Origin of the sequence: Cohnella sp., assembly GCF_041641335.1 — a bacterium.
Classification (GTDB): Bacteria; Bacillota; Bacilli; order Paenibacillales; family Paenibacillaceae; genus Cohnella.
Window position 1 is genome coordinate 1 of record NZ_JBEPYQ010000023.1, and the last position, 56281, is coordinate 56281.

The following is a 56281-nucleotide window of genomic DNA, read 5'->3' on the forward strand; positions in this document are numbered from 1 at the left end:
GGTCGGAAACCGCCCAGGCGCCCTGACTAACGGTCTGGCAGACCGTTAAAGGGTCGGAAACCGCCCAGGCGCCCTGACTAACGGTCTGGCAGACCGTTAAAGGGTCGGAAACCGCCCAGGCGCCCTGACTAACGGTCTGGCAGACCGTTAAAGGGTCGGAAACCGCCCAGGCGACCTGACTAACGGTCTGGCAGACCGTTAGGTAGGAGGGGTTGTGGAGTCGTACTGGATAACGTTGTAGGTGGCGGGCCAATTCGAGAATTTGTTCGATGAAATTATTACATTTTTGAACATCCATGGTATATTAATCACAAAAGCGTGTGAAGCACACCGCTCTAGTTCCCAATCTGGGACTAGGGCGGTTATTTTTTTAATGAGGAGAGTGTGAGGCATGGAGAATCAATTTGAAACGGAGTATCGTGCGTGGTTGGACCGGCATATTAGCGAAAGTCGCGGGGAACGCCTTCGTAGAATTAAGGAGCGTCATGGGTTCGGGGAAAGGGTTTTTCTGGAACATACTTGGTGGCCGGTTGTAGGGAATTTCGATCATCTATATCCCGAGTATGAATTTATCGATGCCGAAGGTAAGTACTGCTATATGGACTACGGTTATATCCGGTTTCCGGAACCGACTTGCATTGAGTGTGACGGTTTCGGTTCTCATGTTCGCGATATTGATCGCTACACATTCACGCGCGGTTTGGACAGGCAGAATGAAATTGTCCTTGCAAATTGGAACATTCTAAGGTTCTCTGTTGACAAGTTAAAAGAGGATCCAATCGATTGTCAAAAGTATATCCGAAGAATGATGGAAGAGTGGTACGGAAAGACGCGGCATGAGCTGCTTGAGCTTCCTATATATCAGAGGGAGATCGTTCGTCTCGCGATTCGTTCGCTGGGCACGTTCACTATCGAAATGGCGTGTGCCTGCCTGGGGAGAAAAGAAAAGTTCGTAAGAAATGAACTACGACAACTTATTGAAAAACAGATTTTGGAGAAAGCGTCCGGAACGATGCGAATTCATTCTTATCGTTTGGCTATTCGGTATTTCATGCAGTAATTTTGGATGGCGCGGCTAAGTTCCGGCAGACGGTTAATTGCGGAGGACCCGCCCAGATGGTTCGGATAACGGTCTGCCAGACCGTTAAAGGGCCGGGACCCGCCCAGATGGTTCGGATAACGGTCTGCCAGAACGTTAAAGGGTCGGAATCCGCCCCGGGACCCTGGCTAACGGTCTGGACCGTTAATGAGCAGAGTACACCCTGAAGAGGTTATAGTCTGGTCTGTCCGACCGTTAATCCGGTGTCTATCCTACTGAGAGGGAGGGGCGGCGGGGACGTCCTGAACGGCCGCATAGCCGGCAAGCTCGACGAAGCCGGTGCCGCAGACGGCGCGTCCGCTATTCAGGTCGGTGCCCGATACGCGGCACGCGCCTTCCCAGATTGCCCGCAGCGGGCCGATGATCGGCATTTCCTGCTGCGGGAACGCGGCGGAGACGCGCAAGTCGAGGCGCAGATCGGGCGCTCGAATCCGCCATTCAACCGGGTAAATCAGCCCGGTTCGCAAGCTTCTCCAGGAACGCAGCGGCTTGATGTCCACGTTCTTCGTCGTATAGGCGCGGTCGTTCAGGATGAGGATCGCTTGCGCGTCGCGGGCATTGCCCGACCCGTGCGTCGAATGCGGCGAGCCCGGGCGTTGCGGTGCGTCTGGCTTGTGCAGCTCGCTCGCAAGCAATTCGCGGCCGTCGTCCAACTGCAAGCCGAACCAATTCCACCCCTCTCCCTTGAGCAGATCGTAATTGCGCCCCCACTGATGGTCGAACCACCCCGAGCCGGTCAGCGTCTCGTCTCCTTCGGCATGACGAACGCGCCCGCTTACGCGGTAGCGCGTGCACGAATAGTAATACAGACCGTTCAGGCTGCCTTCCCCGTCGATCAAAGAATGAGGCTTAACCGGTGCAAATTCGAGCTCGATTGTCCCTTCGGGATCGTCGATGCGAAGGGAGAAGTCCGCCTTCGCATCATCTTCGAAAGCGAGCCTGGCCTGCCCGTAACGCACTACAGTAGGTCGGGAAGAGACGGAGACGTTCTTCATCCACCGGTGGGGAGAGGGGAGCTTGCCCTGAAGCAGCTGCCCGTACTGATTCAGCGTGTACCGGTCCCCCGGCCTAAACAGGAAGTACATCGGGAGATACATTCCGGTCATCTGGTAGAACAGAGGACGGTCCAAGTACGACCTGGCGATAAACTGAGGTTTGTCCAACCGGATTAGCGAGTAGATCAAATAATGACCTTTGCCGACCGGGAGCTCTCCGACTCGGAAGAAGGCGGTCATCAAGGCATAACGACTGCCGCCTTTTCCCGACAAGATCGCATAACAGTACCACCACTCCAGATTCGATTCCGGATGCGGGGCCGCGTCCCGGGGGATCGCCAACTCTTTTCTCCATTCGCTCATGAGGAGCCCATCCACCTGCCTTGACCTTTGCCTATAGGCTATTGCTACAGCGTATGCGCGAAGGCGTAATCGGTTCGTCCCTGGACGAAGACGAATGTGCTAGGCAAGCCAAAGAGTGGTACACTAGAGGAGGAGTACCATTTTGGCCCGAGAGCCTAGGAGGGAATACGAAGCATGAACGCATTTGAATGGTATAATCCGACCAAGCTGGTCTTCGGAGCGGACAAGGTTGGACAGTTGGGGGAATTGATCGAACCCTACGGAAAGCGGATCTTGCTCGTATACGGCGGAGGAAGCATCAAGAAAACCGGACTGTACGACGATGTGATGTTCCAGCTCCGAGAAATCGGGGCGACGGTCCACGAGCTTTCCGGAGTCGAGCCGAACCCGCGTCTCTCCACGGTCAACCGGGGCATAGATATTTGCCGGACGGAGCACATCGAGTTCATCCTCGCGGTCGGAGGCGGAAGCGTGCTGGACGCATCGAAGGCGATCGCGGCGGGCGCCGTGTACAACGGCGACGTATGGGATTTCACGATCCGCAAGGCGGTCATTCAAGACGCGCTGCCGCTCGGGACCGTGCTGACGCTCGCGGCTACGGGCTCCGAAATGAACGGCAACGCCGTCATCACGAACTGGGAGAAGAAGCAGAAAAGGGGACTCGGCAGCAAGCTGGTCTACCCTCGCTTTTCCATATTGGATCCGAAGCTGACCTATACGGTACCCCGCGATCAGACGGTGAACGGGATCGTCGATATCATGTCGCACGTATTCGAGCAGTATTTTACGCTGACGACCGACATTCCGCTTCAGGAGCGGCTTGCCGAATCCGTTCTGCTGACCGTCATCGAGAACGGGGAGAAAGCGCTGGACGACGGGACGGACTACGACGCCCGGGCGAACCTGCTGCTGTCGGGCACATACGCGCTGAACGGCACGCTGCCGAACGGAGTGACGACGGATTGGGCGACGCACGGTATCGAGCATGAGGTAAGCGCCGTCTACGACATTGCGCACGGGGCCGGGCTGGCGATTCTGTTCCCGAACTGGATGAGATACGTGTACAAGGAGCGGATAAGCAAATTCGTACAGTACGCAGTGCGGGTATGGCAAGTCGATCCGGCGGGCAAGAGCGACGACGAGATCGCGCTGGCAGGCATCGAGGCGACGAGAGCGTATTTCACGCGGATCGGCGCTCCGGCGACGCTCGGAGAGGTCGGCATCGACGACAAGCATCTGGAGCGGATGGCGGAAGAAGCGACGCGGTTCGGGCCGATCGGCTCGTTTAAGCTGCTGTCGCGGGACGACGTTCTGAGCATACTGAAAGCAAGCTTGTAATCTCTATAAGACGGAGGCGTTCCGCGGGTCGGCCGGGGGACGTCTCTTCGATATGCGGAGGAAGCGTAGATGGCGCTGACATTGGATGAAGCGATGGGCAAGTTGGAGGAAATGGGAACGGAGCAGACGAAGAAAACGTTCCTGAGGCACGGGGCGAGCGAGCCTCTGTTCGGCGTGAAAGTGGGAGATCTGAAGAAGCTGGTCAAGGACGTGAAGAAGGATCAGCAGCTGGCCCGCGACCTCTACGAGACGGGCAACTACGACGCGATGTATTTGGCGGGACTGACCGTCGATCCGCGGACGGCGACCCGAGAGATGCTGCAGCAGTGGGTACGGAAGGCTTATTGGCATGCTGTTGCCGAATATACCGTTGCCGGAGTGGCCGCCGAGAGTCCGTTCGCGCTGGAACTGGCCAGAGAGTGGATCGATTCGCCGGAGGAGCTGATCGCGACCTGCGGGTGGAGCACGTACGCCAACTATGTCTCCATCACGCCCGACGAGCGTTTGGATCTGGAGGAGATAAAGGCTTATTTGCATCGCATTGAGAACGCGATTCACGAAGAGCGCAACTGGGTTCGGTATACGATGAACGGCTTCGTCATTGCGGCAGGCTGCTACGTGGCGCCGCTGAGCGAGGAAGCGGAACGCGTCGCCGGGAAGATCGGGCAAGTGCAGGTGAACGTCGGACAGACGGCTTGCAAGGTCCCGCTCGCCACCGATTATATCGTCAAAGTGCTGGAAGCGGGCAGAACCGGAAGAAAAAGAAAAACCTGCATTTGTTAACGTCCGAGCCGAAAAAACAACGGATAATCCGTCAATTGTCGAATATATAGAAGGAAAAGGCAGAACGTTTGTTGAATGCGTTTACATTCGAAGTTGGCGGAGGGTGTTGTGTCGATGCGGCAAAGATTTGTGAATACCCCGATGATGTACGCATTCGGGATGCTGGCCATGATGATTCCGAGCCAGGCGTTTAGCACGTTCTACAGCTATTATTATGTGGATAAGCTTGGCCTTGGCCTTGGGCTGGCGACGCTGGCCCGCACGATTTTTATGATCTGGGATGCGGTTAACCAGCCGCTGTTCGGCTACTGGTCCGATCGGACCAAATCCAAATATGGACGCCGGAGACCGTGGATTTTCATAGCGATTCCGTTTTTTGCGCTGGCGTTCATTATGGTGTTTTCTCCTCCGGAGAGCCTGTCCGAGATGGGGCTGTTTACGTGGTTCCTGATCGCGCTCATCTTCTACGAGGCGGTGGCGACCGTCATTTGGGTCAACTACGGCGCGTTGTTCGCCGAGCTGTTCCGGGGCAATCGAGTTCGCGCCAAGGCATCCGCCGTTCAGCAAGGGTTTCAGATCGTGGCGCTGCTGATCGGAACGGCGGCGACGCCTTTTCTGTACAATGCGATGGGCTTCAGCAATATGGCGATTGTGTATGCGGTAACGTTTGCCGTGCTTATGCTCATCTGTTTGCGGTTTGTGAGAGAGGACCCCGAAGCGAGCGCCGCGCCGCAGCCCAAGCTGAAAGAGGCGTTCAAAGAAACGCTCAGCAACAAGCCGTTCTGGCTGGTCAACCTGGCGAATTCGTTCGCGCAGACGGTTAACGGCTTGCTTAGCGCTACGATCCCTTTTTACGCCAAGTATGTACTGAAAATTCCCGAGGCCCAAAATACGATACTGCTGGCTTCCGTCTTCGTGTCCGTCATTCCGCTCGTCGGCGTCTGGTACTGGCTGCTGCGCCGGATGGACCCGGTGAAAGGCTGGAGGCTGTCGTTCGTCGCATACGCGCTGTCCGTTATTCCGCTCTGGTTCGGCACGGGCTTGATCAGCGGCGTGATCGCGGGAGTGATCGTCGGCTTCGGGCTGGCCGGCTTCCTGGTCTCGCCTCCGATGGTCAACAGCAACATTATAGACATGGACGCGGAAAAAACGGGCAGCAGGCGGGAAGGCATCTATACGGCGGTCAGCGGCTTTATTATTCGTTCAAGCGGCTTGATTTCGGTGGTGGCTTTCTGGATCGTCGGCATGATTTTCGGCTACGAGAGCGGGGACAATCCCGGACCCGATCCGGAGAAAACCTTCCGCTATTTGATTAGCGTCGTTCCGCTGATATTGCTGACGTTCTCGATCGTGATTTCTTACTTCGTGAAAATAGAGAGGAAGCCTGCAAATGAGTCCTAAGTATCTCGTCATCAACTGCGACGATTTCGGCCAGAGCAGGCCGATGACCGAAGCGATCATGCATCTGCTCGAAGAGCGGCGGGTGTCCTCGGCGACGATCATGGCGCCGGCTCCCGGCTTCGAGGAGGCGGCGGAGTGGTGCAGACGCAGAGGACAGACGAACGTCGGACTGCATTTGACGCTGACGAGCGAGTTCGACGCCGTTCGCTGGTCCAGTCTGACCGGGCACCCTTCGCTCCACGACGAGAGCGGCCATATGCATAAGACGGTCGAAGACTTCGAACGCCACGCCGATACGGAGGCCGTGCTAAAGGAACTGCACGCCCAATACGAGAAAGCTGCCCGGTCCGGCCTGCGGCTGAGCCACGCGGACAATCATATGGGCAGCCTGTACGGCACCGCGACGGGCCGAAGCCACATCCCGCACGCGCTTAAGCTGTGCGCCAAGTGGAAGCTGCCCTTCCGCCTCTTCCGCAAAGTCCATCCGGGCGATCCGCTGCTCTCCGGCATTCCGGGAGTCGAGCGCGCGGCGGCCAAAGCTTCGGCTCTGGCCGGTCTGCTGGGCGTGGCGATTCCCGACTATTTGCTGTCGCATGCGTTTCACGTCCAAGAAGGGGAGACCTACGAGCGGTTCAAAGAGGAGCTGATCGGCAAGCTCTACGACCTGCCCGAGGGGATCAGCGAGACGTACATTCATCCTGCCGCGGAAGACGCCTATATGCAAGAGAACGTGCCGCATTGGGAGAAAAGGGTGTGGGAGTACCGTCTGATGCTGGACGATGACTTCTCTTATGCGATTAGGGACGCGGGAGTTACGCTCACCGATTATACGCACATTCGCAAACACGGCAGAGCTTCGAGGCTGGGTTCGGCGTTGGCGCTGACGAGGGAACTGCTGAGAAAATAAAGAAGAGGCCGTCCATAAGTGAGGAAGTACAAGATTATCGATGAAAAAGAAGGGCATCTATCTCCTGGAGACTGCCTCATACGGTCCTGAAATCACCTCTTAACGGGTTTACCGTTCCCATTTCAGGATCGTATAGCATCGGAAGGAGATAGATGCCTATTACCATACATCCATCGATAATCGTTAGGTACAACTCTGTTTACTTATGCGACAGCCTCTTCATTCAAGGATCGAGAGACAGGTCGCGGAGCAGCTTTTCGCTGCTTCGTTCCAACACGAGCGGGTAGAGCGCGGCTTTGTCCGGGGCCAGCGATCGCAGCTCGTCATATGCGGCGGACGAAGCGTAGACGCGGTCGGCCTGCTCGACGATCTTCCGCAGAGCTTCGCGGTTGTCGGTGCCCGCAACGTCGCTGGCGATATGGGTCAATCCGGCTTCGGCTACCCGGTCGGCCATCCACTGCCCGCCTTGCCGCCCGAGACAGACGAAAGCAATCCGGCTTCCGGCTTCTATCCGGGCAATCTCCAGCAGCACCGGCGGAGAGGCCGCCGCCCCGATCGTCAGCAAAGGAATGTTAACCCCTTCCAACAGTCCGCGTACCTCATCCGCATGATTCAACGTCGTGACCACCGCGTCCGCCCGCCCAGCCGCTTCGGCAAGAACGTCCGCCCGTCCGGCGATTTCCTCCAGAAACAGCACGCTGACCTCCGCTTGAGTCTCCTTCTCGACCTGCTCCCGATAGAAGGGATGGTCGTGCCCGCGGCATTCGACGAACAGCAGCTTCCGCTTGCCGTCCGAAGCCGCCGACTTTCCGAACAGCCGCGCGAACGCCAGTCCGGCGAGCGCGAGCTCGTCCGGGGAGATTCCGTTCTCTTCGGCTTCCCGCATCGTTCTCGAGAGCAGCTCGTGCATCGCTTGCCGTTTGCGGATCAGCGTCTCCGAAGCGGGGCCGGCCAATACTTGCGTGCCGCGTCCCTTTTTGCCCGAGACGAGACCTTCCTCGCGAAGCTGCGCATAGACAAGGTTCACCGTGTTGCGATTAACCTGCAGCGCGTCCGCCAATTGGCCCGCCGGAGGAAGCAGCTCTCCCGGGCGAATGGCGCCGATGCCGATCAGCCACTTCAACTGCTCCTTGATCTGGACGTTGATGGAGTAGGAAAATTCGGGATCCGCTTGCAGGCGGATGTCATTGTTCATCGCGGACGCCCCCGTTCGATGGTAGTCGAGTTAGTCTTATTATACACGCGCGGAACGGAATAGGGATAATTAAATGTCTATTTGACTAGTCATTTGGGATAAATCCATTGACAAAAGACTATTTAAATAGTTATATATGATTATCTTAATAGTTATTTGGGGTGGCGACGGTGATAAAGAGCTTGCAGAATTACTTGGGAAAAATGTCGGGCTCGGGACGCAGTCCGCTCAAAGTCGTTCCTCGAACAGCGGCGGTCGGTTTGCTGGGAGGATTTATCGCAATCGGATTGCTGGCGCTGTTGGGCGATTCCACCTCCTCGATCTGGCTGATGGCTCCGTTCGGGGCAAGCTGCGTGCTGGCTTTCGGCCTGTGGGACGCAGCGCTCTCGCAGCCTCGCAACATCGTCGGAGGTCATCTAGTGTCCAGTGCGGTCGGCTTGGCGCTGCTGCACGCTTTCGGCCAAGACGGATGGGTCGTCGCCCTGGGAGTGGCGCTGTCCATAGCGCTCATGCACTTGACCCGTACGACGCATCCTCCTGCCGGAGCCGATCCGATCGTCGTCATCCTGGCCGGGGAGTCCTGGACCTTCCTGCTCGATCCCGTGCTGGCGGGCTCCGCGGCGATCGTGCTGACGGCGCTGATCGTGAACAATTTGGACTCCCGACGCAAGTATCCGACCTTTTGGCTGTGAACCGTATAAATTTTCCAAGGAGAGGACAACGTAGGACGGTTAAGCGAATTCGGCCGTTAGCGCGGAAATTTCTAAGGGGGATGAAACGGAATGCTCGTACGTTTTCGGAAACTGCAAGGGATAGCGGTCCTGGTCGCGACGTTGTTCCTCTTGTTTGGATTGTCGGATATTGCGGGGGCCGAGCCCAGGGAGACTCTGAAAGCGGCGTTCGTGCGAGACGGGGATTTGTGGATCAGGAGCGGCGGCACAGAACGGCGCTTGACCGAAGGGAAACAGGTTTCTCGGCCGCAATGGTCGTTCGACGGAGAGTGGATCGCTTACCAGGAGGGCGAGGAAACGCCGAATCTCAAACTGTGGCACGTGACTTCGGGGAACAGCCTGGCCGTACTGGCCGAGGGGATTGCGGATTTCCAATGGTCTCCGGATCGCAATGAGTTGGCCTACACGGCCGATCGCAAGCTCTCCACGGTCCGACCGGATCGACAAGGCGGCCCCAGGACGGTAGCGGAAGGCATCGGCAGCTTCTCTTGGCTGCCCGAAGGAAACGGATTTATCGCTTCTTCAGCCGTGAGCCTGCTGCCGGATGGCTGGGAGCGTGTGCGGATTTTGAAGATCCCGCTTGCGGGGGAGGCGGAGACGCTGTATACGCTGCCGCAGGCTTCCGACGACTTCTTCGCCGTCGGCACGAGCGGCTTCAAATACTCTCCTTCCGGCAAGTGGATCGCGTTCCTGGCGACGCCGACCGCTTCTCTGTCCGCGGACGGCAACAACTACTTATGCTTGTTGTCCTCGGACGGAACGAGCTTTCACGCGGTCGATCAGATGCTGAACCGCAGCGAGTGGTTCCAGTGGGCGAACCGGGAAGATACGTTGGCTTATATCGCCGGCGTCGGACGGGAAGTGTCCCGCAATAAGGTTCTTAAGACGGTGAGAATACCGGCATCCGGCAAACCGGCGTCGTATACGCCTAAGGGCTTCGTGGATCAAGGGTTCGCATGGGCGGGAGCGGACCGCATTATCGCTTCCAGGGCGAAGGAGTACGAAGGCGAGGGCGGGATCGAAAGCTGGCCGCTGCCCAAGCTGGTCGAGATCCGCTTGCAGGGCAATCGCGCCAGCTCGGTAACGGAGCCTCCGCAAGGCTACGGGGACTTTGCTCCGCAGTTTTTTCCCCGGGAGCAGCGGCTGGTCTGGGTAAGGTCTAACCGTAATCAAGCCGACGCGCTGATCTCGGGACGCGGCGGAAAGCATCCTTCCGTCTGGATCAAAAACATCGGCTCGGGAAGACAGTATTACGGTTACGGGAATTGGGGAGAGGTTCTGGCCGTGTACGGCTGATCGGGAGCGAAGGTCACTTGCGCTCCAGAGTTTCCGACGATTCGTCCCAGCGCCATACTCCCTTCGAACCGTACAGATGGACGCCTCCGAGCCACAGATCGATTCCGTTCAGCGTTATCCGGTCCTCTTCGCCCTTCAGCACCTTGGCGCCTGTACCCATCAGACTGATGCGTGCATGCTGAAATTCCGGAGACATGGCCGCGAACGTCGGGAAGCGAACGGTAGGCTGCGCGGCAAGGAGCGGATGTGGACCTTGCATCATTCCGGCAAGATATAGCCAGTATTGCAAATCTCCCATGCCCAGGAGGCTAAGCCGGTCGGAAACGAGCCGGAACAGCTCGAGCGGAGCGTCCGCCCCGTCGCGAAGGGCTTCCAAAGTCGCTTGCTCCACAATGCCGAGACCGTTGCGAACGGAAGGATAGCGGGCCAGATGCATGCGGAAGGCGGAGCGAAGGTAAGGCAGCGCACGGGTATCTTGCCGCAGGAAGTCGGTCAGCGAGCGAGGATCGGCCGAAGCATACGCTTCCCAGGCTTCCCGGCCAAGGCGGAGTTCCTCCGGTTGAATCTCATGACGTTCATCCGCGAGCGGAATGAGCTGCTCCGGCGAGAGCTGGCCCAGGCCATGAAACGGTTCGAATCCCGGGTATTCCCCGATGCAGACGAGGCTCAGCCGGGTTCGCCCGAGCGGCCGCCGTTCAAATTCGTGAAGCAAGCGGATAAGCATCGTTTGATCGAAGAGATCGTGCTCGAACCAGAGTACGATCTCTTCGTGTTCGGCCGTTTGTTCGAAAGCGAGCGTCTGCTCCGCAAGGCCGGCATTCCACAGGTCCGGCGGAATGCCCAACGCCGCGACCATATGCGTAGTCCGGGCTTCATGGCGGGGGTCGGCGAAAATAGGCCCTTCCGTATACAGCTCTCTCCAGACGAGAACGTCCCCCTGGATTCCTCCGCGTCTCAGGCTGTCCCCGACGTGGTCTCCGTTGACGATATGCAGCATCGCGGCTCCCTTCCCCGCCGCCCTTCGGCGGCTCTCGTTTTTACCCATTATCCGGCCTGAACCAGCGGAAAGCAAGGCGTCTTCTCCTGAATAATCAGGAGATTTTGGGAATAGTAAGAACGATTCGAAATCACCGAAATGGCAGGGAGGATGCACATGCATTTGGATACGGAACAGGATCGGTACGAGGAGCGGGGCGATCGGCTGAAGAAGTGGTTGGGAATCGCGGGAAAATGGTTCGTGGTGGCGGCGCTGGCCATCGCCATAACGGTAAGCATGCCCAAGACGAGCTTGGCGGTAGGCAAAGGAGCGCACGGTCCGGACGTCTACGTCATCCAGGGGATGTTGAAGGCGCTTGGCAGTTATTCCGGGCCGATTACGGGCCATTACAATCAAGCTACGGTACGCGGCGTGAAGTACTATCAGAAGAAGCACGGTCTGCCCGTGACGGGAACGGTGGACAAGCGTACGTTCACGTCGCTCGTATATGCGTATTCGAGTAAACGAATCGGCGGCGGGCAGAGCTGGCGCGGCAAAAGCGACGGCAGAAGCTACGGCGGCCAAGGCGGAGGCGGCGCAGGCATCGGGGGCGGAGGCGGCCAAGGCGGAGGCGGCGCAGGTATCGGCGGCGGAACTGGCCAAGGCGGCGGTGGTGCAGGCATCGGCGGCGGAACTGGTCAGGGCGGCGGTGGTGCAGGCATCGGCGGCGGAGCTGGCCAAGGTGGCGGCGGCGCAGGTATCGGCGGCGGAACTGGTCAGGGCGGCGGTCAAGGCCAAGGGATAGAAGAAGAGCAAGAAGATCTCGGCAAAGGCAAGACGGAGCTTAAGGAAGAACTGAAGGAAGAGAAGAAAGACGAGATCAAGGAAGAGAAAAAGGAAGAAATCAAGGACGAGGACCATGGCAAAGCCAAAGTAGAGGATCACGGCAAAGTCAAAGAAGACGAAGGCCACGATCATGGCAAAGCCAAAGGCGACCAAGGCTACGGCGGCAACGGAGGCGGGCAGCAGCCTCAAGCTCCGCAAGGCGATACAAAGGACGACAAAGGATACGGCTACGGCGGTCGCGGCAACTAATCCGCGCACTTTCCCGAACCCTCTGCTCTCGCGAGCAGGGGGTTTTTCGGGTTGACCTCGCTTGCTCTAAGCGGAGGAAAAGCTCTGAGGTCTTCGATTGGATTTTCGCCGGCAATAGGTATACCATATCTATATACCTAGCTGCGAACGAGATTCGCAGAATCGCACACGAAAGATGAGGTTGACCATTATGGGAACAGTTATCCTTATAGCTGCGATTGTCGCCATCGCGGTGTTGCTGATTGTCCGGTATTATCCGCCGCTCGGCGGTCAAGCGTCGCGGGAAAGCAAGCGACGGATCGAGGCCTCGCCCCAAAGCCGCGACCGCAAGTTTGAAAATCAGATCCCGACGAGTATGAACATGGATTTCCGCACAGGGCTGAAATTGTTCGTCGATATGATCAAAGGCCATCCCCAAAGCCGGCCCAAACAACCGCTGGAGACGGAGAGATTAACGCCGGATAGACTGAGCGCGGGCGGAGACGCCGCCGTGACGTGGTTTGGCCATTCGGCGGTGCTGCTTAAGCTGGACGGCAAAACCCTCTTCCTCGATCCGATGCTGGGCCGGGTACCGTCGCCGTTTCCTTTGCTGGGTGGACGCCGCTACAGCAAACGATTGCCGATCGAGATCGACGAGCTTCCGTCGATCGACGCGGTGGTCATCTCTCATGACCACTACGACCATCTGGACTACGGCACGATCAAGAAGCTTCGCGGCAAAGTTCGCAGATTTATCGTGCCGCTAGGCGTAGCCGCCCATCTGGAAAGGTGGGGAGTCGAGCCGGCGATCATTACAGAGCACGATTGGTGGGACGAGTTGGAATATGAAGGGTTGAAGCTGGTGTGCGCGCCTGCCCGGCATTTTTCCGGAAGGAACGTGGGCAGCAATCGCAATTCCACCTTGTGGTGCTCGTGGGTGATCGCCGGAAGGCAGGCCAAGGTGTACTTCAGCGGAGACAGCGGCTACGGGCCGCACTTTAAGGAAATCGGGGACAAGCACGGGCCGTTCGATCTGACGCTCATGGAATGTGGGCAGTACGACGAGAGATGGTCGGCCATTCATATGATGCCGGAGCAAACCGTTCAAGCCCATCTCGACGTCCGGGGCAGGACGATGCTGCCGATCCATTGGGGAGCGTTCACGTTGGCTTTGCATGCCTGGACCGATCCCGTCGAAAGAGCGGCGAAGGCGGCGCGGGAACGCGGAGCGACCGTGGTGACTCCCAAAATCGGCGAAATCGTACCGATCGCGGATCCTCAGCCGAAGGCAAAGGCTTGGTGGAAGCCCGAACTGATCTAAGGGGAGGCGACGGAGGTGCTGTACAAGGAGCGCATTCTGGAAGGAATCCGTCCGCAAGCTGAAAGAGCTGGGCCTGACGATCAGTCTGGGCACCGGTTACCGATTGTCGCCGCGCGGCGAAGCGGTTATGAAGGCGATTCGGGCGAAGGGGACGGTCCTGGAGTAAGACTTGAGCAGGATACGGAGAAGGGGAGACGGCGGACGGTGCAGCCTTTTACGAAACGGGTCATCGAAGTCATCAAAAGCATTCCCGAAGGATACGTCATGACTTATGGACAAGTTGCCGCATGTGCCGGCAGCCCGAGAGGGGCGAGGCAGGTCGTGCGGATTCTGCATTCGTTAAGCGAGAAGCACGGGCTGCCGTGGCACCGGGTCGTCAACTCCAAAGGGGAGATCGCGATCCAGGAAGGAGAAGGGCGTTACATGCAGAAGCGCTACCTGGAAAACGAAGGGGTCGAATTCGGCCTGAACGACCTGATCGATCTGGATGAGTACCGGTATGTCCCGGAGATGGACGGAGACGTCGTTAGCGAGAAGAAATAAGCGGAGCTGCGTAGGCAACGAGTAAGAGAGAGAGTCGCGGATAGAACGCAAAAGGCAGGCCCAGCCGGGCCTGCCTTTGCTGTCTTGCTGCCGTTAGGAACGCTGCTCGAACAGCTTGGCGATCTCGATAATGACGTTCGTCGCTTGGATCATCGTATCGACGGAGACGTATTCGTAGCGTCCGTGATAGTTTTCTCCACCGGTAAAAATGTTCGGAGTAGGCAGCCCCATGTAACTGAGCTGAGAGCCGTCGGTTCCTCCGCGAATCGGCTGGATGAGCGGCTCGATGCCGAGGTTGACCATCGCCTGGCGGGCGATGTCCACAATCTCGCGAACCGGCTCGATTTTCTCGCGCATGTTGTAATATTGGTCCTTGATCTCCAGCGTGACCCGCTCTTGGCCGTATTTCTCCTGCAGTTCCTCCACGATAGCCGCGAGCAGAGCTTTTCGTCCGTCGAAGCGGGCGCGGTCGAAGTCCCGGATCAGGTAATGCAGCTTGGTCTCCTCTACATCGCCGTTAATCGAGATGAGATGGAAGAAGCCTTCATAGCCGTCCGTATGCTCGGGAGCCTCTTGGACGGGCAGGCGGTTGTTGATCTCCATCGCGATTTTGGCGGAGTTGACCATTTTGCCTTTGGCCGTTCCGGGGTGGACGATTTTGCCTGTGCATGTAATGCGGGCGGCCGCAGCGTTAAAGCTCTCGTATTGAAGCTCGCCCAGAGGTCCGCCGTCCATCGTGTAGGCGAATTGCGCGTCGAAGGCCGCCACGTCGAAGCGGTGAGGGCCCCGGCCAATCTCTTCGTCCGGCGTGAACGCGACGCGGATGCGTCCATGCTTGATCTCCGGATGTTGGATCAGATAGGCCATCGCGGTCATGATTTCGGTCATGCCCGCTTTGTCGTCGGCGCCGAGCAGCGTCGTGCCGTCGGTCGTAATCAGCGTGTGCCCCTTGTATTCCGCCAACTCTGGAAAATCACGGGGAGACAGTACGATCCGCTGATCGGCGTTCAGCACGAGGTCTCCGCCGTCGTAGTTTTCGACGATCTGCGGTTTGACGTCCTTGCCAGTAAAATCAGTTGCCGTATCGAGGTGCGCCAGGAAACCGATCGTCGGCACATCCTTGTCCGTGTTAGCGGGAAGGGTGGCCATGACGTAGCCGTTGTCGTCGATCGTCACGTCCTGCATGCCGATCTGCTTCAATTCTTCTGCCAGCATCCGGCCCAATGTCAACTGTCCTTCGGTCGTCGGACAGGTTTGCTTGCTCTCGTCGGATTGCGTATCGACTTGCGCATAAGTTTTGAAACGGGTTATGATCTCGTTTTTCACGGTTTATCTCAGCTCCTCGAAGTTATTTTACCATCGTCCCGGTTCTTAACCAAATAGGGCTCCGCAGCGGAGCGGACGAATAAAGCTCTGTCCGGAGCAGACAGGCAGAACCCCGCAAGATCAAACAGGCAAACCCCATCCGGCAGATCCCAGGCAGCTGAGCGAAAGGGATAATGGTCATAGGGGAGACGAGTGAGCTCACTTGCCGGCGTTCCGCTCCACGTAGTCGGCCAGAAGCCGAACGCCGAAGCCGGTCGCTCCGGCGGACTCATAACCGCGGTCGCCCGGCGTCTGAACGGTGTTGGCCATGTCGATATGCGCCCAGCGGACGCCCTCGCCGACGAAACGGCGCAGGAACAGCGCCGCCGCGCAAGCCCCCCCGTAAGCGCTGGAGCTGATGTTGTTCAGGTCGGCATAGTCGCTGCGCAGCAGATCCTCGTCGTCGTCGACGAGCGGCATCGGCCATATCCGGTCTCCGCACGAATCTCCGCAGGAGCGCAGCGCTTCCGTTATGGCCGGATCGCCCCATACGCCGGCCACTCGCAGTCCGAGCGCATGGCCTACGCTGCCCGTCAGCGTGGCGATGTCGACGATCTCGGCAGCGCCGAGGCGCTGCGCGTGCAGCAGAGCGTCGGCGAGAATCAGCCGCCCTTCGGCGTCCGTGTTGCCGACTTGAACGGTCAGACCGTTCGGGTAACGGACGACGGAGGAAGGGAGCAGTGCGCCCGAGCCGGGCACATTGTCCGCGACCGCGATCAGCGCGGCGACGTTGACCGCCGCGCCGCTGCGCGCCAGCAGGTCGAGAGCCCCGGCGACGGCGCAAGCCCCGCCCATATCGAAGCGGGCCTCGCTCAGATCCCGCCCCGTCTTCACGTTCATGCCGCCCATATCGAACGTCATTCCTTTGCCAACCAGCGCGACCAAGGGAAGGGACGGATCGGAGGCATAGGTCAGTTCGACGAGAGCGGGAGCATGGCGGCTTCCTTGGCTGACGGCAATAAGACCGTTCATGCCGGACGCCGCGAGATCGTCTCCGCGATAGATGCGAACGCCGACTCCCGGCACATCTGCGAAACGCCGCTCGATCTCGTCCGCGAGCCGCTCCGGAGTCATCACGTTGGCAGGCTCGTTGCACCAATCCCGGGCCAGCATGGCGCTTTCCGCACGCAGACGCGCCTTCTCCGCCAGCCGAATCGCGGCCTCCCGGTTCGCGCTTCCGGCCAGAAGCCGCAGCGAAGAGACCGCGCTTTTTCTCGCGGCCTCCGTCTTATATCGATCGAATGCATAGCTGCCGAGCAGCCAGCCTTCCACCCAAGCCTGCACGCCGCCTTCCGCGCCCAGCCTGTCCGCGGCTGCGCCGAGGTCGACCGCCGCCGCCTTGTAGCCTTCGCGGCCGATGGCTCGCGCGGCGCTTCCGGCCGCCCGCCTGAGCCGCTCGGCATCCAAGCGGTGCGCCGAGCCCAACCCGACGATCGCCGCATGCCGCTCTCCGGGCGTTCCGTACAGCAAGCTCGTCCGTCCAAGCGCTGCTGCCGAAGGAGTGGGTTCAACGTGGAGACCAGGAATACCTTTCGCCCCTTCGAAGACGAGGTGCAGCACAACCTCCGACGACGGACTCACACCCGAAGCTGAATTTGAATCCGAGCTCAAGACTGAGTCCAAGCCCGAAACCGAGCCTGAGTCAGCCGCCGCGAGCTCATCTATCCGTTCAACGATGTCGATCCTCATTTCCGTCGACTTCCTTCCCATAGTCGATGTTCGCAAGCTCGTAGATCGCTTCGGCATACAGGGCCGTCGCCTGCAGCAGACTGTCGATGGAGATCCATTCGTCCGGCTGATGCGCCGTATCCTCTTCGCCCGGGAACAGCGGTCCGAAGGCGACGCAGCCCGGCAGCTTGCAGGCGTAGGTGCCGCCGCCGGTCGAGAGCAGCGTAGCCGGCTGTCCGGTCTGTTCCGTATAGACGCGTTGCAGCGCCCGGATCATCGGATGATCGGCGGGCACTTCGTGTGGAGGCTTGACGATCGGCGGTGTGAGGAAGAAGCCGTAAGGCCGCACCCTCTCTTCCAGCGCGGCCGCAAGCTCCTCGCCGTTCGCGCTGGACGGAAACCGGAGGTTGAGCTGGAAGAACGCCTCATCCGAGCTGGGCGCGTACCGGAGCAAGCCGACGTTAACCGTGAGCGCTCCAGTTGCCTCGTCCCGGCAAGCGATTCCGAGCGCTCCCCCGTCCGTGTCCGGGGCGAGCAGCTCGACCGCGCCGCGGACGAACCGTTCGTCGTCTCCGCCAAGCGGCTGGCTTCCGAGAAACTCCAATAGCTTCAGTCCCGCGTTGACGCCAATCTCCGGCGCCATGCCGTGCGCGGACTTGCCTTCCATTCGCAAAATCGTCGCGCATTCCGGCAATTGCAGGTCGGTCGAGGTAGAGCCGCTCAGCCCGCGTTCGGAGCAATAGGACCAGAACTCGGATACGACCGCGGCCAGCCGGTCCTTGGAGCCGTGTACGATCGCTTCGGCGGCGTCCGGCACCATGTTCGCGGCAGTGCCGGAACGGAAGCGGCACAGCTTAAGCTCCGCGCCGGCGCCGTCTCCGTTCAAGCGAAGCGTCATGCCCGTGTTGATCTGCCCCTTCTCCGCGTGGACGATCGGGAAATCGGCGTCGGGAGTGAATCCGGCGAGCGGAGGACGCTCGTGGCGATTGTACGCGTCCATGCAGTTCATGCCGGTCTCCTCGTCGGTTCCGAAAATGAGCCGGACCCGATGCTTCAGCGGCAAGCCGAGCTCCTTAACGATGAGCAGTCCGTAGAACGCGGCCAGCGCCGGTCCCTTGTCGTCGAGAGAGCCGCGCGCGTACAGCCGGCCGCCGCGTACGGACGCCTCGAAAGGAGGAGACTTCCATTCTCCGCTGGCGGGCACGACGTCGACATGGCTGAGCACGGCGATGTAGTCGTCCCGATTCTCCTTGTCCCTGCCTTCAGCAAGGCTCTCCGGACCGTCATAATCTGCATAGCCGACGATGCCTTCGATCGTCGAATTCGCCAATCCGTGCTGCCCGGCCAGCTCCAGTACCCAAGCGAGAGCTCTGGCGGACTGCTCGCCAAGAGGGGCGTTCGGTCCGGCGGAGGACTCGTCCTTCACGCTCGGAATCGCAAGGAGAGACGACAAGTCGCGCAGCAGCGCGTCTTGCCGTCTCCGGGCTTCGTCCAGCCAATCGATCCGCCTCATATCGCTTCACCCCGCCGCAGCTGGATGACGCTGCGATTTTCGCCGATAACCCGTCCGTTGTCGTTGAGAATGTTCGGCGAGCCGATCCGGTACATCCGGTCGATCGTCTCGCGGTTGCCGTAGCCGATCTGCTCCAGAATCGCAGCGACCGCGATCGGCCATTCGTCCTCCGAACCGTCGACGACTTTTAATGCGAAGCCGATCCGTTCCTTCTTCAGGCCGAAGCAGTAGATGCCCTTGGCCCCGCCTTTGGCGACGATATTGTCGTCCATGAGCAGATTCGGGCAGATCAGATACTCGGCCGAAATCATGCGAGGGTAGGCGTTCATCAGGTCCGTGACTTTGCGGACCGCTTCGCGGAGCGCGGGATCGGCGATCAGATCCGGACAGGCCAGCTTAAGGAAGGCGGTCGCCATGTTGCGCAGCGGCATGCCGAATACCGGGAAGCCGCAGCCGTCGGTGCCGATCCGGATGTCCTCCTGCGGAATTTCCGCCAGCTCGGCGGCCAGCGAAGCGATCCGCCGCTGGGCCGGATGGTCGGGCGAATCGTAGTCGTCCAGAGAATAGCCCATGCCGATGCAAGTGGCGAGCACGCCAAGGTGCTTGCCCGAGCAGTTGTGGTAGATGCGCCGCTGGGGCAGGCGCTCGGCAACGAGCGCGTCCCGGGCAGACGCGTCCAGGGGGTAGGTCGGCTTGCAGACGAGCGCTCCTTCGTCCAGGCCCAGCTTGCCGAGCATGCCTTCGAGCGCGTTCACGTGATAGGGAAGCGCCCGGTGCGAAGCCATCATGATCGCCTGCTCCTCCGGCGTGAATCCGAACTTCTCGTCGAAGCCCTCCAGGAAAAAGGGCAAAGCCTGAATCGGCTTGGCCGCCGAACGCATGAACGTAATCGCGTCCGGATCGCCGTACTGCCAGACGATATCGCCCGTCTCGTTCACGGCGCACGCATGCCCGTAGTGGACGTTCTCCACAATTCCCCCGCGGTACTCCAGAACGAGAGGCTCGGCGCCGCTCGCCAAGCCTTCCCCCAGTCCGTCTGTCAACTTGCTCATCTGTTTCGTTCCTCCTATGGAAGGAGCTCCAGTTCGATTACGGTATCCCTCTCGTCGGGCAGCCGCGCGCCTTTCAGCGTAATGAACGCGCCGCTGTCGATGTCGGAATACTGTTCCGCCATCCAGGGGAGCTCCACTTTTAATTCGGTTCCGTCGCGAAGCAGCCGCGCCCGCTTGATCTTGCCCTTCAGCCCGGCGAAATAAACCGGTCCGATGCCTCGATCGAAGACGTGAGCGTACAGCTTATCACCTCTCTGAGTATAACGGCCCCACTCCGGCTTGGCTAGATCCGAAGCGCCGCATCCGTAGATGCTATCGCCGTTCAATCTCAGCCATTCTCCGACTTCCGCCAGCACATCGAGAGATTCGCGCGTAATTTCGCCCTTGGCGTCCGGTCCGACGTTGAGCAGCAGGTTGCCGTTTTTACTGACGCATTCGACCAGCGTGCGGATCACTTGCGAGGCGGACTTGTACTCTCTGTCGCCGGAATGATAGCCCCAGTTGTCGTTGAGCGTAATGCAAGCTTCCCACGGGATCGAAGCGCCGTTGGCGTCAACGATGCCTCCCGGCGGGATAATCTGCTCGGGAGAATAGAAGTCGCCGGCGTATTCTTCCGGCTCCGCCGCGCGGATGTCGCCGCCCAGCCGATTGTCGATAATGATGTCCGGCTGAATCGAGCGGATCATGCGCACGAGCTCGGTCGCTCTCCATTTCTCCCCGGTCATGTCGTCGTAGGAGAAGTCGAACCACATGATATCGATCTTGCCGTAGTTCGTCAGCAGCTCGCGCACTTGGCCGTGCATGTAGATCAGATAGCGGTCGAAGTCGATCGGCTTGTCCTTGGCCGCTTCGTTGTCCCGATCGGGGTGGATGCGGTCGCCGTAGCCCGGATAGTCGGGATGATTCCAATCGATGATCGAGTAGTAGAGGCCGACGGCCAGCCCCTCGGCGCGGAAAGCGTCGACGTATTCGCGAATCAGATCGCGTCCGGCCGGCGTGTTCGTCGCCTTGAAGTCGGTCAGCTTGCTGTCGAACAGGCAGAAGCCGTCGTGATGCTTCGTCGTCAGCACCGCGTATTTCTGTCCGGCCGCCTTGGCGGCCCGAGCCCAAGCTCTCGGGTCGTACCGGGACGCGTCGAATTCGTCGAAGTAGACCTTGTATTGCTCGAAGCTCATTTTCTCGTTGCCGCGAATCCATTCTCCCCGCGCCGGAATCGAGTACAGTCCCCAATGAATGAACATGCCGAACCGATCGCGCAGAAACTCTCTCGTTCTTTCTTCTCTCGTGCTCATGGACGGACAACCTCCTGCATTTTTTTGTACAACTGACCAATTCGCATACATAAACCGACCAACGAAACGCCTGATGGAGAGGCCATTGCAAGGAGAACGGAGGGCGATGTTCTAAAGAATCGATTATCGTCTCTCGAATGGTGCCCAAACGGAGGGCGATGTTCTAAAGAATCGGTTATCGTCTCTCGAATAGTGCCCAAACGGAGGGCGATGTTCTAGAGAATCGATTATCGTCTCCCGAATGGCGCACAAACGAAGATTGTTGCTCGAAAGAATCGCACATTGGCACACGGGGGAGGCCATGACGAATAGCCTTTTTACTCCAAAAGAGCCTAGCGGAGTTGATGTGAGTCAGTTGGTCAGCCGTAGTTTTTTCTCGAGATAGAGGGAGGGGACGGCCCGTAAGCCAACCAAGTTGCTGTGAAAGATAATCGATGATAAAGGTGAAAGGGGTATGTCTCTCCCTCCGATGCAAGACTCCCCACAAAGTGACGTTAAGCTACGAAGCTTATTCCGATTACTTTGCGGGGGCCCCAAAAGCGTTTCCTGAAATGTTTGCGGTAAACCCGTGACAGGGTAATTTCAGGAGTGTATGAGGCAGTCTCCGGGAGACACATACCCCTTCTTTTTCTATCGATCATCTCTAGCAACTTAGCTTATGGGACAGTCTCCAACCGGATTACTTTTTAATTTGAGCGTCGTAAGCTTCTTGATAGATTTGGATCAGACGGTTCAGATTCATGCTGTCGAGCGTCTTGAGATACGTATCCCAATCTTTCTCGACGTCCGCGTCGCCGGTGACGAAGCGGGCGAGCATTTCCTCTACGTAGTCGTTGACCGTCTTCGAGAGATCCGCGATTTCGGTTGCCTGCTCGTTCGTCATGAACAGCGGAGGAACGGTCGCGTAGGCGCCCGATTTGTAAGGCTCGTAGTTGTTTTTCGTTTCGTTGTAGAGAATGACTTCGAGATCGTCGTCGCCCTTGCTGACCGCGCTCAGGCGGAATTCGTTGGAGCGGAGCGCCGGACCGGTCTGCGCCCAGTTGACGTTCTGGACTTCGCCGAACGACTTCAGCTCGGACCACTTGGCCGGCTGGCCGTTAATGCCGATCTCGCCTTCCGTCGCGTTGCGCCATTCCTGATCCGGACGGCCGTAGTTGCTGCGCAGCGTGTGCTCGTATTCGTACAAGCCGTCGGCCCAGCGAAGCGCGACCTCGGGATTTTTCGCCTTGTTCGTTATGAGGAAAGATCCGGTCGTCAGGCTCGTCGCGTCCGTAGGAGCGTACTGCGCGCCGTTCGGGCCCTTCAGCACGGGAACCGTCTTATACTCGTTCCAGCGTCCGCTCTCGCCGAGAAGCTGAGTGAATACGCCTTGGTGGCCGCCCGTAGAGGCGCCGAGCAGAGGGACGTCCGGATTTTCTCCGACCTGGATGAGCTGGTTGTCGTCCTGCGTGAACGATTCCGGCGTGATCAGACCTTCGGAGTAGAGCTTGTTCAGATATTTCAGGCCCTCCTTCCATTCCGGCTTCGTGTACGAGACGTCAAGCTTGCCGTCCTGGACGAACAGCCGCTTCGTCGTGCCGTAGATCGGGTTGTAGATGAACGAGTTCATCAGGAAGCCGTCGATAGAAGATCTCCAGGACTTCGGAGAGATGGACAGCGCGACTTCGTCCGCCTTGCCGTTGTCGTTCGGGTCCTGCGTCTTGAACGCCTTAAGCACGTCGTACAGCTCTTCGGTCGTCGTCGGCATTTTCAAGCCCAGCTTGTCGAGCCACGGCTGGTAGATCCACATTTTCTGACTCATCGAGCAGTGATAGCATTCGTTGACTTCCGGCAAGGAGTAGATGTTGCCGCCCGGAGCGGTGATCGCTTCCTTGATGTCCGGACGTTCGGCGAACAGCTTCTTCGTCTGCGTGCCTTGGCTCTCGATCAGGTCGTTCAAAGGCAGGAACACGCCTTGCGAGCCATAGATCATCTCTTGCGCCGGAGACACGTTCATGCCGAAGATGACGTCCGGATAGTCTTCGCTGGCGAGCACGAGGTTCAGCTTCTCCTGCATGCTCTGTTCCGGAACGACTTCCCATTCGATATGGACGTTCGTTTTCTCTTCGTACCATTTGGTGAATTCGTTGGTCGAGAAATCCTCGACGAGCGGATTGCCGCGTACCATGACTTTCAGCGTTACTTTTTCCTTCGTAATCGGATAAGTGCCAGGCTCGGTCAGCAGCCCGCCGTCTGCGCTTGCGCTCCCCGCAGGGGCGCTGGAGGAGGCGGAGCCTCCGTCGTTCTTGGAACCGGAGCAAGCGGCCAGAACCGTGGATAACAGCAGTACAGTCGCGATCAAGCTGAACAAGGATTTCTTCATATAGACCCTCCCGAAGTGATTGCGAATTAAATTAGCCTTTAATCGAACCGATCATGACGCCCTTGACGAAAAACTTCTGAACGAACGGATATACGAGCATAAGAGGGACGGACGAGATGACGATCAGCGAGTATTTGAGCAGCTCGCGCAAGCCTTGACGGGCCGCCGCCGATTTGACGTCTCCCAGCATGTCGATCCGAACTTCGTTCTGGACGAGAATATCTCTGAGAATGAGCTGAAGCGGATACAGCTGCGGGTCTTTCAAGTAGATCATCGCGTTAAAATATTGATTCCAGTGGCCGACCGCATAGAAGAGCGCGATGACGGCAATAATCGGTCCCGACAGCGGCACGACGATCTTCAGCAGAAAGCGGAAATCGTTGCAGCCGTCGATCTGCGACGCCTCCAGCAACTCGCCCGGAATCGTCGTCTGGAAGTAGGTGCGCATGATGATGACGTTCCATACGGACAGCGCGGTCGGTATCAGCATCGCCCATACGGTGTCGATCATATGCAAGTCTTTCACGACGAAATAAGTCGGGATGAGCCCTCCGTTAAACATCATCGTGAAGACGAACAGCAGCATGAACTTGTTCCGTCCCCGGAAGTCTTTGCGCGACAGCGGGTAAGCGGCCAGAATCGATAGGACGACGTTGATGAGCGTTCCTGCGATCGTATAGAAGAACGTGTTTTGGAAGCCCGTCAGGATGTTCTTGTTCTTGAATACGGCTTTGTAGCCGTCGAGCGACGGTTCCACCGGCCACAGCCACACTTTGCCCGACAGGACGGCATAGCTGGAACTGAAGGAAGCGCTTACGACATAGACGAGCGGATACAGCACGACGATGAGCACGATCGTCAGCATCATGGAATTGACGATGTTGAAGGCGCGGTCTCCGCCCGACTCCCGAATCGGCTTGGCTTGCATGGCTTTCGTTCCTCCTACCATAGGCTTTCCTGCCCCACTTTCTTGGCCGTCTGATTTACGACGATGAGCAGTACGAATCCTATGGCGGCTTTGAACAAGCCGATGGCAGTCGCGTAAGAGAAGTTAAGCGCTTGAGAAACGAGCCCGATTTTGTACACGTAGGTATCGATGACTTCGGAGGCTCGCAGATTCAGCGCATTTTGCATCAGCAAAATTTTCTCGAAGCCGGTCTCCATGATCTGACCCGTGTTCAGAATAAGCAGAATGACCGCGATCGGCATAATGCCGGGCAAGTCGATATGCCGCATGCGCTGCACCTTGCTCGCGCCGTCCATGACGGCGGCCTCGTGAAGCGAAGGATCGATGCCGGCCAACGCCGCCAAGTAGATAATGCAGGCGAATCCGACGTTCTGCCACACATGGGACCAGACGTAGATCGACTGGAACATGCCGGCTTGGCCCATGAAGTTGATCGGATCTACGCCGAACCAGCCCAGGAACGAGTTGATAATGCCGGTCCGAGGGTCGAGAAACTGGAACAGCAAACCGACCACGACGACCAATGAAATGAAATAAGGCGCATAGGTGACCATCTGTACCGTTTTCTTGAACCGCTCGTGCTTTACGTAGTTCAATCCCAGAGCCAGCAGGATGGGAAAGGGAAAGCTGGCGATTAAGGTGTAGAAGCTGATAGACAGCGTGTTTCTCAGCAATCTCCAGAATTCGTAGGAATTGAAGAAACGCTCGAAGTGGGCGAATCCGACCCATGGGCTTCCGAACAGGCCTTTGGTGACCGTGAATTGCTTGAACGCGATAACGTTTCCAAACATCGGTACGTACTTGAATACGACGATGTAAAGAAGCGGCAGAGCGAACAGCGCGTACAACTGCCAGCCTTTCCTTACATCGGTCAAGGTTCTCAGCTGCAATCCCCCCTCGGCTTAAGACTTGTTGTTTCCGGCCGGTGATTCGAAGTATAGAGGGGGGCAAGCTCGTCCGTAAAGAAGACAAAATCAAGGACTATGCACGAATTTAGAATGGGCTGCAAGCGCTTTTATTCCACGTTCATAGACTATTCAATTGTTTAGAATCAGCCTCGGGAATTGCGGCGAAACTCCGTGGCGCTAAGGCCGTTCGCCCTTTTGAAGGCGCGGCTGAACGAGTTGAGGGAATAGTAGCCGACCCAGGCGGAAATCTCGTTGACGGGCATCTCGCTCTCGGTCAGCATCCTCTTGGCATGACCCATGCGCACGTTCTCCAGATAGTCGGAGAAGTTCACGCCGGTCTGTTCCTTGAAGAAATAGGAGATGTACGCTTCCGACGTATTGAAGCGGTCGGCCAAGGTGGTGAGGCTGAGATCGGTCTGCATGTAATGTTCGTCCAGGTAACGGATCAAGTCGTCCTTAAGCTGGTTGTTGTGGCTCTTCTTCCGGTCGTGCTGGCCCTGGCAGAGCAGCAGGAACCCGTCGGACAGCTGGCTGAAAGCGAGTTTCGCCGGACGGCCGGATTCGGAGGCGACCAGGGCCGAGTGGATTTTCTCGTTCTGCCGCTCCGCTTCCGTCGCGGCTTGCTCCAGGCATTTCAGCAGCGTGCCGGTCATTTCGTTAACGAGAATTTTGCCGACGGCGACCGGCAGATTCGGTTGATCGAGATTGTTCTCGCGAATTTGGCCGAGCAGAGCTTCTGTCTCGGCGAAGCTGCCGGACTTGACCAGATTGATCAGCCGCTGCTCGACGTCGGGCGGGTAGTAGTAAGCCGGAAGGACAGGGTTGTCTTCGTCGTCTTGCGTCACGATCGTGCGCTCCTCGGACCAACTGGCCCGCTGCAGCAGCAGACGGGCTTCCTCGTACGAGCGGCTGATCTCGGTCATCTCCAGATAGCAGCCACCGACTGCGGCGTAGGTTTGCACGTTCAGCGCGCCGAAGATGCGGTTCTGCAGTTCCTTGAGCATGCGGCGGATTTCGTCCAGATAAGCTTCCGGAGATTCCGAATCGCCGTTAAACAGCAGGCCGATCTGATTTTCCCCGAGATCGTGGGTCGAGATCGTCTTGCCGAACCCTTTGGAGATCATGTCGCGTATGGCGATCTTGCGGAAGTCGAGCTCGGTAAGCATCGCTTCGTTATAGGAGCCGTCATAGCCCGCGATGACCAGAATGCCGACGGAGAAGCGGCTCCCTTCCCACGATTGCCGGGAGTGCTCCATGGCGACGGCGATGTCCTTGTTGGACAAGTAGTGTCCGCGAAGCAGACGGTCGTAAAATCCGCTGCGAATCAGCGGAACCTGCTGCTCCATCTTCTCGGACAGAAAATCGTTGCTGTGCACGAGATTGGTGACGGAGGCGCGAATCTGCTCCCAAGCGTTGCGCTGCGGGGGCGCTTCCGCGCCCGTTCGCTGGCTGGGCAGGACGCGCAGCAGCATCCAGAGAGGACGGCTGTTGCGATAGGAGAACAGCAGCGCGGCGAGCAGGCCGAAGCCGAGACCGAGCAGAATGATCGTCAGGATGAGCTGCTTGAAGTAGCGCACCTGCTGAAGGACGTACGCCTCGGGCTGCGCGGACAAATACGTCCAGCCGTTGTAGCGGGACGTCGTCTTCGTTACGAGCATGCTGCTGCCTTCGATGTCGAGCTGGGAGAAGCCGTCCGGCAAATTTTTCTCCCATCCGATGTCGATATCCGAGCCGATCCGGCTGATGATGTCGCCCTTGCCGTCGGCGATAAAGGCGAAGCCCCCGTTGCTCGAATCGAGCTTGTGCAGCAGACTGCGGATCTGATTGTCGTCGATCAGCATCAGGACGACGCCGGAGCGCTCCCGGGTTCCGAACGACTGCATGTAGGTGACGACGGAGTGGGGCTTGCCCCGATAGACGGCAGGCTGTCCGGGAAGGAACGTCTTGCGACCGGCGGCGGCCGTCAGGCTGCTTGCCCATTCTTCGTAAGATTGGTCGGCATAACGAAACTCCAAATCGTAGAACTGCCGAAGCGAATGCGAAGTGTCCGGAGAGACGACGGCTCCACTGCGGGGATAGGCGACGTAATAGTCCAGAATAAAGTGGTTGAACAAAGGATAGTCGAACAGATCTTTGCGAAGCTCCAGAATCCGCACCGGATTCGTGCCGTAGAACGGCCTGTCCACATACTGGAAGCTTAGCGCCTTCGGGCTGCTCGACACTTGCTCGGCGATCGTCTCCAGCTCCTCGAACCGGCGGTCCATAATTTCCTTCGTCTGCTCCATGACCGCGTAGGCCGTTTCCTTGGAGTGGTTTTCCACCAGCGCCGAGGTTCTGTCGTAGGCGTACAGCGCAACGGCCAAGAAGCCGGCCAACAGAATGCCGTACGGGACGAAGAAATGAATCCATACCTTCATGCTTCCGCGTTGCTTGTCAATGCTCATGAATCGGACTCCCCCTGATGTCTTCTGTGTAAGGGTTTTCTAAAATGATAACAAATATCGCGGTCCAGCGGTATGTAAATGAGAGCTGTATTTTTCTTCCGGTCTCGGGAGCGGGAGCTGCGGTTAAATCAGGAAGGGTTGGATATATTAAAAGGAAATTCGAGCCAAGCGCCCGCGCAAGGAGGGGATGGGCATGAGCGAGACGGCGAGCGAAGATAAACGCGGAGAAAATTACGTCTTTTCGGACATGCAGGAAAACATCGGCCATATTCGGCGAATGCTCGGAGATCCGGCGGACCTTGTCATTCGCATCATCAGCATCGGCGGGGGCGAGAGAAGCTGCGCGCTCGTCTTTCTCTCCGGCTTGTCGGACAAGGCGGTCATCGACGAGCAGATCGTCCGGCAGATTCTGAAAGCGGGCCGCATCGGGCAAGAGGATTCGGGCCTGGAAATTTCGGAGGTGCTGGGCGGCCTTAGGAACGAGACGATGTCGGTATCCCAGGTTCTCGAAGTCAACCTCTGGAGCGACGTCATCAAAGCGGTTCTGTACGGAGATACCGCGATGTTCCTTGAAGGAGCGGACGACGCTCTGCTGGTCGGCACCCAGAATTGGAAGGAACGGAGTATCGAAGAGCCGCCTACCGAAGCGCTGGTCCGGGGACCGAGGGAAGGGTTTACGGAGAAGATCGAGACCAATGTCGGCCTGATCCGCAGAGGCATTCGCGACATGAACTTGCGCTTCGTCTCTTATACGATCGGAAGACGATCGCGCAAAACGCTTATTTTGACGTACATCCAAGGCATTATTCATCCGGGCATCGTAGAAGAAGCGCGCAGAAGATTGGATACGATCGACATCGACGACGCTCCCGAATCGGGCTTTATCGAGCAATGGATCGAGGACAGCTTTCTGTCTCCGTTTCCGCAATTGCTGCATACGGAAAGGCCGGATAAAGTCAGGGCGGCGCTGCTGCAGGGCAAGGCGGTGATTATGCTGGAAGGGACACCGTTCGCGCTTATCCTGCCGACGACGTTCGTGGCGTTGATCCAGTCGCCGGAGGACTATTACGAACGGTGGATGATCGGTTCGTTAATCCGGCTGCTGCGCTACTTCGCGGTATTTATTGCGCTCTTCCTCCCATCCGTCTATATCGCTCTCGTATCGTTCCACCCTGGGATGATTCCGTTTAAGCTGGCCTTCTCGATCGCCGCGGCGAGGGAAGGGGTGCCCTTTCCCGCGGTCATCGAAGCCCTGCTGATGGAAGGGACGCTGGAGCTGCTGCGCGAAGCCGGCATACGACTTCCGAAACCGATCGGCCAGACGATCGGCATCGTGGGCGGCCTCGTCATTGGAGAAGCGGCGGTTCAGGCGGGCGTCGTCAGTCCGATCATGGTCATCGTCGTCGCCATAACGGCGATCTCGTCGTTTGCCATTCCGTCCTACAGTGCGGGCATCTCCTTCCGCATGCTGCGGTTCGCGACGATGCTGGCGGCCGCGGCATTGGGGCTGTTCGGCATTATTCTGACGTTCATCATGATCAGTATTCACCTCGTCAGGCTGAAAAGCTTCGGCATGCCTTACTCCACGCCGGTCGCCCCGATGTTTACTAGCGATTGGAGAGATTTGGTCGTTCGTTCACCCGTGACGTTTCTGACCAGAAGACCTCAATTCATGCAGACAAAGAATGCTAACCGGGCAAGCAAGAGAGGAAAGAGAACATGAAATCGTTCGAATACGGCGACCGGGAGATCGGGACGGCCGAAGTGTTCTTCGGGGTCAGCAATATGGTGATCGGCTTCTGGATTTTGACTCTTCCGCGTTCTCTCGCTACGATTACGAATTCCTCGGACGGTTGGATGTCGATCGTGCTCGGAGGGGGAGCGTCGTTGGCTATCGGTTGGCTGATTGCCTCCTTGTGCAAGCGGTTCCCCAAGATGGGGCTTATGGAGATGACGAAGTCGGTAGCGAACCGGGCGACGGCCAATGTGGTCGCTATGTTGTTCGCCTGTTATACGTTTCTGTTCGTCAGCTACGAGACGAGAGGGCTGGCTAACATTGCCAAGCTGTATCTGTTCGATCGAACGCCCGAGGAAGCGATCTGCCTGTTTTTCCTGCTCGTGGTGGCCTACGGCGTGGCGGGATCGAGCGCGGCGCTGCTTCGTCTGAATCTGGTGTTTCTCCCCATCGTTCTGCTGATTCTGCTCCTCGTGCTGGCGATGAACATTCCCTTTCTCAACTTAAATAATCTCAAGCCAATGTTCGTTACGGATTGGAAGGACTTGCTGAAGGGGACCAAGGACACCGTGTTTTCGTTTCTCGGCTTCGAAGTCATTCTGTTCTACAACGCCTGGATCAACCGGCCGCAGAAGGTAAGGAGAGCGGTTTTAGGGGGATTGACGATTCCTTTTACCCTCTATCTGCTCGTGTTCTTTTTCGTGATCGGAATTTTCGGCTCGGAGGTGACGAAGAACACCCTGTACCCGACAGCCGAATTGGCCAAGCAGGTGGAAATCCCGGGAGGGTTCTTCGAGAGGTTCGAATCGATCTTTTTTACGATCTGGACCATCACGTTATTCAGTACGACGGCCATGGCCTTCGATGTAACGATTATCGCCTTAAGAAGTCTGTTCCCCAAGACGAAACGAATAACATGGGTCATCGCGCTGTGTCCGATCGCCTATCTTGCCGCCATGCAGCCGCAGAGCGTTACGGAGCTCGATATTCTCGGGAAGTGGATCAGCTACGCGGCAATCGCGATCGGCTGGGGAATTCCGTCGCTGCTGCTTGGGGCGGCGATGATGAGGGGGGTTAGAGGCAATGGGTGCGCTTCGTAGAGGAATAGCCGCCTTGACCGTGCTGACCGTCATTTCCGGGTGCTGGGATCGGCTGGAGATCGAAGACCGGGGGTTCGTCGTCGGTTCTGCCATAGATCAAGGAGAGAACGGTACGTTCGAATTGACCTTTCAGTTGGTCGTTCCCAGCGCCATGCAGGGCACGTCGGCGGGCGGGGGGCATCCGTCGGCCATGGCATACCAGAACATCACCTCATCCGGCGCCACTCTGTTCAAGGCCGCGCGCAAGATGTCCAACGAAACGAGCCGTTCCCCCTATATGGAGCACAATAAGATCATTATCATATCGGAGGCGCTGGCCCGGGCGGGAAAGATTCAAGAGGTGCTCGATGTGTTCATTCGCGACCATGAGATGAGAAGGGCGGCGAAGGTGATGATCTCGGCCGGTCAAGCGAAGAAGCTGCTGAACGTCAAGCCGGACATCGAGACGCTTCCCGTACAGTACATTAACTCGACTTCGGAAAATCCGCAAAAAAGCGAATCGATCGTGCCGCCGACGACCATGGGCCGCGTTCACCGTTTTTTGTTGGAGACGCACAGCTTTGCGATTCCCAGAATCGCCCAGACCGATAACAAGATTTCTCTGAGCGGCGCGGCCGTATTCGGCAGCGATAACAGGATGAGAGGGTTTCTGAACGGAGAAGAAACCACGGGCAAAAATTTCTTCAGCGGCAGGGTAAAGGCGGGAGCGCTGGAGATTGAACTGGACGGAAAGGCCGTTGTGTACGAGATTAAGGGCGCAGACAGGACCATTCGCGCGAACGTGTCCGATCCGAGGAAGCCGGAATTCACGGTTAACGTGAACGTCGAAGGCAATGTCGGAGAATGGCATACCGATGCCGATCTTCTCGATCCTAAAGTTGTATGGGCGATAGAGAACCGGGTCAGGGAGAAGATTCAAACGATGATGTACTCGGTGCTGGAGAAGCTGCAGAAGCAATACAAGGCGGATGCGATCGGATTGAGCGATTATTTGAACGAAAATCACTATCGCATCTGGCAAAAGATCAAAGACGATTGGGACCACGGCGAGAATTTGTTCTCGAAATGCCGCGTGATCGTAAGAGTGAACGCCAAGCTTAGAATTTTCGGCACCATCGAGCGAGTTCAACGGAAGGGGGATTAACCATGCATTCGCTGATGAAGGGATTGTCGGACCGCTTTCCTTCGATGACGGTGCTTGTCCATGCGGCTTTTGCCTGGGGTATCCCCTGGACCGTGTATAAGATTAACAAAGCTTTGCATCGGTATGGGGATCCGCCTTGGAAAAGGGAGGAAGAAGATTAGCCCGATACTATAAGAGCCCTGAACGGAATAGGATGTAAAGGAAACAACTCATGAAAGCGCAATCATTGTTGACGCCCGCATCGATTCCTATGGAGGCGATAAAATTGGGTACTCGATTGTTGATCGAGCAGTTGATCAAACGGCATTATCCTCGGCTTAGATACGTTCGAGCGCATACGACCGGGAGGAATACGGCGACGCTGTACGCCTGGAACGAAGATCTGGAGCTGCCCGCAGCGGACGCCGCCGAGCTGAAGAGGTTCGCGGCCGGACATTTGGCCCCGTACGTCTGCTATCGGGTCAAGGCGTATTCGAAGCTTCAGGAAGACCTCGTGCCCCGGGAACGCGAGCTGCCGGAGCCTATCATGCAGGCGGCCACGAACCGCATTCTAAACCCGAGCGGAATCGCAGCCGTGATGAACGGTCTGCTGGAGAAGCAGGTGCTGACCTTCCGCAAGTACGATTACTGTTCCAACACGATTCACTTTGAAGTTCGCACGGCTAAGGAGCGGTCGGAGATCGAGGAGGAGCTCGTTCAGCGCTGCTTGAGCGAATTGATTCCGCTCGGCGCTCGTTGCGAGCTTGTCTACTGCGCGGAAGAATAGTTAAGCCCGAAGCGGCCGGATCTAGCTCCGATATGCCAGACTTCGATTGGTTGCAATCAAGCGGCTTTCATCGCACCGCATTTGCTTTACTGTTAGCCCCCTAATGGAAGCCGTTCCTTGGGTTTCCATTAGGGGGCACCTGTATTGTCTTATTGTCTCTTCCGATAATAAAAATACGCTAAATCTCAATGGGAGGCTTACACTCCCTAGCGACAACCCTGTGAACTGTAAACGACAGCTCTACATAATCGATCTTTTAATAGGTCATTGTTATTTTTTTTGCAGTAAATGCAGCAGCGGATTTATTCCAGATATAAAAATATCCTTCCACATCATTTTGGGGTGTGAATGGTGCATTTATTCCGGCTGCTTCACCGTCCCAGAACATTTCGATTACATTATAATTTTTATCCATAAATCCAACTTCATAGTGCTGATTTGAGTCTAGCTCAAACTTGAATCGTGCCGTTACGCCTTTTCTAATGATCCACGCATCACCATTTGTTTGAGTAAATTTTGTTCTTGTATTATAGGCAATAGATACATTTCCAAAACTAATTTCTGCCATTGGCGAGATCACTATCGGAGGACCTAGTGCCTGAATACTTCTTACGTTGTTTTCATCAAATTTACTAACAGATGGTAGAAATTCAATACTGTTATTCGTTTTCAGTAGCGTTTTTGTTCCACTCGCCGATGCATCAGCGGGAGCTGCTAAAGAACCTAAATTGCCATTCTCTGTGCTTGATCCGACTGGCTTAGCTACAACTTCGTTTTCTGGTACTTTACTACCTACGGAAGCGTATGCTGCAGTTGTAGCTAAGACGACTGTGATTGCTAATGCTAAAACTACGGTTAAATGCTTTTTTTTCATTTAAAACCCTTCCTCTCTGATACATATTATTTTCTATCATAGTATAAGACAATTTGAAAAGGAAAATGTTGCATTTTATTTGTTTTATTTTTCTAGATTTACTAATTGAAACTTCGCGACGAGCAAATGACGATGTGGGACGCCATTCTTCCGGAAGCTGTCCGCAAGTTGCCCACCGAGCTTGCGATCATCGACGAGCTGCTGGACGACGAGCGTTTTCTCCAGCCGTTCGTCCAGTTGCACCCGAAGGGCAAGAAGAGCGGCCGTCCCACGCTTGCTGTCGAAAAGTACATTCGACTCATGGTACTTAAACACAAATACAATCTGGGCTACGAGTCGCTTGTGAAGGAAGTTGGCGACAGCATCACCTGGCGGATCTTCTGCCGAATTGCCATCGATGAGAAGATGCTGGATCCTTCCACGCTCATCTATGCCCGCAAACGTTACGGCGATAAAATCGTCGAAGACATCAACGCTGCGCTAGTGAAACAGTGCGAAGAAAAAGCGATTCTGAAAACCCGTAAATTCCGTACCGACACGACCGTTGTAGAATCTGATATTCATCATCCCACAGATGCTACGCTGCTGCAGGATGGTGTAAAGGTCATGACCCGGTTGATGAAGAAAATCCGAAAGGTCGCATCTCACGCCGTGCAAGGCTTTGAAGATCGCACAGCTGAAGTGAAAGAAAAGATTCTATCCATCGCCAAAGTTCTGCGCCGCCGCGCGCGAGAATCACGGGAAGAAGTCGACAAGATCACGCAAAGCGTAATCGAAGTAACCGACAGCGTCGTGAACCATGCACAAACCGTTATTGAAAAGCTGCAGACAAAGGCAGCCGACTTCCTCGGCGATGGTGACCGATCTCTGCTCAATGTCTCTCGTCGCCACGGCCGGATTGTTCTGGCTGGGCATCCATGCGGGCTGGGATTGATCGGCATTTATTGTTGCATGATTACGGACAAATGGGTCCGCGGCATTCTCGTGCTTCGGCGGCGGAAGGGGCAGAAATATTTGCGTAGGGCCGAGGCGTCGTACCCGTCGTCCGACAGTCGGGGAATCGCTGCGGAGACGAGATTGTCCGTATAAACCGTCGATGTGGGCCTTCATTCAATCTTCATAAAACCTTCATCGGAAGTTCATGTTGAAACTTCTTTTCCGTGCTAGAATTAATTTATATTTAGATTAAGTATAAATTAAATAACAGGAGGAATTCTCATGAGCACGAATACGAATACGAACGCAAACACCACGACCGTGAGTGCCGTATTGAACCAGCAGATCGCGAACTGGACTGTCCTTCATATGAAGCTTCACAACTTTCACTGGTATGTGAAAGGGCCGCAATTTTTCACGCTGCATGCCAAGTTCGAAGAGCTGTACACGGAAGCGGCCGCCAACGTCGACGTGCTGGCGGAGAGGCTGCTGGCGATCGGCGGCAGGCCGGTGGCGACGCTGACCGACAGCCTGCGTCTGTCGAGCGTCCGCGAAGCGGGCGGCGACGAGACGGCCGAGAGAATGGCGACGACCGTGGCGGAGGACTTCGCCCAATTGGCCGGAGAGCTGAGACAAGGCATCAAAATCGCCGAGTCGTTCGACGACGAGGATACGGCGGACTTGCTGCTCGGCATGAAAACGAACTTGGAGAAACACGCCTGGATGCTTAACGCGTTCGCCGGACGCTGACTCCGGGATCGAGTTGCGAAGCGCGGAGGACCGAATGTACAATAGACGGATAGGAGGTGAGTTCCATGGGCGCTTCTATTCGTCCGATCGGTCCTCCGCGATTCGCGGTTGCCGTTCATATTTTGGTCGGGCTGGCGCGCAGCGGCTGCAATCTGTCGAGCACGACGATCGCGGATCAAGTCCATTCCCATGCTACGTTCATGCGCAGAATTTTGGCGCGGCTGGCGCATGCCGGACTGGTCGAAGCGCGGGAGGGCCGGGACGGAGGATACAGCCTGAAGCTGCCGCCGGAGCAGATTACGCTTGCGGACGTCTTCGCTGCGATCCGCTGGGAAGGGACTGAGGAGGCGGGCGGCGACGGCTGCGGCAAGGAGGAAGGCTCGCCGTGCGGCGAAGTCGACTGGAACGAACGGCTCGACTTGGCGTTGATCGAGATCATGAGCGCGATGGATCGTCAAATGCTGGACTACTTGCGCCGGCACACGATTGCGAGTCTGATCTGACAAAGGATTGACATCGGCGAAGTGCCGTTATAATATGTGCTTAGGATGGGTGCAGTTGACGATACGGTTGGCTGCGCCTTATTTTGATCATAACTGTGCCTAAGTCGGGCTCAGTATTATTGGGAGGATGTCAAGATGGATATTGCGGCAATCGTACTGCAGTCTTTGTTGGCGCTCGCCTTTGTCGGAGCGGGCATTTCCAAGCTGGCGGGAGTAAAGGCGCATGTCGACAACTTTAACCACTGGGGGCTGCCGCAGTGGTTCAGAATCGTGACCGGACTGGTCGAGGTCGTCGGAGCGGCGGCGCTGGTCGTCGGATTCTGGGACCCGAGCTGGGCGGCCGCGGGAGCGCTGTGGCTGGGCGTCACGATGCTCGTGGCCATTCTCGTCCACGTTCGGGTCAAGGATTCGCTGAAGCTTACGTTCCCGTCGATTGTCCTGTTCGTGCTGCCTGTCGCGCTGTTGATCATCGAGTGGGACGCCTTGGCCGATTTCCCGGGATTCTAAGCGTGGGGCGGTAGGGGCTGTCTCATAAGTAAGGGCGTACAAGATTATCGATGAAAAAAGAAGGGCATCTATCTTCATTTCAGGATCGGAGTTCGGGGGCCCCGCAAAATAATCGGAATAAGCTTCGAAGCTTAACGTCACTTTGTGGGGGATCTTGCATCGGAAGGAGATAGATGCACTTGGCACCATTCATCGATAATCGTGCAGTACGACTTTCCAACTTATGAGACAGCCCTCCTTCCTGTTAGCTCAAGTCGAAAAAAAAGCACAACTGACCAATTCGCATACATAAACCGACCTGCGAAACACCTGATGGAGAGGCATTTGCAAGGAGAACGGAGGGCGATGTTCTAAAGAATCGGTTATTGTCTCCCAAATGGTGCTCAAACGGAGGGCGATGTTCTAAAGAATCGGTTATCGACTCTCGAATGGTACTCAAACGGAGGGCGATGTTCTAAAGAATCGGTTATTGTCTCCCAAATGGTGCTCAAACGGAGGGCGATGTTCTAAAGAATCGGTTATCGTCTCCCCAAACGCGCACAAACGAAGATTGTTGCTCGAAAGAATCGCACATTGGCACATGGGGGAGTCCATGACGAATAGCCTTTTTACGCCAAAAAAGCCTTGCGGAGTTGATGGGAGTCAGTTGGTCAGTCGTAGAAAAATAGCCATTGACATTCCCGAGCAATTGTAATATCTTAAAATCAAGATAAACGAAATTGAGATAATACAATCAGTCGAAAGGAAGGCAGGTGCGAACGATGGCGGACAATGGGCGCGATGCGTCGCTCGATCTCTATATCGCTCTAAGCCGGGCCAGCCAATGGGTGAACGCGCACGTCGATCAAGACATCAAGCGCTCCGGGCTGAACAGGACCGAGTTCGGGGTTCTCGAGCTGCTGTACCATAAAGGCTCGCAGCCTCTACAGCAAATCGGCGGCAAGGTGCTCATGAGCAGCGGCAACATCACTTACGTTGTGGATAAGCTCGAGCAGAAAGGGCTCGTCCAGCGAAGGGCCTGCACGGAAGACCGGCGACTCGTGTACGCGGATATTACGGATTCCGGACGGCAGCTGATCGAGGACGTGTTCCCGCGGCACAGGGAAGTGATTCATCAAGCGTTGGGTGGCCTGGACGAAGACGAGAAGAAGGCGGTTAGCGCGCTGCTCAAGAAGCTGGGGAAAGCGGCCGAAGAGGGATTCAAGTAGGGCGCGTGTAACGTGAGCTCTGCAAGACATCTGGAAGCGAACAGGCTCTTGGATCCCGTTTTCAGGTCATATATCTTAAAATAAAGAATCTTAAATTTGACATAGAGAGGCTGGATGGACAGATGAGCGACTTCGAAACTTTGGTGAAAAATCGCAGATCGGCAATGAAATTCGTGAAGGACGTGGAGATAACGGAACGCGAGTTGAGCGAAATGTTCAGTCTGACCAAATTCGCGCCGTCGGCTTTTAATCTTCAGCACGCGCATTATATCGTCGTGAAAAATCCGGAGATCAAGAACAAGCTGTACGAAGCGGCGAACAAGCAGTACAAAGTTCTGACCTCCTCCGCCGTCATTCTCGTATTGGGCAATACTAATGCCTACCGCGATGTCGGCCCTATTCACGAAGGGTTGCTGAACCTGGGCGTTATGAGCAAGCAGGAATACGACATGACCGTCGAGTCGGTGCTGATCTTCTATGAGGAGCGGGGGGAACCGTTCCAGCGCGAGGAAGCCATCCGCAACGCAAGCCTGTCGGCGATGCTGTTCATGCTGATCGCCAAGGACAAGGGCTGGGACACGTGTCCGATGATCGGCTTCGATCCTGTCGAAGTCGGAAGAATCTTGAACATCCCCGAATCTTACGTGCCGGCGATGATGATTGCGATCGGCCAAGAGGATACGTCAAGCCAACGGCCGCGCGGCTATCGCAAGCCGGTGGGCGAGTTCGTGAGCTACGATACTTTTTGAATTCATCCCTATTAAGGAGAGGATACAGATGACGCAACGCACTTCAGGCATTCACCATGTTACGGCTTTCGTGAGACATGCGCAGGCTACCGTCGATTTCTATTCGGGAGTACTCGGACTGAGACTGGTTAAAAAGACGATCAACTTCGACGCGCCCGAAGTTTACCACCTGTATTTCGGCAATGAAGCAGGCAGTCCGGGGACGGTCATTACGTTCTTTCCTTGGCCGACGTCCCGCAAGGGCCGCATCGGGGGAGGGCAGGTCGGCATCACTTCTTACGTTGTGCCGGCGGGGACGCTGGGTTTCTGGAAGGAGCGCTTCGAGAAATTCCGCATTCCGACGACGGAGACGAGCCGGTTCGGAGAGCCGTTGCTGCAGCTCGATGACCCGGACGGCTTAAGAATCGAGCTGGTTGAGCGGGAGGACGGTCCGGCGAGCCGTTGGGCTTTCGGAGGAGTTTCCGCGGACAAAGCGATCAAAGGCTTCGGCGGAGCGCTGCTGCTCAGCACGGCTCCGGAGCGGACGGCGTCGGTGCTTGAGAACGTCATGGGCCTGCGCAGAATCGCCCAGGAGGGAGATTACGTCCGCTTCCAAGCGACGGGAGACTTGGGCAACATTATCGACGTGAACGTCGCCCCGGTCGCGCCCGGAGCCGGCGGAGCGGGAACGGTTCACCACATTGCCTGGAGAGCGGAGGACGACGAAGACCATGCGCGCTGGAGAAGCCTGGTGGAGGAGAGCGGCTATCAGCCGACTCCGGTTATCGATCGGCAGTACTTCAACGCGATTTACTTCCGCGAGGAAGGCGGAATATTGTTCGAGATCGCGACCGATCCTCCGGGTTTCGCGCGCGACGAACCGGCGGAGACGATGGGCGAGCAATTGATGCTGCCTGTGTGGTTCGAGCCGCACCGCGCCCAGATCGAACAAGGACTGACGCCGATCGAAGTTCGCGTACTGGAGGAGGATCTCCGATGATGAAGCATATTTATCGGCAAGGCTCCGATCCGGGCGCCCCGACGCTTCTGCTACTGCACGGAACGGGAGGAACGGAGCACGACTTGCTGCCGCTGGCCGAGACGATCTCGCCGGGCTCCTCGGTTCTGAGCGTGAGGGGCAACGTGTTGGAGAACGGTATGCCGAGATTTTTCCGCAGGCTGGCCGAAGGGGTATTCGATCTGGAGGATCTCGAGTTCCGTACGAAGGAGCTTCACGGGTTTCTGGACTCGGCGGCTGCCGAATACGGCTTCGACCGCGGCAATCTGGTGGCCGTCGGTTACTCCAACGGCGCGAACATCGCAGGCAGCTTGCTTTTCTACTACGGGCAAGCGCTCAGGGGGGCTATTTTGCACCATCCGATGGTTCCGCGGCGCGATTTTCGGCTTCCGAATCTCTCGGGCGTTCCGATCTTCATCGGCGCGGGGGAGAACGATCCGATCTGCACGCCGCAGGAAACGGAGGAGCTGCAATCGCTGCTGACGGGAGCCGGAGCGAACGTCGCGCTGCATTGGGAGCGGTTCGGCCATCGGCTGACATCGACCGAGGCCGCTGCAGCGACCGAATGGTTCTCCCGGACGTTCGCAGCGGGGGGAGGCGAACGCGCATGATCGGGCTGGATCCAGCCGACCTGAGCGAGAGGGACAGCTACAAGCTGCTGATCGGCAGCGTCATCCCAAGACCGATCGCGTTCGTCACGACGCTCTCGAAATCGGGCGTCCTGAATGCCGCTCCCTACAGCTACTTCAACATCGTGACCGCCAACCCGCCGATGGTGTCGATCTCCGCGCAGCGAAGGGACGGGGAGCGCAAGGATACGGCCAGGAACGCGATCGAGACGGGACAATTCGTCGTTCATGTCGCGGACGAATCCTACATCGGGAAGATCAACGAGACCGCCGCGGGCGTTCCTTCCGAGCAGAGCGAGGTCGAGCTCGCCGGGCTTACGCCGGTCCCCAGCGCGAAGGTTGCCGTTCCGGGCGTCGCCGAGGCGAAAATCCGGCTCGAATGCGTGCTGGAGCAAGCGATTCCGCTCGGCGGAGATAAGACGTCGCGGGCTTGCGATCTGCTGATCGGGAGAGTCGTATACTTCCATCTGGACGAAGCGGTGTACGCGGACGGGCATATCGATCCCGCGGCGCTGAAGGCGGTAAGCCGCCTGGCGGGCAGCTCGTATTCCAAGCTGGGAGATTTATTTTCCATAGACAGACCTTCCTGAAGGGGAGGGATGAGCAGGCAGCGGGCGACCGCTGTCTGTGTTTTTTGTAGGAAGAAACGCGGTTTCCGGGCGATCTTTTGGGGCAGGTTATTATGGTGCATCGCAACTTCACCGCAATCCGAAGGAGAGATTCATGAACACGCGCCCACAGCATCGAGACGGACGATTGGACGGTCAGACGATCCTCTTGCTCGCGGTTAACGGACTGTTCGTCATGGCGACCGCTCTATCCGGCACTTATTTCGGAGTCTATATCTGGAAAGCCAGCAACGACTATTTCAAGCTGGGATGGTTTACGCTCATTACCCATCTGTGCATGGGGATTACGTTCTGGATCGCCGGCAACGCGGCCAAAGAAAGGAACAAGATGATCCTTCTGAGGCTGGGCATTGCGATCTCCGCCGGTTTCTACGCGCTAGTGCTTCTCTTGAAAGGGAACGCCATCAACTACATATGGCTGCTAGGTCTTGTTCAAGGAGTCGCGACGGGCTTGTTCTGGCTCGCGTACAACGTCGTCTACTTCGAAGCGACGGAGCCCGACAATCGAGACAAGTTCAACGGCTGGGCGGGAACGATCGCCTCGTCGATCGGAATCGTCGTGCCGTGGACTTCGGGATGGCTGATCTCCCTGCTCGGCGGCGACAACGGCTACCGCGCGATCTTCATCTCTTCGGCTTGCGTGTTCGTGGCGGCGATCGCGACGAGCTTCTTCATTCGCAACCGCAAAACCTCGGGCAGCTACCATTGGCGTTGGCCATACAAGCTATTGAAGGAACGCGGCTCTGAATGGCCTACCGCGCTGGGAGCGCTAGCTTCGCAGGGAGTACGGGAGAGTGTGTTCGGGGTCCTCATCGGCGTGCTGATCTACGTTCAGACCGGCAGCGAGATGAAGCTGGGCAACTTTATGCTGCTGACTTCGGCGGTCGGGTTCGCGAGTTTCCTGGCTACGGGAAAGTGGCTTAAGCCCAAATGGAGATACTGGGGGATGCTGACGGGCGCCGTTGCGCTGATCGCCGTCATTCTGCCGATGTTCGCAGGATTCAGCTATGGAACGCTGCTTGCTTTCGGATTGGGAGCGGCGTTGTTCTTTCCGCTCTACATTCTGCCCATTACCGCGGCCGTCTTCGATCTGATCGGGAGAGATGAGGAGAGCGTCGGGAGAAGGGTAGAATACGTCGTGGCCCGGGAATTGGCGCTGAACGTCGGCCGGATCGTCGGGATGGCGGTCTTCATGGGCGTCATCTCCTTCAGCAAGACGCCGCTGGCGATGAAGTGGCTGCTGCTGGCGGTGGGCAGTTCGCCGCTTCTAAGCTGGTTGTTCATGCGCAAGGTTCTGGCGAGGGGGAAAAGGGCTGAGTTAAGCGAGGGTTGACATGAAACCAAAAGGTTTCATATAATGGGAGTGAGAAATGAAACCAAAGGGTCTCCTATAAGGAGGAGAATCGAATCGTGACCGATACAACTCAGGACAAGCTGCCCGATATTCGTCAGACTCAACTGCTTCATGCGCCGATCGATAAAGTATGGAAGGCCGTCGCCACGGCGGAGGGAATCTCGGTTTGGTTTATGCCGAACGACTTCCAGCCGATCGTCGGACACGATTTTCATCTCGATGCCGGTCCTTACGGCAAATCCCCGTGCAAGGTGACGGAGATCGATCCGCCGAACCGCCTCTCCTTCAACTGGGGCAAGATCTGGTTCGTAACATTCGAACTCGTCGACAAGGGCGGCCAGACCGAATTTACGCTCATTCACGGCGGCTGGTCCGCGGAAGGCGCGACGGAGTACGGCGAGCCTCACGAAGTCGTGCGCGAGCGGATGAACGGCGGCTGGGTCGGCATCGTGGGCAAGCTGAGCGAATATGTCGGAGCCTAACGCGGCATCGGCGGAACGGAAGCACGACGTCTTCCAGGCGATCTCCGACCCGACCAGGAGAAGCGTACTCCGTCTGCTCGGGGATCGGGAGCTCCCGTTGAACGCGATCAGCAGCCATTTTCCGATGACCCGTCCCGCCGTCTCCAAGCATCTGCGCATTCTCGCCGAAGCCGGTCTGGTAAAGGAGCGCAAGGTCGGTCGGGAGACGCGCTATCGGCTGGACGCCGATCCGCTTCGCGAGCTCAAGAGCTGGCTGGCTTTCTACGAACGCTTCTGGGAGAACAAGCTCGACGCGCTTAAACGTTATGTGGAGACGGACGACTGATGGCCGGGGCTGAGAGGCCGCATTGGAGCGAAATGGATCGTAAAATAATTATATAATGATTTATGTATATTGGAGGGGGAGCGGGGCGGCAGCTTGCGCTGCCACCGGAGTCCGTGGTATTCTCGGAATAACGATTTTGGACGGGAGGTGAAGGTAGGATGAATCGAGAGTTTGTGAACAATCAAGTGAGCCGGCTGCCGATCGCGATGGCTGGCATCGTTCATGGCGTGCGTGAAGACGGGAGAAGTCTGTCCAATTACGACCATACGATTGCACAACTCGCGAGAAGGTTCCTACCTTGACCAGAGCGGATCAATTTGAATCCGAACAGGGCGTAGGGAATTTTCCCTACGCCCTGTTTCTATATCCAGGACGGGAACCTCCGATATTCAGGAGGAACCGATATGTTAACGATTAATTGCCAAAACGTACGCAAATACAACGCTGCCCAGCTCGTGCTGGACAGCGTGACGTTCGAGCTTCATCACGGGGAGAAGGCCGGTCTCGTCGGCCGCAACGGAAGCGGCAAAACGACGCTGATGCGGCTGATTGCCAAGCTGGATACGCCGGACGAAGGGCTGCTGACCGTGCGCAAGGACGCCAGAATCGGCTATCTGGAGCAGATTCCGGCGGATTCGGAGCGCCGCACGGTCTATGACGTGCTCGCTCTCGGGTACCGCGGTCTGCTGGAATGCCGCGCCGAGATGACCGTCTTGGAGCAGCGGATGGCTGAACCGCAGACGGGGGAAGACCCGGAGCTGCTGGAGGCGCTGCTGCTGCAGTATGCTGCGCTCCAGGAGCGCTTCGAGCGGGAGGGCGGCTACGAGATCGACGCGCACATCGATCAGGTCGCAGGAGGCTTGCGAATCGGGAAGGAAGGGTACGAGAGAGACTACGCTTCGTTGTCCGGAGGAGAGAAGACGAAGGTGGGGCTCGCTTCCCAGCTCATCCGCAAGCCCGACTTGCTGCTGCTCGACGAGCCGACGAACCATCTGGACATGGGCGGCGTCGAGTGGCTGGAGGAGTTTCTATTGAAATACGACGGCGCATGCCTGATCGTCTCCCACGATCGTTACTTCCTGGACCGGGTCGTCACGAAGATCGTCGAGCTGGAAGACGGGGAGTCGCACGTGTTCCATGCGAACTACACGAAGTACATGAAGGAGAAGGAAGAGCTGGTCCTTCAGCAGTTCGCCGATTACCAGGAGCAGCAGAAGAAAATCAAGAAGATGCGCGAGACGATCAAGCAGCTCATGGAATGGGGGAGAATCGGCGACAACGGCAAGTTCTTCCGCAGGGCCGCATCCATGCAGAAAGCGCTCGACCGGATGGAGAAGGTGAAGCGTCCGGCGATCGACCGCAAGGAGGCGGAGTTCGAGCTGCGGCCGACGGATCGTTCGGGTAAGCAGGTCGTCGCGCTGGACGGGGTGGTCAAGCGTTACGGGCAGGTCGACATTCTCAGGGGCGCTTCGGCGCAGCTCGAATACGGGGAAAAGGCGATGCTGATCGGTCCCAACGGCGCGGGCAAGTCGACGCTGCTCCGGTTGATCCTTGGCCAGGAGGAGGCGGATGGAGGCGAGCTTAGGCTCGGTTCGCGGGTCGAGGTCGGTTATCTGGCCCAGCAGCAGCTTCCGGAAGATCCGAAGCAGTCGGTGCTGGATTATTTTCGCCGGGAGGCCGGCATGGAGGAAGGGGAGGCCAGGTCGCGGCTGGCGGCCTACCTGTTCTACGGAGCGGACGTGTTCAAGTCGGTCGGGCTGCTGTCCGGAGGGGAGTGGACGCGTCTGAGGCTGGCTCTTCTCGTGCTCCGCAAGCCGAACCTGCTCGTGCTGGACGAACCGACGAATCATATGGACATCGCATCAAGAGAGGCGCTGGAGGAAGCGCTCGAGGAATATCCCGGAACGATACTGGCGGTCACTCACGACCGCTACCTGATCAATCGGCTGTCGCAAAAAATCTGGGAGCTGGATGAGGGACGACTGACGGTGTACTTGGGCGACTTCGACGATTACAAGGCGGAGAGCAGGCGCAGGCGGGCGGCCGGCAAGCCCGCGGAACCGGCGAGCAGCCGCCAGTCTCGGGCTGAGGCGGAACGGCCGAAATCGGTCAATTCCGTCGCCGCTCGGCAGACCGTGCCTGTCCGGGAACGCCTGGAAGCGGAGATCGCCGAGCTGGAGCGGCGTCTGGCCGAGCTTGACGACCGGATGAACGGCGGCGCGCCCGCCGGGCTTGAACTCGAACGGGAGTGGGCGGAAAGGGAAGGCGTGCGGGAAAGCTTGGATCGCCTGTACGAGCAGTGGATGGAGAACTCCGGAGAATAATTCGCGGTCGTCCGGGAACGATAGCATCGACCAAGAGCGTTCCAAAACGGAGGCGATCGAGCGAATGGCGAGAAGAAGAAGGAGATTGGCCGTGCCGGGAGCCGAAGAAGGCGTCAGCGCGTTGAAGGCGGACGTCATGCGCAAGGAAGGTTACCTTGTCGATCCCCAGCGGCCCGACGAAGTCAAATACGAGGTCGCCAAGGAGATCGGAGTGCCGCTGAAGCGCGGAGACAACGGCAAGCTGACGACCGAGGAAGCGGGACAGGTCGGCGGGAAAATCGGCGGAGCGATGGTGCGGGAGATGATTCGGCGGGCGCAGGAGCAATTGACGCGCAGAACTTGAAAAACCAAGAAGCGAAGACCTCTTCGGGGGATCTTCGCTTTTTTTATGCCATTTTCACGCTAAACGGCCCTATAGCTGGCGAGGCCAAACTTAACAGGAGGCCGGGGGTGACTTATAATGAACAGATACGTTGCCTGCCGACACGACTCCAGGACGAACCTGCATGCTAATAGGCGGGTTTTTCATTTTGCGCGGCAGCGGGTATAAATCTTAGGAAACTTTAAGAAACCGTTGGCAGAGGAATACGATAGAATAATAGAAAAAGGTTCTCCGCAATTCGGTAAGGGGGATGAACCGGACATGAATCTGTTAATTAAGATGGGTAACAGAAGGTTTATTCTCTTTACGTTGATTTTGCTGCTGAAATGCTGTCTGGCCTGGTTCGTCGTCTTCGAGGACGGCCCTTCGGTCGCGACGATGCTGACGGAAATTCCGTTCTTCTGGGTCGTCTTCTGTCTGATCGAATGGTTCGCGACCAAGCGCAAGCTGCTCTACTACACGATCGCCAACCTGCTGTTTACGCTGCTTTATTTTACGGTGCTGATGTACTACAAATATTATGGCGTTATCGTAACCTATCACGCGCTTAACCAGGCCGATAAGGTCACGCAGGTCGGAGACAGCACCTATTCGCTGATGGACCCGTATTACTTGCTTGTTTTCGTCGATATTATCGTTCTGGTATCCATTCCGTTGTGGATGAGAAGCCGAGCCAAGGGCGTTCAGCTGAATTTGAGACCGATCAGCCGCAAAGCGATTTCCGTGCTGTTTGTCGTGTCCGTCGTTCTCTGCTATCTCAGCATCTGGCCTAACCGCGCCAGCATGAACGAGAATAAGCAGGCAGAGGAAATGGGCATTCTGAATTACGAGTTTTACACGATTTTCGCGGACGACAAAGTCGATGCGGCAATGGTGGACATGAACGAAATCACCCAGGACAGAATCGATTGGCTGAAGGGCAACGCCCTTTCCGGGGAACCGCAGCATTACGGCGCGGCCAAAGGCAAGAATCTGATCATCATTCAGATGGAATCGCTGCAGAACTTCCTGATCGGCCTTCAGGTCGACGGCCAGGAGGTCATGCCGAATCTGACCAGGCTGGCTCGGGAAGATTTCCGCTACGACAACTTCTATGCGATGGCTGGACAAGGGACGACGTCTGACGCGGAATACGTGGTGAACACCTCTCTGTATGTGCCTAAGCACGAGCCGGCCACGAAGAACAACGTGAAGAAGGATCTTCCGAGCCTGCCGAAGCTGCTGAAGGCCCAAGGCTACGATACGGCTACGTTCCATACGAACGACGTCCAGTTCTGGAACCGGACCGAGCTGTATCCGGCTCTCGGCTTTGACCGGTACTACGACAAGAGCTTCTTCGGGGACACGGACCATATCGCGTTCGGTTCGTCCGACGAGGTGCTGTACGCGAAGACGATCGAAGAACTGAAGAGGATGGATGAGAGCGGCAAGCCCTTCTACGCGCACGTGTTGAGCATGAGCGCTCATCATCCTTACAATCTTCCTGAAGGCAAGCAGCGGATGAGCATTCCCGAAGAGATGCAAGGATCGATGATCGGAAGGTACATCGCGGCGCAAAATTACGCCGATTACGCGCTGGGCGTCTTCATCGACGATCTGAAGAGCAGCGGGCTGTGGGACGACAGCATCGTCATTCTGTACGGCGACCATCAAGGCTTGCCGGTATATTCGATGAGTAACGACGAGCGCGAGTTGATGCGCGAGATGGTCGGCCACGAGTACGGTTATGCCGATATGTTCAACATCCCGTTCATTATGCACGTTCCAGGCGTGACCTATCCTTCCGTGATCGAACAAACCGGCGGCCAGGTCGATATTCTGCCGACCGTAGCCAATCTGATCGGAGCGTCTCTCGACAACCAGCTTCACTTCGGGCAGGACCTGCTGAATTCGGACTCCAACGTGCTGCCGATGAGACACTTCCTGCCGACCGGCTCGATTGTGATGGATACCGGAGTGTTCATTCCGGGCAACGATTACGAGGACGGAACGAACTATCCGTTCGACGGCGCCGAGCTTCCCGAAGGATACGGCGCTTCGCGCGACGAATACGAGCGAGCGCTCGAACTGCTTAACTTGTCCGACAGCTACGTGAAGCAGCTTCCGGATCGAATCCCGCAATAAAGGCAAAGGCCGTTCCTGACCGCGACTCGAGGCGGGAGGGAGCGGCTCTTTTCAATCAGAGGGATTTTTAAACCGCTTTGCCGCTTTTTTGCCTTCGCATGAGGCGGAAACGTCCGGCGGCAATGAGTAACGCTGACAGTGTAAAGACGATGTTGATCCAGATATCGTATTCGCCGCGCAACAAATGGAATATCATCCCAGAACACGCGATAGCAGCCAGACCAACGGCAGCAATCGGGGTCAACAACGGTTTTATTTTTAAAGCCATCGGTAAAATCAGCCCCAGGACACCTAACAGCTCGGCGATGCCGACCAACATAACCAGCCCTTGCGGTATATCATTCACCCAAGTCCAGGTCGATAGAGCGGATTCATATTGAAATACTTTCAACCAGCCTGAATACATGAATCCAACACCTAATCCAATTTGAACAATCCATAGCACAATATTCATGTGCAGCGTCACTCCCTCTCGTGTGTTAGCGCAAGCACAATCGGTGTCCTGCCGATCAGGATGGTGTTTTCTCTTGCGCTGCCAAATCCCTAGAAGCATAATAATATGAAGGGCTTTATGTAGGAAGTAGGTACTTTAAATAAACCTAGTCACTAAAAAGATACCCTATGTTAGTAAAGGGGAAGACTAACATGACCTATTGCAAATTTGAATCCGCGTTAGAAATCTTCGTAGGGAAATGGAAGCCAGTCATTTTACTTCGTTTATTCTCAAATGGAGCGATGAGATTCAGCGAACTGCAGCGGGCCATTCCCGATATCACCAAAAAAATGCTCACGCAACAATTACGTGAACTGGAGTACCATAATATCGTCCATCGCGAGATTTATCACCAGATTCCGCCAAAAGTAGAGTATTCCATTACGGAATATGGAAAAGGCTTATCCGGCATTATGCAGGCGTTAAATGATTGGGGTGTCACGCATATCGAACATCTAAATCGCTTACACGGACCTTATTCGTCGGGTGAATCGGAATTCGACGAGCGTATATAAAAACAAGGCTTGCGGATTGTTGTATCGGAGCCTTGCGGCGATGTACTTGACCATAATTGAGGATCGGACGATAAGCGGCTGGATTTTCTCGGAACGATCAAAGGGTGAGCAACTGCCCGATCCATTCGCGCTTAAGACGCGCGAACGATCGGGCAGTGTTGTTAATCGTGCATTAATACGTACGGATAGCCGGTCATGGCGAGCAGATCTTCGAGATCGACGGGCACGGGAAGGCCTTCGGACGACAGCAAGGAGAAGCGCTTGCCGTAGTCGCGGCTGTATCGTCGCAGCAGATCGCAGAACGGTTCCCAATCGTCGGCGAGCATGGAGCGGTTCAACTCGAAGACGAGGCGGCGGACCTTGTCGGGGAGGAGGCGCTCCATGCCTCTAAGCGCATGGTATTCGCCGCCTTCGATATCCATCTTGGCGAAGTCGATCGTCCCGAATTCGTCGGCCCTGCTGTCCAGCGCTTCCGCGTCAACGACGATCTCCTTGAATTCGTCCGCATAGTGGCGGCGGTATTCCTCGGTCGGCTGGCGAATCGAGCAGTTGCCCATATAGCGCAGCGGGGCGTTCAGCGTCAGCCGGGCTTCGGAGGAATAGGCGGCTTTGGCCAGCACGACGGTCCGGTCGTGAACGTAGTTGATCGACAGGTTATCGAACAGGAATCCGCGCAGCTCCGGATACGGCTCGTAAGCCCACAGCTTGCCTTCCGGGCCGATCAGCCTGCCGAGCAGTACCGAGTAGTAGCCGATGTTGGCCCCGATATCGATCACCCGATGGCCGGGACGGACGTGATTAAGGAAGTAGTGCGTGAGCGGAAATTCCATTCCCCCGGAGAATACGATCTCTGGCGTCAGGCTGAGATCGTTCGCAGGAAGCAGCAACCTGCTTCCGTGGCCGGTCAGGCAGAGAACCCGGTTCTGACCGATCGAGATGGCGTTCAAGCCCATTCGCATCGCTCCTTTCCCATTAGCCTATGAAGAGGGTTCGGCTCGAATGACTTGGCGAAGCCGGGTAATGACTCGGTAAGATCCGGGGACGGCTGGGCGGAGCTGAGAGAGGGAATCGCGATGTTGCGCGGATTGTCGGATTTGCCGGGAAGGATCGGGAAGTATCGGGAGCGTACAAGTGGTATAATAGGCACATTAACTGCCATGGGGAAAAGGTGTTGGCTCCGGATGAGTCTCGTGTCGGATATTCTCTCCAACCTTACCGAGGAGAATTTGACCCGCGTATTGGAACAGTATCGCGAGTTCGGTCCATTGCCGGGCATCGCGCTTACGTTCATGAAGTCTTTCGTTCCGCCCCTGCCGACGCTGCTGATCGTCGGAGTGAACGCGGCCGTCTACGGCTTGTGGCTCGGCTTTCTGTATTCCTGGATCGGGATCGTCGGCGGTTGTATCTTCACGTTCCTCGTCGTTCGCAAGGCGGCGGGGCATCCTTACTTCGTGCGCTTCGCGCGCAAGCCGAAGGTGGAGAAGAGTCTCGTCTGGATTCGCCGCAATGCGTTCAGCTACGTGTTTCTGCTCAGCATTTTTCCGGTCGGGCCGTTCGTCGTTATCAACATTGCCGCCGCGATCGCGCAGATGAGGCTTCGCTCGTTCTTCATCGCCATTCTGTTCGGCAAGGCGATCATGGTCATGTCGGTGTCGATCATCGGCCACGACTTCATGCGGTTCGTCGAACGTCCGATCGAGCTGATCTATGTCGTATTGTTCTTGGGGCTATCCCTCTGGATCAGCAAGAAGATCGAACGGCGGTTCACGCGGGACGACGCGGAAAAGCCGACGCTTTCCCGCGATCGCGCCGGGGCGTAGTTGGAGAATACGGCGGCGCGACGCTGACAAGGCTAATTTTGCTGAGGTGCGCCGAAGATAGATAGGACTATGAGCGCGAATGAGAAAGGGAGTTAAAGGATGCTGAGTTTCGAAGAAAAGCTCGCGATTATGCAGTCGTTCCCCGAACTGGAACGCAGAGACGTCTCCCTGGGGAGAGTAAACTTTCACTATGACGGCAGCTTGAGCGACAAGAAAAACGTCGGCTACCACTTCCATCCGAACGGCAACGGATACGTCTACGCAGCCGGAGTGGGCGGAGCGGAGACGGACGGGAAGGGCTTCGTGAACGTTCGCGACTACGGAGCCGAGCAGCTTCGGCAGCTCGTCGAGCAGGCCATCCGTTCGCTTGGCGGAGCTTCTGCGGGCGGCAGGTCGGCTACGGACGCTGCGAGAACGGTGCAGGACGGAGGCGCCGGGACGAATGAAGAGAAGTGGCGGGATCCGGACGGCAACGAATTGTCGCTGCAGTTCGAGGACGACACGTGGTACCTGTTCGCCGGCTTGAACCTGGAGATGGCTTTCGAGACGCGCGAAGAAGCCGAAGAGTACTTGGCGGCCGAGGGTTTCGTTATGGCAGGAAATTGACAGCTTGCCCCAACATGGGCATAATAAAAGACATAATGTCGAGGAAGCACCTCACAAAGATAAACACAGACGTGTTTCTTTGCTGAGGTGCTATTTCTGTTGAGGCGAAGGGAGCTGGGACGAGCATGAAAAAGAAAACGTACGAGGAATTAATCAAGGAATCGCCCGTTACTTACGAGATGTACGCCGAGATGGTCGACGACGGCAACCGTTACGAGATTTCCGACGGCGTGCTGGAGCTGATGAGCCCGGCTCCGACAACGACGCATCAGTCGTTTGTCAATGAGCTGCAGTATAAATTTAATGTCAGTTGCCGCAATGAATTCATCATCTATTCCTCGCCGGTGGACGTCATTTTGTCCGCTACGGAAGTCCGGCAGCCGGATCTCGTCCTCATTCACCGCAGCAGAATGGATATTATTGAGGAAAGAGGGATCAATGGCGCTCCCGACTTGGTCGTGGAGATTACCTCCAAGCATTCGCGCAGACGGGACAAGGTGCAGAAACGAATCGCATATGCCAAATACGGCGTGCCGGAATATTGGATCATCGACCTTGCTAGTTTTACCTTGGAGCAATATGTGCTGGATGGAGAGCGATATGAGTTGGCCGAAGTATATGCGGAAGATGAGATAATCCGTTCCGAGATAGTCACCTGCGCCTCGTTCAGCATGAATGAGCTTGTACAGGGTCTGCCCGTGCCCGCGCGTTCGGACAAGACAGACTAAATTCTGACTTCCTGAGTCGCGGAGATTTCATTTTGACGAGGAAGGTGGCAGCATGGGAATGAAAAAGAGAACGTACGAGGAATTAATCAAGGAATCGCCCGTTACTTATGAGATGTACGCGGAGATGGTCGACGACGGCAACCGATACGAGATTTCCGACGGGGTGCTGGAGTTGATGATCCCGGCTCCGACGACGACGCACCAGTCGTTTGTTTACGAGCTGCAGTACAAGCTCAACGCCAGCTGCCGCAACGAATATATCATCTACTCCTCGCCAATCGACGTCATTTTGTCCGCTACGGAAGTCCGGCAGCCGGACCTCATCATGATACATCGCAGCAGAATGGGTATTGTTCAAAAAAGAGGCATCAACGGCGCCCCGGACCTGGCCGTCGAGATTACCTCCGAGCATTCGCGCAGACGGGACAAGGTACAGAAGCGAATCGCGTATGCCAAATACGGCGTGCCGGAATATTGGATCATCGATCTTTCTAACTTTACATTGGAGCAATATGTGCTGGATGGAGAGCGGTATGAATTGGCCGAGGTATACGCTGAAGATGAGATAGTCCGTTCTGAGATAGTCACCTGCGCCGCGTTCAGCATGAATGAAATTGTGCGAAGCCTGCCTATTCATCCGGATTTGCTTGATTGAGGGCTGGCAGGAGTTTGCGGGGACAAAGGTGAAACGTAATAAGAGGTTCATTCGTACATAAAGATTAATAAAATCTCATTCCATATGTGTTGAATGGAGATCAAGGAGGAACTCATGAAACGCATTCTGCTGTTTATTCTAACCAACTTGCTCGTGATGGTGACGATCGGCATCATCCTGTCCGTCTTCGGAGTCGGCTCGTATTTGAACGAGTCGGGTGGCATCGACTTCAGCGCGCTGCTTGTGTTCAGCGCCATCGTCGGCTTCACCGGAGCGTTCATCTCGCTTGCGATGTCCCGCTGGATGGCCAAGATGATGATGAAAGTCCAGGTGCTCAAGCCGGAGGCCAATCTGAGCTACGCGGAGCGCCAAATCGTCGACACGGTTCACCGCTTGTCCCGCGCCGCGGGCTTGACGCATATGCCGGAAGTAGGCATCTACGAGTCCCAGGAAGTGAACGCGTTCGCGACCGGCCCGTCCAAGAAACGTTCGCTCGTCGCCGTATCGACCGGACTGCTGAACGAGCTGGACGAGGACGCGGTGGAAGCGATCATCGCTCACGAAGTCGCGCACGTCGCCAACGGAGACATGGTGACGATGACGCTGCTCCAAGGGGTCGTCAACACGTTCGTCGTCTTCCTGTCGCGCATAGCCGCTTGGGCGGTATCCCGTCTCGTGAAGGAAGAGCTGGCCGGAATCGTTCATTTTATCGCCGTTATCGTATTCCAGATCGCCTTCTCCATTCTCGGCAGCCTTGTCGTGCTGGCGTACTCCAGATACCGCGAGTTCCATGCGGATGCGGGCGGCGCCCATCTGGCGGGCCGCGACAAGATGATCCACGCGCTGCGCGGGCTGAAAACCTACCAGGACCGCATGCGGGGCAGCGAGCAAAACGCGTTCTCCACCCTTCAGATCAGCGGCAAGAAGAGAAGCGCATTGTTCTCGACGCATCCGGACCTCGAGGAGAGAATCCGTCGTCTGCAAGCGGGCTGATATCCGTGAGAAAAATAAAGGCCGTTCCGCAGCCATCATGGCATGCGGAGCGGCCTTCCTCGTCTAATGCGATTCGTTGTACGTTTTCAGCAGGGTGCGGCGATTGGGGCGAATATGGTGGGCCTCGCGCAGGCTGCGCTCCAGCAGCTCCTGGCTGATGCCGAGCTCCTCCGGAGCGGTCGGCCCGCCGGCCAGCTTAAGCCATCTGCGGATCTCCTCGCCGCTAGGGATGCGGGAGATCGCTTCCGTCAGCGCCGCCCGATGCTCCTCCGGGAACAAAGCGGGCTGTTCCACCCCAAGCTTATGGTACAGGTCCGAGACGATCGCGCAAGCGATGCCGACCTTCGCGCCGTGCAGCACCTGCTTGCGGCCAAGCCGGAGCAGCTCCATCTCCCAGTAGTGGGAAATGTGATGCTCTGCTCCGGAAGCCGGGTGGGACTGGCCGAATTGCAGCATGGCGAAGCCGGACTCGACGAGCGCCCGCATCAGCGTCTCGACGCCTTGCGGCGTGCGTCGTCCGATCTCTTCGCTATGCGCGACGCACGACAGAAGAGCGCGTTCCGTCCGTTCGTACACCTCGCGCGAGAAAGGCTCCCCGCCCGTCAGGCTGCCGAACGTCCAATCGAACAAGGACGTGTATTTGCCCAGCATGTCGCCGAAGCCCGCGGCGATCATCGCGTCGGGGGCTTGCGTCAGAATGTCCAGATCGGCGAATAGGGCGGAAGGGCCGATCGCGCCGATCGTCTTCTTCTCACCGCGCAGAATAAGCGGCGCTCCGACGGAATTGAAGCCGTCGACGGAAGGAGCGGTCGGCACCGATACAAAAGGGATGCCGACGGCGTAAGCCGCGAAGCGCGAGATATCGTGCAGCGTTCCCGAGCCGACGGCAACGACGGCTTCCGAGGCGTCCTGGCGCAGAGCCAGAATGAGCTGGACGAGGGAGGCCTCATCCGCGATCACGTCTCCTTGGCGATCGGGCTCGATCCGCGTCGTCCGAACCCGGATACCCGCATGTCCGATCTCCTGCTCCAGCTGCTCTCCCGCCACCTTGTACGTCACCTCGTCGGCCGCGATGGACACTTGCCGATAACCTTGCTCCTTCAGATAGGGGGCAACTTCTCCGATAGCGCCTGCCTCGATCCTTATCGGTCCGTTAAATGACATAGCTAAGCCTCCTCTTCCGATTCCAGCATCGGCCGAATGTCCGAGATCGATTCCCAGATGTAATCCGGTCGTTCCTCGGCGGTTTCCGCGCGTTCGCGCGTCGTCGAGCCGCTAAGCACGAGAGCCGTGCGAATGCCGGCTTGCTTGCCCAGCGCGACGTCGGAATGAAGGCTGTCCCCGATAACGAGACAGCGTTCCGGCGGCAGTCCCAATGAGCGAAGGGCCGCATTGGCCATATAAGCCGAAGGCTTGCCGACGACGACGGACACCTCCGCCCCCGTCGTATGGACGATCGCGGCGATCGTAGCGCCCACATCGATGCACTCTCCGCCGTCTCCCGGGAACGTCTTGTCTTCGTTGGTGACGATCAGCTTGGCGCCGTTGCGAGCCGCCCGGAAAGCGGAGTTCAACTCTGCATAGGTCAGCGACTCGTGCAGCGTAATGACGAGCCAGTCGGCCTCTTCGGGCCTGGAGGCAAGCTTGACTCCGTGACTCTTCAGTTCTTCGTGAAGTCCTTCGTCCCCGAACAGCCACGCTTGGCTGTCCGGCTCGTTCTCGAGCAAATAAGAGGCGGTGACGGTGGAGGTCAGAATAATCTCCTCCGCCGCTGCCGGAATGCCCATCGCTTCCAGCTTCTCCTGGCACATTCTCCGGGAATAGTTGCCGCGGTTGCTCAGGAATACGACTTTTTTGCCGGCTTCGCGGATGCGGGCCATTGTTTCCTTGGCGCCTTCAATCGCTTGCGAGCCGAGGTAGATGGTGCCGTCCAGGTCGATAATCAATCCGTCGATTGCGTCCAACGTCATGCTGCGGTGTCCCCCTAAATCGCGAATTCTCTCCTTCTTATTGTCCTGTCGTTTGCTTGCGAATGTCAACGATTGAGTGCGTTTATCGACGTTCGCATTCGCTTGTATATGAACGTTCGTTTGATGGCGATTTCAATCGGCTATGAGCACTTCCTTGCGTTGGCACTGCTTCAGGAAGGCGGGGTCAGCTTTCTTGTCCGTAATGAGCGCATGGATTTCTCCGAAAGCAACCGAAGAGGCAATCGACCTTCTCCCGAGCTTAGTGTGATCGACCAGCGCGATCGTCTGTCGGGCGTTGCCGGCCATCAGCTTCTTAAGCTCGGCTTCGTACAGGCTGAAGTCCGTCATGCCCTCCTGGATGCTGAAGCCCTCAGCAGAAGTGAAGAACAGGTCGGCGTGAATGCCGCTCAGGATCTCTTTCCCCAGCACGCCCTCGACCGTCTTGGAGCCGACGCGCAGCACGCCCCCGACGAGAATGACGTTGTTGCGCGGGTTCTGGTTCAGCGTCATCGCCGTCTCCAGACCGTTCGTCACAACCGTCAAATAATTATGGCCGGTCAGGCTCTTGGCCAGCTCCAGCACGGTCGTGCTGGCGTCCAGAATGATGCACTGGCCGTCGCTCACGAGCTCGGCCGCTTTGCTGCCAATCGCCTGCTTCTCCTCGAAATTGAGCTGGCTGCGGGAAGGGTCCCGCGAATCCCTCGCGAAAGCCTGCAGCTTCAATGGAATCGCTCCTCCGTGAGTTCGCTCCAGCAGTCCTTCGTCCTCCAGGATGCGGAGATCGATCCGCAGCGTCCCCTCCGAGACGTTGAACATGCGCGCCAGATCTTTGACGAGCACCTGCTTGTCCCTCTGCAGCAGATCCAAAATTTTATCCCTTCTATGCGAAGCGAACATCGCTTTCCCTCCCATGCGTTTGTTTTCATTGTAGAAGAAACGAATGCAAACGACAATGAACGATTGTGATGCTCATTCATTCGAGGCAACGTGAATGGATATGGCATGAAATCCGCGAGAAATAGCCAATGGTGAATTTTAACCTGAAATATGATACGGTAGTGAAAATAAATTGAAACAGGAGACGGTCCGTTACATGAAGGTCAGTATTTTCGATGTTGCCAAGAAAGCGGGCCTGTCGGTCGTCACGGTTTCCAGGGTGCTCAATCACTCCACTTCCGTCCGTCAGAAGAACAGGGAGAAAGTATTGCAGGCGATGAAGGAGCTTGACTACCATCCGAATGCTTCGGCTCGCAGCCTTGCAAGCGGGAAAACCGGCATCATCGGTCTGACGTTGGCCACCTTGCACGACTCCGTTCTCGATGCCGTGGTACAGGAGATTAACGACCGATTGGCCGAGCATGGCTATTTCCTGGCGCTTTCGATATCGCAG

Annotated in this window: 55 protein-coding genes and 1 pseudogene (1 of these 56 cut by a window edge); 37 read left to right on the forward strand and 19 right to left on the reverse strand. The window is 57.0% G+C overall.

Annotated elements, in window-relative coordinates; translation table 11 throughout:
• Positions 1 to 298, reverse strand: a 298-nt coding sequence (locus tag ACESLM_RS09630; protein WP_372631356.1) for a hypothetical protein, incomplete at its 3' end; no start/stop codon positions are given.
• A 93-nt stretch (positions 299 to 391) separates the two neighbouring features.
• Between ACESLM_RS09630 and ACESLM_RS09635 the strand changes: the two genes are divergently transcribed.
• Complete coding sequence (locus tag ACESLM_RS09635; protein WP_372631357.1) at positions 392 to 1060, forward strand: hypothetical protein; 669 nt, start codon at positions 392 to 394, stop codon at positions 1058 to 1060.
• A gap of 251 nt (positions 1061 to 1311) precedes the next feature.
• Here ACESLM_RS09635 and ACESLM_RS09640 read toward each other — a convergent pair whose 3' ends face one another.
• Complete coding sequence (locus ACESLM_RS09640; protein ID WP_372631358.1) at positions 1312 to 2457, reverse strand: lipocalin family protein; 1146 nt, start codon at positions 2455 to 2457, stop codon at positions 1312 to 1314.
• A 174-nt stretch (positions 2458 to 2631) separates the two neighbouring features.
• Here ACESLM_RS09640 and ACESLM_RS09645 point away from each other — a divergent pair, with 174 nt between their 5' ends.
• The 4 genes from ACESLM_RS09645 to ACESLM_RS09660 all read left to right on the forward strand — a co-directional run bounded on the left by ACESLM_RS09645 (position 2632) and on the right by ACESLM_RS09660 (position 6886).
• Positions 2632 to 3795, forward strand: a complete 1164-nt coding sequence (locus tag ACESLM_RS09645) for an iron-containing alcohol dehydrogenase (RefSeq protein ID WP_372631359.1) — start codon at positions 2632 to 2634, stop codon at positions 3793 to 3795.
• A 75-nt stretch (positions 3796 to 3870) separates the two neighbouring features.
• Positions 3871 to 4578: a DNA alkylation repair protein gene (locus ACESLM_RS09650; protein ID WP_372631422.1), complete on the forward strand. Its 708-nt coding sequence runs from the start codon at positions 3871 to 3873 to the stop codon at positions 4576 to 4578.
• Between the two features lie 114 nt (positions 4579 to 4692).
• Positions 4693 to 5979 carry an MFS transporter gene (locus ACESLM_RS09655; protein WP_372631360.1) on the forward strand — a complete coding sequence of 429 codons (1287 nt, stop codon included), beginning with the start codon at positions 4693 to 4695 and terminating at the stop codon, positions 5977 to 5979.
• Positions 5969 to 6886 carry a polysaccharide deacetylase family protein gene (locus ACESLM_RS09660; protein WP_372631361.1) on the forward strand — a complete coding sequence of 306 codons (918 nt, stop codon included), beginning with the start codon at positions 5969 to 5971 and terminating at the stop codon, positions 6884 to 6886. The genes ACESLM_RS09655 and ACESLM_RS09660 overlap by 11 nt, the downstream gene beginning before the upstream one ends.
• Positions 6887 to 7109: 223 nt before the next feature.
• Here the strand turns inward: ACESLM_RS09660 and ACESLM_RS09665 are convergent, their stop codons facing one another.
• Complete coding sequence (locus ACESLM_RS09665) at positions 7110 to 8081, reverse strand: GntR family transcriptional regulator (protein ID WP_372631362.1); 972 nt, start codon at positions 8079 to 8081, stop codon at positions 7110 to 7112.
• Between the two features lie 203 nt (positions 8082 to 8284).
• Here ACESLM_RS09665 and ACESLM_RS09670 point away from each other — a divergent pair, with 203 nt between their 5' ends.
• A complete protein-coding gene (locus ACESLM_RS09670; protein WP_372631423.1) occupies positions 8285 to 8773 on the forward strand; it encodes an HPP family protein in 489 nt (162 codons plus the stop codon).
• A 90-nt stretch (positions 8774 to 8863) separates the two neighbouring features.
• The gene (locus ACESLM_RS09675) at positions 8864 to 10108 is read left to right on the forward strand and encodes a TolB-like translocation protein (RefSeq protein ID WP_372631363.1); all 1245 of its coding nucleotides are present in this window, start codon (positions 8864 to 8866) and stop codon (positions 10106 to 10108) included.
• A gap of 13 nt (positions 10109 to 10121) precedes the next feature.
• On the opposite strand, the gene ACESLM_RS09680 is transcribed toward ACESLM_RS09675, so the two are convergent.
• A complete protein-coding gene (locus ACESLM_RS09680; RefSeq protein WP_372631364.1) occupies positions 10122 to 11105 on the reverse strand; it encodes a DUF1835 domain-containing protein in 984 nt (327 codons plus the stop codon).
• A gap of 156 nt (positions 11106 to 11261) precedes the next feature.
• Here ACESLM_RS09680 and ACESLM_RS09685 point away from each other — a divergent pair, with 156 nt between their 5' ends.
• The 3 genes from ACESLM_RS09685 (at position 11262) to ACESLM_RS09695 (ending at position 14022) form a co-directional block, all read left to right on the forward strand.
• Positions 11262 to 12179, forward strand: a complete 918-nt coding sequence (locus ACESLM_RS09685; protein WP_372631365.1) for a peptidoglycan-binding domain-containing protein — start codon at positions 11262 to 11264, stop codon at positions 12177 to 12179.
• A 190-nt stretch (positions 12180 to 12369) separates the two neighbouring features.
• On the forward strand, positions 12370 to 13479 hold the full coding sequence (locus tag ACESLM_RS09690) for an MBL fold metallo-hydrolase (RefSeq protein WP_372631366.1): 1110 nt from the start codon (positions 12370 to 12372) through the stop codon (positions 13477 to 13479).
• Between the two features lie 204 nt (positions 13480 to 13683).
• Positions 13684 to 14022: an MGMT family protein gene (locus tag ACESLM_RS09695; RefSeq protein WP_372631424.1), complete on the forward strand. Its 339-nt coding sequence runs from the start codon at positions 13684 to 13686 to the stop codon at positions 14020 to 14022.
• A 93-nt stretch (positions 14023 to 14115) separates the two neighbouring features.
• Here ACESLM_RS09695 and pepT read toward each other — a convergent pair whose 3' ends face one another.
• The 9 genes from pepT to ACESLM_RS09740 form a co-directional block, all read right to left on the reverse strand.
• Positions 14116 to 15348: a peptidase T gene (gene pepT, locus ACESLM_RS09700; protein ID WP_372631367.1), complete on the reverse strand. Its 1233-nt coding sequence runs from the start codon at positions 15346 to 15348 to the stop codon at positions 14116 to 14118.
• A gap of 198 nt (positions 15349 to 15546) precedes the next feature.
• Entirely contained in the window at positions 15547 to 16947 is a 1401-nt protein-coding gene (locus ACESLM_RS09705) for a leucyl aminopeptidase family protein (protein ID WP_372631369.1), read from the reverse strand.
• A gap of 109 nt (positions 16948 to 17056) precedes the next feature.
• The gene (pepV, locus tag ACESLM_RS09710; RefSeq protein ID WP_372631370.1) at positions 17057 to 18568 is read right to left on the reverse strand and encodes a dipeptidase PepV; all 1512 of its coding nucleotides are present in this window, start codon (positions 18566 to 18568) and stop codon (positions 17057 to 17059) included.
• Complete coding sequence (locus ACESLM_RS09715) at positions 18565 to 19620, reverse strand: asparaginase (protein WP_372631371.1); 1056 nt, start codon at positions 19618 to 19620, stop codon at positions 18565 to 18567. The genes pepV and ACESLM_RS09715 overlap by 4 nt, the downstream gene beginning before the upstream one ends.
• 14 nt (positions 19621 to 19634) lie before the next feature.
• Positions 19635 to 20912: an alpha-L-fucosidase gene (locus ACESLM_RS09720; RefSeq protein WP_372631372.1), complete on the reverse strand. Its 1278-nt coding sequence runs from the start codon at positions 20910 to 20912 to the stop codon at positions 19635 to 19637.
• A 679-nt stretch (positions 20913 to 21591) separates the two neighbouring features.
• Positions 21592 to 23274 (reverse strand): ABC transporter substrate-binding protein, encoded by a 1683-nt coding sequence (locus ACESLM_RS09725; protein WP_372631373.1) that lies wholly within the window; start codon positions 23272 to 23274, stop codon positions 21592 to 21594.
• 31 nt (positions 23275 to 23305) lie between these two features.
• A complete protein-coding gene (locus tag ACESLM_RS09730) occupies positions 23306 to 24202 on the reverse strand; it encodes a carbohydrate ABC transporter permease (RefSeq protein WP_372631374.1) in 897 nt (298 codons plus the stop codon).
• A 14-nt stretch (positions 24203 to 24216) separates the two neighbouring features.
• Positions 24217 to 25131 carry an ABC transporter permease gene (locus ACESLM_RS09735; protein WP_372631375.1) on the reverse strand — a complete coding sequence of 305 codons (915 nt, stop codon included), beginning with the start codon at positions 25129 to 25131 and terminating at the stop codon, positions 24217 to 24219.
• A gap of 161 nt (positions 25132 to 25292) precedes the next feature.
• Positions 25293 to 27593, reverse strand: a complete 2301-nt coding sequence (locus ACESLM_RS09740) for a helix-turn-helix domain-containing protein (RefSeq protein WP_372631376.1) — start codon at positions 27591 to 27593, stop codon at positions 25293 to 25295.
• Positions 27594 to 27786: 193 nt separating this feature from the next.
• On the opposite strand from ACESLM_RS09740, the gene ACESLM_RS09745 reads away from it, so the two are divergent.
• From ACESLM_RS09745 to ACESLM_RS09760, 4 genes are all read left to right on the forward strand, one after another.
• Positions 27787 to 29316 (forward strand): spore germination protein, encoded by a 1530-nt coding sequence (locus ACESLM_RS09745; RefSeq protein ID WP_372631377.1) that lies wholly within the window; start codon positions 27787 to 27789, stop codon positions 29314 to 29316.
• Positions 29313 to 30428: a GerAB/ArcD/ProY family transporter gene (locus tag ACESLM_RS09750; RefSeq protein WP_372631378.1), complete on the forward strand. Its 1116-nt coding sequence runs from the start codon at positions 29313 to 29315 to the stop codon at positions 30426 to 30428. Before ACESLM_RS09745 ends, ACESLM_RS09750 begins: the two co-directional genes overlap by 4 nt.
• Positions 30412 to 31572: a Ger(x)C family spore germination protein gene (locus ACESLM_RS09755; RefSeq protein WP_372631379.1), complete on the forward strand. Its 1161-nt coding sequence runs from the start codon at positions 30412 to 30414 to the stop codon at positions 31570 to 31572. Before ACESLM_RS09750 ends, ACESLM_RS09755 begins: the two co-directional genes overlap by 17 nt.
• Positions 31573 to 31837: 265 nt before the next feature.
• Positions 31838 to 32338, forward strand: coding sequence for a hypothetical protein (locus ACESLM_RS09760; protein ID WP_372631380.1), 501 nt, complete (start codon positions 31838 to 31840; stop codon positions 32336 to 32338).
• Between the two features lie 256 nt (positions 32339 to 32594).
• On the opposite strand, the gene ACESLM_RS09765 is transcribed toward ACESLM_RS09760, so the two are convergent.
• Positions 32595 to 33212, reverse strand: coding sequence for a hypothetical protein (locus tag ACESLM_RS09765; protein ID WP_372631381.1), 618 nt, complete (start codon positions 33210 to 33212; stop codon positions 32595 to 32597).
• Positions 33213 to 33338: 126 nt separating this feature from the next.
• Between ACESLM_RS09765 and ACESLM_RS09770 the strand changes: the two are divergent.
• From ACESLM_RS09770 to ACESLM_RS09845, 16 genes and pseudogenes are all read left to right on the forward strand, one after another.
• Positions 33339 to 34046: pseudogene (locus tag ACESLM_RS09770) on the forward strand (transposase); the annotation flags it as partial.
• A 384-nt stretch (positions 34047 to 34430) separates the two neighbouring features.
• Complete coding sequence (locus ACESLM_RS09775; RefSeq protein WP_372631382.1) at positions 34431 to 34898, forward strand: Dps family protein; 468 nt, start codon at positions 34431 to 34433, stop codon at positions 34896 to 34898.
• A gap of 65 nt (positions 34899 to 34963) precedes the next feature.
• Positions 34964 to 35401: an RrF2 family transcriptional regulator gene (locus ACESLM_RS09780; RefSeq protein WP_372631383.1), complete on the forward strand. Its 438-nt coding sequence runs from the start codon at positions 34964 to 34966 to the stop codon at positions 35399 to 35401.
• Positions 35402 to 35536: 135 nt separating this feature from the next.
• Positions 35537 to 35908, forward strand: coding sequence for a DoxX family protein (locus ACESLM_RS09785; RefSeq protein WP_372631384.1), 372 nt, complete (start codon positions 35537 to 35539; stop codon positions 35906 to 35908).
• A 761-nt stretch (positions 35909 to 36669) separates the two neighbouring features.
• A complete protein-coding gene (locus tag ACESLM_RS09790) occupies positions 36670 to 37116 on the forward strand; it encodes a MarR family winged helix-turn-helix transcriptional regulator (protein WP_372631385.1) in 447 nt (148 codons plus the stop codon).
• Positions 37117 to 37238: 122 nt separating this feature from the next.
• Positions 37239 to 37865 carry a nitroreductase family protein gene (locus ACESLM_RS09795; protein WP_372631386.1) on the forward strand — a complete coding sequence of 209 codons (627 nt, stop codon included), beginning with the start codon at positions 37239 to 37241 and terminating at the stop codon, positions 37863 to 37865.
• Positions 37866 to 37893: 28 nt separating this feature from the next.
• Entirely contained in the window at positions 37894 to 38844 is a 951-nt protein-coding gene (locus tag ACESLM_RS09800; protein ID WP_372631387.1) for a ring-cleaving dioxygenase, read from the forward strand.
• Positions 38844 to 39473, forward strand: a complete 630-nt coding sequence (locus tag ACESLM_RS09805) for an alpha/beta hydrolase (protein WP_372631425.1) — start codon at positions 38844 to 38846, stop codon at positions 39471 to 39473. Before ACESLM_RS09800 ends, ACESLM_RS09805 begins: the two co-directional genes overlap by 1 nt.
• Positions 39470 to 40081 (forward strand): flavin reductase family protein, encoded by a 612-nt coding sequence (locus ACESLM_RS09810; protein WP_372631388.1) that lies wholly within the window; start codon positions 39470 to 39472, stop codon positions 40079 to 40081. The genes ACESLM_RS09805 and ACESLM_RS09810 overlap by 4 nt, the downstream gene beginning before the upstream one ends.
• 133 nt (positions 40082 to 40214) lie before the next feature.
• A complete protein-coding gene (locus ACESLM_RS09815; RefSeq protein WP_372631389.1) occupies positions 40215 to 41453 on the forward strand; it encodes an MFS transporter in 1239 nt (412 codons plus the stop codon).
• Between the two features lie 77 nt (positions 41454 to 41530).
• Positions 41531 to 41956 (forward strand): SRPBCC family protein, encoded by a 426-nt coding sequence (locus ACESLM_RS09820; RefSeq protein WP_372631390.1) that lies wholly within the window; start codon positions 41531 to 41533, stop codon positions 41954 to 41956.
• Entirely contained in the window at positions 41943 to 42281 is a 339-nt protein-coding gene (locus ACESLM_RS09825; protein WP_372631391.1) for an ArsR/SmtB family transcription factor, read from the forward strand. Before ACESLM_RS09820 ends, ACESLM_RS09825 begins: the two co-directional genes overlap by 14 nt.
• 158 nt (positions 42282 to 42439) lie before the next feature.
• Entirely contained in the window at positions 42440 to 42583 is a 144-nt protein-coding gene (locus ACESLM_RS09830; RefSeq protein WP_372631392.1) for a hypothetical protein, read from the forward strand.
• Between the two features lie 102 nt (positions 42584 to 42685).
• Positions 42686 to 44605, forward strand: coding sequence for a ribosomal protection-like ABC-F family protein (gene abc-f, locus ACESLM_RS09835; RefSeq protein WP_372631393.1), 1920 nt, complete (start codon positions 42686 to 42688; stop codon positions 44603 to 44605).
• Positions 44606 to 44669: 64 nt separating this feature from the next.
• A complete protein-coding gene (locus tag ACESLM_RS09840; protein WP_372631394.1) occupies positions 44670 to 44948 on the forward strand; it encodes an alpha/beta-type small acid-soluble spore protein in 279 nt (92 codons plus the stop codon).
• 300 nt (positions 44949 to 45248) lie between these two features.
• Positions 45249 to 47111: an LTA synthase family protein gene (locus tag ACESLM_RS09845; RefSeq protein ID WP_372631395.1), complete on the forward strand. Its 1863-nt coding sequence runs from the start codon at positions 45249 to 45251 to the stop codon at positions 47109 to 47111.
• Positions 47112 to 47178: 67 nt separating this feature from the next.
• Here ACESLM_RS09845 and ACESLM_RS09850 read toward each other — a convergent pair whose 3' ends face one another.
• Positions 47179 to 47565, reverse strand: coding sequence for a DoxX family protein (locus tag ACESLM_RS09850; RefSeq protein ID WP_372631396.1), 387 nt, complete (start codon positions 47563 to 47565; stop codon positions 47179 to 47181).
• Positions 47566 to 47756: 191 nt separating this feature from the next.
• On the opposite strand from ACESLM_RS09850, the gene ACESLM_RS09855 reads away from it, so the two are divergent.
• A complete protein-coding gene (locus ACESLM_RS09855; protein ID WP_372631397.1) occupies positions 47757 to 48119 on the forward strand; it encodes a winged helix-turn-helix transcriptional regulator in 363 nt (120 codons plus the stop codon).
• Positions 48120 to 48280: 161 nt separating this feature from the next.
• Here the strand turns inward: ACESLM_RS09855 and ACESLM_RS09860 are convergent, their stop codons facing one another.
• The gene (locus tag ACESLM_RS09860) at positions 48281 to 49072 is read right to left on the reverse strand and encodes an FkbM family methyltransferase (RefSeq protein WP_372631398.1); all 792 of its coding nucleotides are present in this window, start codon (positions 49070 to 49072) and stop codon (positions 48281 to 48283) included.
• Positions 49073 to 49300: 228 nt separating this feature from the next.
• Between ACESLM_RS09860 and ACESLM_RS09865 the strand changes: the two genes are divergently transcribed.
• From ACESLM_RS09865 to htpX, 5 genes are all read left to right on the forward strand, one after another.
• Entirely contained in the window at positions 49301 to 49939 is a 639-nt protein-coding gene (locus ACESLM_RS09865) for a TVP38/TMEM64 family protein (protein WP_372631399.1), read from the forward strand.
• A gap of 99 nt (positions 49940 to 50038) precedes the next feature.
• Entirely contained in the window at positions 50039 to 50545 is a 507-nt protein-coding gene (locus tag ACESLM_RS09870) for a hypothetical protein (protein WP_372631400.1), read from the forward strand.
• A 125-nt stretch (positions 50546 to 50670) separates the two neighbouring features.
• Positions 50671 to 51273, forward strand: a complete 603-nt coding sequence (locus ACESLM_RS09875; protein WP_372631401.1) for a Uma2 family endonuclease — start codon at positions 50671 to 50673, stop codon at positions 51271 to 51273.
• Between the two features lie 58 nt (positions 51274 to 51331).
• A complete protein-coding gene (locus ACESLM_RS09880; protein ID WP_372631402.1) occupies positions 51332 to 51928 on the forward strand; it encodes a Uma2 family endonuclease in 597 nt (198 codons plus the stop codon).
• Between the two features lie 93 nt (positions 51929 to 52021).
• Positions 52022 to 52921: a protease HtpX gene (gene htpX, locus ACESLM_RS09885; RefSeq protein WP_094046300.1), complete on the forward strand. Its 900-nt coding sequence runs from the start codon at positions 52022 to 52024 to the stop codon at positions 52919 to 52921.
• A gap of 63 nt (positions 52922 to 52984) precedes the next feature.
• Here htpX and ACESLM_RS09890 read toward each other — a convergent pair whose 3' ends face one another.
• The 3 genes from ACESLM_RS09890 to ACESLM_RS09900 all read right to left on the reverse strand — a co-directional run bounded on the left by ACESLM_RS09890 (position 52985) and on the right by ACESLM_RS09900 (position 55788).
• Positions 52985 to 54085 carry a sn-glycerol-1-phosphate dehydrogenase gene (locus ACESLM_RS09890; RefSeq protein WP_372631403.1) on the reverse strand — a complete coding sequence of 367 codons (1101 nt, stop codon included), beginning with the start codon at positions 54083 to 54085 and terminating at the stop codon, positions 52985 to 52987.
• A 2-nt stretch (positions 54086 to 54087) separates the two neighbouring features.
• Positions 54088 to 54891 carry an HAD-IIA family hydrolase gene (locus ACESLM_RS09895; protein ID WP_372631404.1) on the reverse strand — a complete coding sequence of 268 codons (804 nt, stop codon included), beginning with the start codon at positions 54889 to 54891 and terminating at the stop codon, positions 54088 to 54090.
• A gap of 132 nt (positions 54892 to 55023) precedes the next feature.
• On the reverse strand, positions 55024 to 55788 hold the full coding sequence (locus tag ACESLM_RS09900) for a DeoR/GlpR family DNA-binding transcription regulator (RefSeq protein ID WP_372631405.1): 765 nt from the start codon (positions 55786 to 55788) through the stop codon (positions 55024 to 55026).
• Positions 55789 to 55984: 196 nt separating this feature from the next.
• On the opposite strand from ACESLM_RS09900, the gene ACESLM_RS09905 reads away from it, so the two are divergent.
• Positions 55985 to 56281 carry the beginning of a LacI family DNA-binding transcriptional regulator gene (locus ACESLM_RS09905; protein ID WP_372631406.1) on the forward strand. Its footprint extends 708 nt past the window's final position, so the window shows 297 of its 1005 coding nt (coding positions 1-297); the start codon lies at positions 55985 to 55987; the stop codon falls past the right edge of the window.

Excerpts from the sequence above, each read along its gene's own strand:
- ACESLM_RS09875 (WP_372631401.1), top strand. The coding sequence starts at position 50,671 with ATGAAAAAGAAAACGTACGAGGAATTAATCAAGGAATCGCCCGTTACT.
- ACESLM_RS09665 (WP_372631362.1), bottom strand. The coding sequence starts at position 8,081 with ATGAACAATGACATCCGCCTGCAAGCGGATCCCGAATTTTCCTACTCC.
- ACESLM_RS09795 (WP_372631386.1), top strand. The coding sequence starts at position 37,239 with ATGAGCGACTTCGAAACTTTGGTGAAAAATCGCAGATCGGCAATGAAA.
- ACESLM_RS09680 (WP_372631364.1), bottom strand. The coding sequence starts at position 11,105 with ATGCTGCATATCGTCAACGGAGACCACGTCGGGGACAGCCTGAGACGC.
- ACESLM_RS09810 (WP_372631388.1), top strand. The coding sequence starts at position 39,470 with ATGATCGGGCTGGATCCAGCCGACCTGAGCGAGAGGGACAGCTACAAG.
- ACESLM_RS09800 (WP_372631387.1), top strand. The coding sequence starts at position 37,894 with ATGACGCAACGCACTTCAGGCATTCACCATGTTACGGCTTTCGTGAGA.
- ACESLM_RS09750 (WP_372631378.1), top strand. The coding sequence starts at position 29,313 with ATGAAATCGTTCGAATACGGCGACCGGGAGATCGGGACGGCCGAAGTG.
- ACESLM_RS09865 (WP_372631399.1), top strand. The coding sequence starts at position 49,301 with ATGAGTCTCGTGTCGGATATTCTCTCCAACCTTACCGAGGAGAATTTG.
- ACESLM_RS09855 (WP_372631397.1), top strand. The coding sequence starts at position 47,757 with ATGACCTATTGCAAATTTGAATCCGCGTTAGAAATCTTCGTAGGGAAA.
- abc-f (WP_372631393.1), top strand. The coding sequence starts at position 42,686 with ATGTTAACGATTAATTGCCAAAACGTACGCAAATACAACGCTGCCCAG.
- ACESLM_RS09755 (WP_372631379.1), top strand. The coding sequence starts at position 30,412 with ATGGGTGCGCTTCGTAGAGGAATAGCCGCCTTGACCGTGCTGACCGTC.
- ACESLM_RS09830 (WP_372631392.1), top strand. The coding sequence starts at position 42,440 with ATGAATCGAGAGTTTGTGAACAATCAAGTGAGCCGGCTGCCGATCGCG.
- ACESLM_RS09725 (WP_372631373.1), bottom strand. The coding sequence starts at position 23,274 with ATGAAGAAATCCTTGTTCAGCTTGATCGCGACTGTACTGCTGTTATCC.
- ACESLM_RS09880 (WP_372631402.1), top strand. The coding sequence starts at position 51,332 with ATGAAAAAGAGAACGTACGAGGAATTAATCAAGGAATCGCCCGTTACT.
- htpX (WP_094046300.1), top strand. The coding sequence starts at position 52,022 with ATGGAGATCAAGGAGGAACTCATGAAACGCATTCTGCTGTTTATTCTA.
- ACESLM_RS09890 (WP_372631403.1), bottom strand. The coding sequence starts at position 54,085 with ATGTCATTTAACGGACCGATAAGGATCGAGGCAGGCGCTATCGGAGAA.
- ACESLM_RS09840 (WP_372631394.1), top strand. The coding sequence starts at position 44,670 with ATGGCGAGAAGAAGAAGGAGATTGGCCGTGCCGGGAGCCGAAGAAGGC.
- ACESLM_RS09730 (WP_372631374.1), bottom strand. The coding sequence starts at position 24,202 with ATGCAAGCCAAGCCGATTCGGGAGTCGGGCGGAGACCGCGCCTTCAAC.
- ACESLM_RS09720 (WP_372631372.1), bottom strand. The coding sequence starts at position 20,912 with ATGAGCACGAGAGAAGAAAGAACGAGAGAGTTTCTGCGCGATCGGTTC.
- ACESLM_RS09805 (WP_372631425.1), top strand. The coding sequence starts at position 38,844 with ATGAAGCATATTTATCGGCAAGGCTCCGATCCGGGCGCCCCGACGCTT.
- ACESLM_RS09815 (WP_372631389.1), top strand. The coding sequence starts at position 40,215 with ATGAACACGCGCCCACAGCATCGAGACGGACGATTGGACGGTCAGACG.
- ACESLM_RS09870 (WP_372631400.1), top strand. The coding sequence starts at position 50,039 with ATGCTGAGTTTCGAAGAAAAGCTCGCGATTATGCAGTCGTTCCCCGAA.
- ACESLM_RS09690 (WP_372631366.1), top strand. The coding sequence starts at position 12,370 with ATGGGAACAGTTATCCTTATAGCTGCGATTGTCGCCATCGCGGTGTTG.
- ACESLM_RS09660 (WP_372631361.1), top strand. The coding sequence starts at position 5,969 with ATGAGTCCTAAGTATCTCGTCATCAACTGCGACGATTTCGGCCAGAGC.
- ACESLM_RS09785 (WP_372631384.1), top strand. The coding sequence starts at position 35,537 with ATGGATATTGCGGCAATCGTACTGCAGTCTTTGTTGGCGCTCGCCTTT.
- ACESLM_RS09850 (WP_372631396.1), bottom strand. The coding sequence starts at position 47,565 with ATGAATATTGTGCTATGGATTGTTCAAATTGGATTAGGTGTTGGATTC.
- ACESLM_RS09640 (WP_372631358.1), bottom strand. The coding sequence starts at position 2,457 with ATGAGCGAATGGAGAAAAGAGTTGGCGATCCCCCGGGACGCGGCCCCG.
- ACESLM_RS09780 (WP_372631383.1), top strand. The coding sequence starts at position 34,964 with ATGGGCGCTTCTATTCGTCCGATCGGTCCTCCGCGATTCGCGGTTGCC.
- ACESLM_RS09900 (WP_372631405.1), bottom strand. The coding sequence starts at position 55,788 with ATGTTCGCTTCGCATAGAAGGGATAAAATTTTGGATCTGCTGCAGAGG.
- ACESLM_RS09860 (WP_372631398.1), bottom strand. The coding sequence starts at position 49,072 with ATGGGCTTGAACGCCATCTCGATCGGTCAGAACCGGGTTCTCTGCCTG.
- ACESLM_RS09685 (WP_372631365.1), top strand. The coding sequence starts at position 11,262 with ATGCATTTGGATACGGAACAGGATCGGTACGAGGAGCGGGGCGATCGG.
- ACESLM_RS09790 (WP_372631385.1), top strand. The coding sequence starts at position 36,670 with ATGGCGGACAATGGGCGCGATGCGTCGCTCGATCTCTATATCGCTCTA.
- ACESLM_RS09765 (WP_372631381.1), bottom strand. The coding sequence starts at position 33,212 with ATGAAAAAAAAGCATTTAACCGTAGTTTTAGCATTAGCAATCACAGTC.
- ACESLM_RS09775 (WP_372631382.1), top strand. The coding sequence starts at position 34,431 with ATGAGCACGAATACGAATACGAACGCAAACACCACGACCGTGAGTGCC.
- ACESLM_RS09655 (WP_372631360.1), top strand. The coding sequence starts at position 4,693 with ATGCGGCAAAGATTTGTGAATACCCCGATGATGTACGCATTCGGGATG.
- ACESLM_RS09845 (WP_372631395.1), top strand. The coding sequence starts at position 45,249 with ATGAATCTGTTAATTAAGATGGGTAACAGAAGGTTTATTCTCTTTACG.
- ACESLM_RS09740 (WP_372631376.1), bottom strand. The coding sequence starts at position 27,593 with ATGAGCATTGACAAGCAACGCGGAAGCATGAAGGTATGGATTCATTTC.
- ACESLM_RS09745 (WP_372631377.1), top strand. The coding sequence starts at position 27,787 with ATGAGCGAGACGGCGAGCGAAGATAAACGCGGAGAAAATTACGTCTTT.
- ACESLM_RS09825 (WP_372631391.1), top strand. The coding sequence starts at position 41,943 with ATGTCGGAGCCTAACGCGGCATCGGCGGAACGGAAGCACGACGTCTTC.
- ACESLM_RS09675 (WP_372631363.1), top strand. The coding sequence starts at position 8,864 with ATGCTCGTACGTTTTCGGAAACTGCAAGGGATAGCGGTCCTGGTCGCG.
- ACESLM_RS09715 (WP_372631371.1), bottom strand. The coding sequence starts at position 19,620 with ATGAGCAAGTTGACAGACGGACTGGGGGAAGGCTTGGCGAGCGGCGCC.
- ACESLM_RS09645 (WP_372631359.1), top strand. The coding sequence starts at position 2,632 with ATGAACGCATTTGAATGGTATAATCCGACCAAGCTGGTCTTCGGAGCG.
- pepV (WP_372631370.1), bottom strand. The coding sequence starts at position 18,568 with ATGAGGCGGATCGATTGGCTGGACGAAGCCCGGAGACGGCAAGACGCG.
- ACESLM_RS09895 (WP_372631404.1), bottom strand. The coding sequence starts at position 54,891 with ATGACGTTGGACGCAATCGACGGATTGATTATCGACCTGGACGGCACC.
- ACESLM_RS09635 (WP_372631357.1), top strand. The coding sequence starts at position 392 with ATGGAGAATCAATTTGAAACGGAGTATCGTGCGTGGTTGGACCGGCAT.
- ACESLM_RS09670 (WP_372631423.1), top strand. The coding sequence starts at position 8,285 with ATGTCGGGCTCGGGACGCAGTCCGCTCAAAGTCGTTCCTCGAACAGCG.